This is a genomic window from Actinotalea sp., assembly GCF_035443605.1.
In the GTDB taxonomy this organism is placed as follows: Bacteria; Actinomycetota; Actinomycetes; order Actinomycetales; family Cellulomonadaceae; genus Actinotalea.
Window position 1 is genome coordinate 1 of the sequence record NZ_DAORSQ010000002.1, and the last position, 50,629, is coordinate 50,629.

Sequence of the window (50,629 nt, forward strand, 5' to 3'; positions counted from 1 at the left end):
GCGGCTACGTCTGGGCGTGCAAGAACTACGACGGCGACGTGCAGTCCGACACGGTCGCGCAGGGCTTCGGCTCGCTCGGCCTCATGACCTCGGTGCTCATGACCCCGGACGGCACGACGGTCGAGGCCGAGGCCGCGCACGGCACGGTGACCCGGCACTACCGCCAGCACCAGGCGGGCAGGCCGACGTCGACCAACCCCATCGCCTCGATCTTCGCCTGGACCGGCGGGCTGAAGCACCGCGGGAAGCTCGACGGCACCCCCGAGGTGACGGGGTTCGCGCAGACGCTCGAGGACGTCGTCATCCGCACCGTCGAGAGCGGTGCGATGACCAAGGACCTCGCGCTGCTCATCGGGCCGGACCAGCCCTGGCTGACCACCGAGGACTTCCTCGCCGCGCTGGACACCAACCTCGCCGCCAGACTGGCCTGAGGCCGGCCCGACCGCAGCCCGACCGCAGCCCGACCGCAGCCCGACCGCACGGGTCGGCGCCACCCGTGCGCCGACCGCCGACAGCCTGGATCGAAGGAGCTCCTCGATGTCCGACCTCATGGCGACCCCGCCTGCACCCGCCCGCCAGGCGCCCGTGACCGTGACGGTCACCGGTGCCGCCGGGCAGATCGGCTACTCGCTGCTGTTCCGGATCGCCTCGGGCGCGATGCTCGGCGCGGGCACGCCCGTGCGCCTGCGCCTGCTCGAGATCCCGCAGGGGGTCCGCGCAGCGGAGGGCACCGCGATGGAGCTCGCCGACTGCGCGTTCCCGCTGCTCGAGCAGGTCGACATCTACGACGACGCGACGGCGGCGTTCGACGGGGTCAACGTCGCGCTGCTCGTCGGGGCGCGGCCGCGCGGGCCCGGCATGGAGCGCGGGGACCTGCTCGAGGCCAACGGCGGGATCTTCAAGCCGCAGGGCCGGGCCATCAACGCCGGCGCCGCCGACGACGTGCGCGTCCTCGTGGTGGGCAACCCGGCCAACACCAACGCGCTCATCGCGCAGGCCAACGCGCCGGACGTACCGGCGGAGCGGTTCACCGCGATGACCCGGCTGGACCACAACCGCGCGATCTCGCAGCTCGCGGCGAAGACCGGTGCCACCGTGGGCGACGTCCAGCGGTTGACCATCTGGGGCAACCACTCCGCCACGCAGTACCCCGACGTGTTCCACGCCACGGTCGCAGGGCGGCCGGCCCTGGACGTCGTCGACCTCGCCTGGGTGGAGCAGGACTTCATCCCGACCGTCGCGAAGCGCGGCGCGGCGATCATCGACGCGCGCGGGGCGTCGTCGGCCGCCTCGGCGGCCAACGCCGCGATCTCCCACGTGCACGACTGGGTCCTCGGCACACCGGCGGGCGGCTGGACGTCGGCCGGCCTCGTCTCCGACGGCTCCTACGGCGTGCCGGAGGGCCTCATCTCGTCGTTCCCCGTGACGTCGACCGGCGGGGCCTGGCACGTGGTGCAGGGCCTCGAGATCGGCGGGTTCTCCCGCGCACGGATCGACGCCTCGGTCGCGGAGCTCGTCGAGGAGCGCGACGCCGTGCGGGCCCTCGGGCTGGTCTGAGCCGCGTGTGGCCGCCCCGGCCGACGGCGTGACCCGCGTCGCGATCCGGGTGCGGCCCGGGGCCTCGCGGACCGCCGTCGGCGGTGCGTACGGTGAGCGGCTGGTGGTCGCCGTGGGTGCGCGCGCGGTCGACGGCGCCGCGACGCAGGCGGCGCTGGAGGCGCTCGCGGAGGCCTTCGGCGTGCGACCGCGCCACGTGCGGCTGGTCACCGGCCTGACCAGCCGGGACAAGGTCGTCGAGATCGAGGGGCCGGCGGGGCGCGTCGCCCAGCGGCTCGCCGCGCTGCTCGAGACCTGAGGCGGGCCGGGGCGGTCGCTCTCGGGTGCCCGCCCGTCACCCGAACGGCCCAGTGACCACAAGCCCGTTCGAGTGAACGCTCACATGACCGCAGGGGACGTCTCGGCGTCGTCCGAGTCGCTGCAAGACCTTGCAGATCATGAAAGAACCGGGCTATGTTCGCGAGGACCCGGTTCACGGACCGGGGCGCAACGGACGAAGGGGTCCCCATGTCACGCGTGATGCGCGCACTGTCACTGCTCACCGCACTGGGGATGGCCGCCCTCGGCGTCGTCGTCCCGCTCGCGGGGCCCGCGGGAGCTGCGGCGGTCTCGGTGACCCTGGTCGGTGACCTGCAGGACGAGCTGGGCTGCACCGGGGACTGGGACCCGGCCTGCACCGCGACGCTGCTCACGCCCACCGGGACCGGCCAGTTCACGGCCGAGTTCCTCGTCCCCGCCGGCACGTGGCAGTACAAGGTCGCGCTCGACGGCACATGGGACGTGTCCTACGGCCGCGAGGGCACCGGGGACAACGCGCCGCTGACGATCGCCGGCGACACCCTGCTGCGCTTCACGTTCGACGAGACGAGCCACCTCATCGGCGTCACGCCGGTCGATCTCACCGGTGCGTACACCGCCGCCGACGACGCCCTGGTGGCGGCGCCGGTGCGGCAGCCGGGCTCGGAGGAGCAGTTCTACTTCGTCATGACGGACCGCTTCGCCAACGGCGACGCCACCAACGACGAGGGCGGCCTGGTCGGCGACCGCCTCGTCACCGGCCTGGACACCACCGACAAGGGCTTCTACCACGGCGGTGACCTCGCCGGCCTGCGCGAGCAGCTCGACTACATCGAGGGCCTGGGCACCACGGCGATCTGGCTCACGCCGTCCTTCCTCAACCGTGCCGTGCAGGGCACGGGCGCCGACGCGAGTGCCGGGTACCACGGCTACTGGATCACGGACTTCACCCGGATCGACCCCCACCTGGGCACCAACGCCGAGCTCGAGGACCTCATCACCGACGCCCACGCGCGCGGCATCAAGGTCTACTTCGACATCATCACCAACCACACCGCGGACGTCATCGACTACGACGGCGGGGTCTACGAGTACGTCGACCAGGCGACCACGCCGTACTACGACGCGGGTGGCACGGCCTTCGACCCCGCGGCCTACGCCGGCACCGGCACCTTCCCGACCCTCAGCGCGACGACGTCGTTCCCGTACGACCCGATCGTCGACCCGGCCGACGCGACGCTCAAGGTCCCGGGCTGGCTCAACGACCCGACGCTCTACCACAACCGCGGCAACTCGACCTGGACGGGGGAGTCGGTCACCTACGGCGACTTCGCCGGCCTCGACGACCTCATGACGGAGCACCCGACCGTGGTCCAGGGCTTCGTCGACGTCTACCAGGACTGGATCGACCTGGGCATCGACGGCTTCCGGATCGACACGGCCAAGCACGTCAACCTCGAGTTCTGGCAGGAGTGGACCACCGAGGTCCTCGACTACGCCCACGCGCAGGGCAACCCCGACTTCTTCATGTTCGGTGAGGTGTACGACGCCGACGCGAGCAAGACCGCCCCGTACGTCCGCGGCACCGACATGAGCTCCGTGCTCGACTTCGCGTTCCAGGCGTCCGCGTCGAGCTTCGCGCGCGGGTTCAGCCCGGCGACGCTCTCGGCGCTCTTCGCGAGCGACGACTGGTACACCACCCCCGACTCGAGCTCCACGGCCCTGCCGACCTTCCTGGGCAACCACGACATGGGCCGCATCGGCTACGGCGTGCGGACCTCCGGCTCCCCGCTGGAGCGCTCGGCGCTGGCGCACTCGCTGATGTACCTCACGCGCGGCCAGCCCGTCGTCTACTACGGCGACGAGCAGGGCTTCGTCGGGGACGGCTCGCTCGGCGGCACCGACAAGGACGCCCGCCAGGACCTGTTCGCCACCGACGTCGTGGAGTACCAGACGCAGACCCTGCTCACCGGCGAGGTGGCCGGCTCGGTGGACCGCTACGACGTCGCGGCGCCGCTCTACACGCACATCGCCGGCCTGGCCGCGCTGCGCGCGGCGACGCCGGCGCTGAGCAGCGGCGCCCAGATCGAGCGGCCCGTCGCCGGGCCGGGCGAGGACTCCGTCTACGCGTTCTCCCGCGTCGAGCGCACCGAGCGCGTCGAGCACCTCGTGGCGCTCAACAACGCCGCCGCGGACGCGACGGTGAGCATCACCACGCTCACGCCGGGCGCGACCTTCACGCCGCTGCACGGCGGCGGGGTGCCCGTCGTGGCCGACGCCGCCGGCGTCGTGACGATCACCGTGCCCGCCCTGACCGCCGTCGTGCTCGCGGCCGGCGCGACCGTCGCGCCGAGCGACGGCACGCCCGCCCTGACCGTCACGGCACCCACGGCCGGTGCGTCGATCGACGGCACCGTCCCCGTCGCCGCGACGGTCGACGACGTGTGGCAGGAGACCTCCTTCGCGTGGCGCGTCGTCGGCGGCACCGCGTGGACCCCGCTGGGCACCGCGGAGGACACCACCCCGCGGGTCATGGCGACCCTGCCGGCCGCGTTGACCGACGGCACGCTCGTCGAGTACCGCGCCGTGACGCAGGACGCCGCCGGCAACCGCTCCGCGGCCTCCACCTACGCCTCCGTGCGCGTCGCCGTCGACGGCGTGGTGCCGGACGACCCGGAGGAGCCCGACCTGGACGGACTGCTCGTCACGGCGCCGGGGAGCTACCAGAGCGAGGTCGGCTGCCCCGGCGACTGGCAGCCGGACTGCCTGACCACCCAGCTGACGTCGCGCGGCAACGGGCTCTACGCCATGACGCTCGCCGTCCCGCCCGGCAGCTACGAGTACAAGATCGCGATCGGCGGCGCCTGGGACGAGAACTACGGCGCCGGTGGTGTCGCGGGTGGCGCGAACGTGGCGTTCACCGTCGCGGGAGACATCCCGCAGGAGGTCACGTTCGTCTACGACGCCGCCAGCCATGCCTTCACCACGAGCGCCCAGGGGCCGCTCCTCACGCTGCCCGGCAGCTACCAGAGCGAGGTGGGCTGCCCGGGCGACTGGCAGCCGGACTGCCTGAGCACCGTGCTGCTCGACCTCGACGGGGACGGCGTCTCGACGTTCACGACCAGCCGGATCCCGGCGGGCACGTACGAGGTCAAGGTGGCGCACAACCTCGGCTGGGACGAGAACTACGGGGCGGGCGGCGCCCCGGGCGGCGCGAACATCCCGTTCTCCGCTCCCGGCGGCAAGCCGATCACCTTCACCTACGACCTCGCGACGCACCTGCTGACCATCGAGGTCACCGACGCGCCCCTCGCGGGGCTCGGCACCTGGCAGGCGCACTGGATCGACGCGACGACGCTGGCCTGGCCGGCGGCGCTGCTGGACGGCGCCGACCCGACCGGCCTGACCTTCGCGCTGCACCACGCCCCGGACGGCTCCCTCGAGGTGGTCGACGGCGCCGTGACCGGCGGCGCGCAGGTCGCGCTGACCTACGACCCTGCCGGCCTCACCCCGGCCCAGGTCGAGGCCTTCCCGGCCCTCGGGGGGTATCTCGCCCTGCACGTCGACGCCCCGCGTGCCGACGTCGAGGCGTGGCTGACCGGTGAGCTGCTGGTCTCCCAGGGCGACGGCGACGCGCTGTCCGCCGTCACCGGGGTGCAGATCCCGGGGGTGCTCGACGCGCTGTTCGGCGTCGAGGCCCAGGCCCGAACGTTCGGGGCGACGTGGCGCAGCGGCAAGCCGACGCTGACGCTGTGGGCGCCGACCGCGCAGGACGTCGTCGCGCTCGTGTGGCTGGGCGGGGACACGGAGGTCCCGCCGCTGCGCGTGCCGATGGTCCGCGCGGCCGACGGGTCCTGGACGGTCCAGGGCACCCGCGCGTGGAAGAACGCCGCCTACCGCTACGAGGTGACGGTCTACGCGCCCAGCACGGACGCCGTCGAGGTCAACGAGGTGACCGATCCCTCCTCGGTGGCCCTGACGCTCAACTCGACCCACTCGGTGCTCGTCGACCTCGACGACCGCGCCCTGGCCCCGCGCCAGTGGCAGTGGGCCCGCCAGCCCGTCGTGGCACCCGTGGACCAGACCATCTACGAGCTGCACGTGCGGGACTTCTCGATCTCCGACGTGACCGTGCCGGAGGCGCTGCGGGGGACCTACCTGGCCTTCGCCGAGCGGCGCAGCGCCGGGCGGGCGCACCTGCGCGAGCTCGCCGACGCCGGCCTGACCACGGTCCACCTGCTGCCGACGTTCGACATCGCCTCGATCGAGGAGGACCGCTCGGCCCAGCTCACCCCGGACTGCGATCTCGCGTCATTCGCCCCGGACTCTGCGGAGCAGCAGGCGTGCATCGACGCGATCCGCGACGCCGACGGCTACAACTGGGGCTACGACCCGCTGCACTGGTCCGCGCCCGAGGGCTCCTACGCCGTCGAGGCAGACGGCGCGGCACGCGTGGTCGAGTTCCGCACCATGGTCGGGGCGCTGCACGCCGACGGCCTGCAGGTGGTCCTCGACCAGGTGTTCAACCACACCGCCGCGAGCGGCCAGGACCCGAAGTCGATCCTCGACCGCGTGGTGCCCGGCTACTACCACCGGCTCAACGCCGTGGGGGCCGTCGAGACCTCGACGTGCTGCCAGAACGTGGCGACCGAGCACACGATGGCGCAGGACCTCATGGTCGAGTCCGTGGTGACCTGGGCGCGCGACTACAAGGTCGACGGCTTCCGGTTCGACCTCATGGGCCACCACTCCGTCGAGACGATGCAGGCGGTGCGCGACGCGCTCGACGCGCTCACCGTGCGGCGCGACGGCGTCGACGGCTCGGCCGTGTACCTCTACGGCGAGGGCTGGAACTTCGGTGAGGTCGCGGACAACGCGCTGTTCACCCAGGCCTCGCAGGGCCAGCTCGGCGGGACGGGCATCGGCACGTTCTCCGACCGGCTGCGCGACGCCGTCCGCGGCGGCGGCCCGTTCGACACCGACCCGCGCATCCAGGGCCTCGGCTCCGGCCTGGCCGGCGATCCCAACGGGGCGGTGGCCAACGGCACCGAGGCCGAGCAGGCCGCGCGGCTCGCCCACCTCACGGACCTCGTCCGCCTGGGCATGGCTGGCAACCTGCGCGACTACGCCTTCCTCACGAGCGCCGGCACCGTCCAGACCGGCGCGCAGCTCGACTACAACGGGCAGCCCGCCGGCTACGCGGACTCCCCGGAGGAGGTCGTCACCTACGTCGACGCGCACGACAACGAGACGCTCTTCGACGCCCTGACCCTCAAGCTGCCGACGGACACCCCCATGGCGGACCGTGTCCGAATGAACACCGTCTCGCTGGCCACGACGGCGCTCGCCCAGACCCCGTCGTTCTGGCACGCCGGGGCGGACCTGCTGCGCAGCAAGTCGCTGGACCGCAACTCCTACAACTCCGGTGACTGGTTCAACGTGCTCGACTGGTCCGGCGAGACCAACGGCTTCGGCCGTGGGCTGCCGCCGGCGGCGGACAACGAGGCGAAGTGGGTCTACCAGCAGCCGCTGCTGGCCGACCCGGCCCTCGCGCCCGCCCCGGCCGACATCGAGGCCGCGTCGACGGCGGCCCAGGAGCTCCTCGAGCTGCGGTTCTCCACCGACCTGTTCCGGCTCGGCAGCGCCGCGCTCATCGAGCAGAAGGTGACGTTCCCCGGCAGCGGGCCGGACGCGGCGCCGGGCGTCGTCGTCATGCACGTCGACGACACCGTCGGGCCGGACGTCGACCGCCGCCTCGACGGGGTGCTCACGGTCCTCAACGCGTCGGACGAGGCCGTGACGGTGACGCTCGACGCGCTCGCGGGCGAGCGCTACGCGCTCTCCTCCGTGCAGCGCCGCGGGGCGGACGACACGGTGCGCCAGACCACCTGGGACGTGGCGACCGGCACGGTCACGGTGCCGGCCCGGACCGTCGCGGTGCTGGTCGACGACCAGCACCGCCGGCCCGGCCACGGCGGGCACGGAGCGCAGATCAGCTAGGTCACGCTCAGCCGCCCGCTGCCTCGACCAGGGCGGCCTGGAGCTGGGCGACGCTGGCCTCGCCGCGGGTGAAGGTGCCTACGGCCGAGGTCAGCGCCGCGAGCTCCGCAGGACCGATCGCGCTGCCGTGCGCGAGCGACGGCACGACGGCATCGGCGCGGAACGCGAAGTGCGCCTCGCGCTGGTAGGTGCCGAGGTCGGACGTGCTCGCGGCGGTGGTGGCCGGCAGCCCGCCCTTCGCGTTGGCGAAGACCACCTGCGCGTCGGTCGAGGCGACCGTGCGCAGCCACTGCTCGGCCGTCTGCGGGTTCGGCGCGCCGACGGGCAGCGTGAACGCGTCGACGACGAGGTCGAAGGTGCCAGCGGTCCCGGGCACCGGCCGCCACGTGGGGTGCTCGCCAGCGCTCTCCAGGACGGGGAACGCCCAGTCGCCCATGACGGTGAACGCCGCCTGGCCGGCGGCGACGCGCTGGGCTGCGTCCTGCCAGTCCAGGGCGTCGCGGTCGTCGTTGGTGTACCCGATGAGCCGGGCGAAGTCCGCCAGCGCAGCGGTCACCTCCAGCGAGCCGGGGTCCGTGCCCCCGTCCCACAGGCCCGTGTACCCGTCGGGCCCGAGCCGCGCGAGGAGCACCTGCTCGAGCAGGTGCACCTGCGTCCACGTCGAGGCCACGGCGAGCGGGGTGCGGCCACTGGCCTGGACCGTGGCCAGCGCGGCCAGCCAGTCGTCGAACGTCGCGTACCCGGCCGCGGGGTCGAGGCCCGCGTCGGCGAGCACCTGGGGGTTGGCCCACAGGACGTTGGCCCGGTGCAGGTTGGAGGGCACGGCGTAGGGCACGCCGTCGACGCTCACGGCGTCGAGCACGGCGTCCGGCAGGTCCGCCGCCAGGTCGAGGTCCGCGAAGAGGTCCTCGAGGTCCGTCAGGCGACCGGCGGCCACGTGCTCGGCGAGCTCCGCGCCGCCGTGCACCTGGAAGGTGTCCGGCGGGTCGTCGTTGGCCAGCCGGGAGGCCAGGACGTCCTTGGCCGCCGAGCCGGCGCCGCCGGCCACCGCCGCGTCGACGAAGCGGGTCTGCGGGTGCTGCTCCGCGAACACGCGCACGAGGGCGTCGAGGGCCAGCTTCTCCGAGCCGCTGGCCCACCAGGTGAAGACCTCGACGCGCTGCTCGGCGGGCTCGGCGGGTGCGGGTGCGGCAGAGCACGCGGCGAGGCCGACACCCAGCGCGGCGACGACGCCCACGGCACGCGCCGACCGGGCCCACCGGCCCCCCGCTGCTCCCACGCCCGCCTCCGTCTCCCGGCCGGCCACGATGCCCGCCCGACGATCACCGGGGGTGAGCATCCCACGGGAGGTCGGCTCCGCGAGCGCTATCCTCGCGTGTGGCCAAGGACCGGGCGACGCCGGGATCCCAGACGTCGCTCCGCGAGGCCAACAGGGCCAGGATCGTGAGCGCGGTCCAGCAGCGCGGGTCCATCACGCAGATCGAGCTCGCCGGGGTCACCGGACTGTCCGCCGCGACCATCTCCAACATCGTCAAGGAGCTGACGGTCGCCGGGGTGCTGCACACGGCGCCGACGTCGCGCTCGGGCCGCCGCGCGCAGGAGGTCACGCTCGCGCGCAACCTGGGGCTCGTCGCCGGGGTCCACCTGGCCGAGCGCTCGCTGCGCGTGGCCCTGGCCGACGTCACCCACCGCGTCGTGGCGGAGCAGCGGCTCCCGCTCCCGCCGGGCCACCGGGCGGACTCCAGCCTCGACCGGGTCGCGCTGATGATCGAGGAGATGGTCGAGACCGTGGGGGCAGCCCCCTCCGAGGTGCTCGCCGTGGGCGTGGGCCTGCCCGCCCCGATCGACGTCAGCACCGGGCAGGTCTCGGCCGGCGGCATCCTGCGCGGCTGGGGCGGCGTGGTGATCCCCGACGTGCTCGGGCGGCGGCTCGGCATCCCCGTGGTCGTCGACAACGACGCCAACCTCGGAGCGCTGGCCGAGGCCCGGCTCGGTGCTGCCCGCGGCCGGCAGCACGTCGCCTACCTGCGCGTCTCGCACGGCGTCGGGCTCGGCCTGGTGCTCGGTGGGCAGGTGTTCCGCGGGCGCAGCGGAGCGGCAGGCGAGCTCGGGCACCTCGTGGTCGAGGAGGACGGTGAGCCCTGCCGCTGCGGCAGCCGCGGCTGCCTCGAGACGCTCATCGGCGCAGCGCACCTGCTCGCGCGGCTCGCCCCGACCCACGGCCACCTCACGCTGCGCGACGTCGTCGGGCAGGCGATGGTCGGGGACACGGCGTGCCGGGCCGTCATCGCGGAGGCCGGCGAGCGGCTGGGGCGCGTCGCCGCGACCGTGTGCACGCTGCTGGACCCGGAGGTCGTCGTCGTCGGCGGTGACCTTGCGCTCGCGGGTGAGCTGCTGCTCGACCCGGTGCGCACGGCGCTGCACGCGCGCGTGCTCGTCACGGACGCCGGCCCGGTGCCGGTCGAGGCCGCCGCCTTCGGCGGGCAGTCGGAGATGCGGGGGGCGCTGGTGCTCGCGCTGGACACCTACGAGGTCGGGGCCCCGCACGGGGCGAGGGGAGGGGCATGAGACGCCTGCTGACGCTGCTCACGGCCGCGACGGTGCTCGCGCTCGCCGCGTGCGCCGTCCCGGCCGACAGCCAGGCGCCCACCATCGCGCTGCTGCTGCCCGAGTCGAAGACCAGCCGGTACGAGGGGATCGACCGGCCCGTCTTCGAGGAGGTCGTCGCCGAGCGGTGCGCCGAGTGCCGCGTGCTCTACGCCAACGCGGGGCAGGACGCCGCGCGCCAGCAGCAGCAGGCCGAGTCCGCGCTCACCCAGGGCGCCCAGGTGCTCGTCCTGGGCGCCGTCGACGCCTCGGCGGCGCAGAGCATCGTCACCGCCGCCGCCGAGCGCGGGGTCGCGGTCATCGCGTACGACCGGTTCATCGCCGACGCGCCGCTGGACTTCTTCGTGGCGTACGACCCGGTGCGCGTCGGACAGCTCCAGGGGCAGGCGCTCGTCGCCGCCGTCGGGCCCACCGAGCCCGGCGAGGGCATCCTCGTGGTCCAGGGAGCGAGCACCGACCCCAACGTCGCGGGCCTGCGCACGGGCCTGGCCAGCGCCCTGGAGGGCTCGGGGCTGACGGTCCTGGCGGAGCACGAGACACCCGACTGGAGCCCGGACAAGGCCCAGGAGTGGGTGCAGGGCCAGCTCACCCAGTTCGCCGGGCGCGTGGTCGGCGTCTACGCCGCGAACGACGGCACGGCGGGCGGCGCGATCTCCGCGATGCGCGCCGCCGGGCTCGACCCGGTGCCGCCCGTGACGGGGCAGGACGCCGAGCTCGCGGCGATCCAGCGGATCGTCGCGGGGGACCAGTACATGACCGTCTACAAGGCGATCAGCCAGCAGGCGCGCACCGCGGCGGAGCTGTCGGTGCGGATCCTGCGCGGGGAGGTGCCCGCGGCGACCGTCGAGGTCCAGGGCATCCCCTCGGTGCTGCTCGCCCCGGTGGCGGTGACCCGCGAGCGGGTCGCCGAGGTGATCGTCGGCGGCGGCGTGCACAGCGCCGCCGAGATCTGCGTGGAGCCGTACACGGCGGCCTGCCGTGAGCTCGGCCTGGTCGGGACGGAGGATCAGGGATGAACGAGGCAGGACCGGCACCGGTGATCTCGCTGCGCGGGATCACCCACAGCTTCGGGGCCGTGCGCGCGCTCGTGGACGTCGACCTCGACGTGCACGCGCGCGAGGTGGTCGCGGTGGTCGGGGACAACGGGGCGGGCAAGTCGACGCTCGTCGGCGTGCTCGCCGGCGTGCTGGTGCCCGACGCGGGCGAGGTGGTGGTCGAGGGTCGCGAGATGCAGCTCACGTCGCCCGGCCTGGCCCGCGGCCTGGGGATCGCGACCGTGTTCCAGGACCTCGCCCTGTGCGAGGACCTCGACGTCGTGGAGAACCTCTTCCTCGGGCAGGAGCTGCGCCGCGGGCCGGCCCTGGACGAGGTCGCGATGGAGCGCGAGGCCTGGCACCTCCTGGCCCAGCTCGCGGTGCGCGTGCCGTCGGTGCGGGCACCCGTCGCCACGCTCTCCGGCGGGCAGCGCCAGGCGGTCGCGATCGCCCGTGCCCTGCTCGGCGAGCCCAGGGTGCTCGTCCTGGACGAGCCGACGGCGGCCCTCGGGGTGACCCAGACCGCCGAGGTGCTCAACCTCGTCGAGCGCGTGCGCGACAGCGGCTACGGCGTGGTCATGGTGAGCCACAACATGAGCGACGTCCAGGCGGTCGCGGACCGCGTCGTCGTGCTGCGCCGCGGGCGGGTCAACGGCGACTTCGACGCCAACCTCGCCAGCTACGAGGACATCATCGCGGCCATCACCGGTGCCGGCCCGTCCCGACCCGAGCGTCACCGAGGGGAGTCGTCATGAACCTGGGTGACCCGATGCCCGCCGGCGGGGACCGTGCGGTGCGCGAGCAGGCCTCGTGGCGGCACGGCGGCACGCCGTGGGGCCGCTGGCGGGACCGGGACCTCGGCTCCGCGCCGGTGGTCGTCGCCCTGGGCGTGCTCGCGCTGGTGTTCCAGGCGGCCAACCCCAACTTCCTGTCGGCCGACAACCTCGTCAACCTCACCCTGCAGTCGGCGACCACCGGGGTGATCACCCTGGGCATCGTGCTCGTGCTGCTCGTGGGGCAGATCGACCTGTCGGTCGGCGCGGTGAGCGGGCTCGCTGCTGCCGTCGTGGCGGTGGGCTCGGTGCAGCAGGGCTGGCCGCTCGCGGTCGCCGTCCTCGCCGCCGTCGTGCTGGGCGCGGCTGTCGGCGGGGTCTACGGCTGGCTCTTCACGCGGCTGGGCGTGCCGAGCTTCGTGCTCACCCTTGCGGGGCTGCTCGTGGTGCTCGGCCTGCAGGTCCGCGTGCTCGGCAGCACCGGGTCGATCACGCTGCCGTACGAGTCGTGGCTCGTGCGGTTCTCCCAGCAGTCCTTCCTGCCCGACGCGGTCGCGTACGGCGTCGTCGGGCTGGTGCTCGCCGCCTACGCCGCGGCGCGCCTGGTCGAGCGGCACCGGCGCGAGGCGGTCGACCTGCCCGCCGCGACGCTCGCCGCCGTCGGGCTGCGCACCGGTCTGCTCGCCGTCGCGCTCCTGGTGCCCACGTGGTACCTCAACCTCGACCGCGGGATCGGCGCGTCGTTCGCGCTGTTCATCGCGCTCGTGGTCGCCGCGGACCTGCTGCTGCGGCGCACGCGGTGGGGACGCTCGGTGCGGGCCGTGGGGTCCAACGTCGGCTCGGCGCACCGGGCGGGCTTCGCGGTGCGCCGCGTGTACGTCAGCGTCTTCGTCGCGTGCGCGGCACTGGCAGCCCTCGGCGGGGTGCTCTCGGTGGGCCGGCTGGCCGCGGCCAACCAGGGCACCGGCGGCTCGGACACCAACCTCACCGCGATCGCCGCGGCCGTCATCGGCGGCACCAGCCTGTTCGGTGGGCGCGGCAGCGCGTGGTCGGCGGTGCTCGGGGTGCTGGTCATCGGCTCGATCTCCAGCGGGCTGACCCTGCTCAACCTCGACGCGTCGTTGCGCTACATCGTCACGGGCATGGTGCTCGCGCTCGCGGTGACCCTGGACTCGGTGGCCCGCCGCACCCGCCAGAGCCCGGCCCGCTGAGGGCCGACGTCCCCCGCTCGCCCCTGCGGCCGATCGCCGGTTCTCGGCGGTTCTCGGTCGTCTGGCGACCGAGAACCGCGGAGAACCGGGTCGGAGGAGGGGTCAGCGGAAGACGATGGTGCGGCGCCCGTCGAGCAGCACGCGGTGCTCGGCGTGCCAGCGGACCGCGCGGGCCAGCGCCCTGCGCTCGACGTCCTGGCCCAGCGCGACGAGGTCCTCGACCTTGCGCGAGTGGTCCACGCGCTCGACGTCCTGCTCGATGATCGGGCCCTCGTCGAGGTCGCCCGTGACGTAGTGCGCGGTCGCGCCGATGAGCTTGACGCCGCGGTCGTGCGCCTGGGCGTAGGGGCGGGCCCCCTTGAAGCTGGGCAGGAACGAGTGGTGGATGTTGATGACCTTGCCGGTGAGCGTGCGGCACAGGTCGTCCGAGAGGATCTGCATGTAGCGCGCCAGCACCACCAGCTCGACGTCGAGCTCGTCGACCAGCGCGAGCAGCCGCGCCTCGGCCGCGGACTTGGTGTCCCGCGTGACCGGCACGTGGTGGAAGTCGATCCCGTAGAACTCCGCGACGCCGGCCAGCGCCGTGTGGTTGGAGACCACCGCGACGATGTCCAGCGGCAGCCCCTCGGACTGCTGGCGGAACAGCAGGTCGTGCAGGCAGTGGGCCGCGCTGGAGACCATGACGAGCGTGCGCATGCGGCGCCCGACGACGTCGAGCTGCCACGACATGTCGAACTGCTCTGCCAGGGCCCCGAGCGCCTCGTCCAGCTCCGCGCGGGATGCGAGGGACTCGACCTGCACGCGCATGAAGAACAGGCCGGACAGCGGGTCGCCGAACTGCTGGGACTCGGTGATGTTGCCGCCGTGGCTCGCCAGGAGCCCGGCGACGGCGTGCACGATGCCCGGCCGGTCGGGGCAGGACAGGGACAGCACCCAGTGGGTGGGGGCGTGCGGGTTCGCCGTCGTCGCGTCGGTCACGAGGGCTGAGGCTACTCGTCCGGGCCGGAAGATCACCCGCTCGCGGCGTCTCGCCGGCGGGGCGTCCCTCGCACGGGTGCGCCGCGGGGTGCCACCATGGACCCATGAGCGCCCCTGAGGTGAGGATCGACGTCGTCGGCGACGATGCGGCAGGCGAGCTGCTGACGGTGCGGAGGGCCGCGTTCGTCACCGAGGCCCAGCTGTACGGGGACCCGAACATCCCCCCGCTGACGCAGACCCTCGAGGAGCTGCGGGCCGACCTCGCCGACGAGGCCGTCGTGACCCTCGGCGCCTGGATCGGGCACCGGCTCGTCGGGTCCATCCGGGTGGGCATCGAGGGCAGCAAGGCCACGCTCGGCCGGCTGGCGGTGGTCCCCGACCTGCAGCACATGGGCATCGGCACGCGCCTGCTGCTGGGCGTCCCGCCGTACCTGCCGCCGGACACGTCCGAGGTGTGGGTCTTCACCGGTCGCGACTCGCTGCAGAACCTGGCGATGTACACCAAGCACGGCTACCAGCACGAGTACGACGAGGCGGCCGGCGCGCTGACCTACGCGTACCTGCGCAAGATCCTCGGCGACGGGCCGGAGGACGACGACGACGTCGCGGACGAGGTCGACGAGGTCGCAGCCCCCCAGGCCTGAGGCAGTCGCCGGGGCTTGCTAGGCTTGCCCCGTCGCGACTGGCGAACGGGTGGGTCACCACCGGGGAGCGACGGCCGAGAGGCACCGCAGCAGACTTCGGGTCGTACGCCTGGGCCCCGGGTCACCACACGACCGTGTGCGTGCCCGGACAGATCCGGGGTCCCCACGCACACTGCTGAGGCGAGGAGAGCCATGAGCTCCGACGTGATGAACCAGTCCCTGGCCGAGCTGGACCCGGAGATCTCCGCGGTCCTGGACGGCGAGCTCGCGCGCCAGCGCGGGACGCTCGAGATGATCGCCAGCGAGAACTTCGTGCCGCGCGCCGTCCTGCAGGCCCAGGGGTCCGTGCTCACCAACAAGTACGCCGAGGGCTACCCGGGCAGGCGCTACTACGGCGGCTGCGAGCAGGTCGACGTGGCCGAGACCCTGGCGATCGCGCGCGCCAAGGAGCTCTTCGGCGCCGAGCACGCCAACGTCCAGCCCCACTCGGGTGCCACGGCGAACGCCGCGGTGCTGCACGCGCTGATCAGCGCCGGCGACCGCATCCTGGGCCTCGAGCTCGCGCACGGCGGCCACCTCACGCACGGCATGAAGATCAACTTCTCGGGTCGGCTCTACGGGGTCGGCGCCTACGGGGTGGACCCCGACACGTTCCTCGTCGACATGGACGTCGTGCGCCGGCAGGCGCTCGAGCACCGCCCGCAGGTGATCATCGCCGGCTGGTCCGCCTATCCGCGCCACCTGGACTTCGCGGCCTTCCGCTCCATCGCGGACGAGGTCGGCGCCAAGCTCTGGGTGGACATGGCGCACTTCGCCGGCCTCGTCGCAGCGGGGCTGCACCCCAGCCCCGTGCCGCACGCCGACGTCGTCTCCTCGACCGTCCACAAGACGATCGGCGGCCCGCGCTCCGGGTTCATCCTGTCCCGCGAGGAGTACGCCAAGAAGATCGACTCCGCGGTGTTCCCGGGCCAGCAGGGCGGCCCGCTCATGCACGTCATCGCGGCCAAAGCGGTCTCCTTCAAGATCGCGGGCACCGAGGACTTCAGGGCCCGCCAGCAGCGCACGCTCGACGGCGCGCGGATCCTCGCCGAGCGGCTGTCCGCGCCCGACGTCGCCGCGGCGGGGGTCTCGGTGCTCACGGGCGGCACGGACGTGCACCTCGTGCTGGTGGACCTGCGGGCCTCGAACCTCGACGGCCAGCAGGCCGAGGACCTGCTCCACTCCGCAGGGATCACCGTCAACCGCAACGCGGTGCCGTTCGACCCTCGCCCGCCCCGCGTGACGTCCGGCCTGCGGATCGGCACGCCGGCGCTGGCCACCCGCGGGTTCGGCGACACCGAGTTCACCGAGGTCGCTGACATCATCGCCACGGCGCTCATCGCGGGCCGCGGTGCGGACCTGGACGCCCTGCGCGCCCGCGTCGCGCGTCTCGTGGACGACTTCCCGCTCTACCCGGGCCTGGCGCAGTGACCGCACGGATCCTCGACGGGACGGCCACGGCCGCCGCGGTCAAGGCCGAGCTGGCCGAGCGCGTCGTGGTGCTCCGGGCGCGGGGCGTCACCCCGGGGCTCGGCACGGTGCTCGTGGGCCAGGACCCGGGCTCGCAGGCGTACGTGGCGGGCAAGCACCGCGACTGCGCCGAGGTGGGCATCGCGTCGATCCGCGAGGACCTGCCGGCCACGGCCACCCAGGCCGAGGTCGAGGCCGCCGTCGACCGCCTCAACGCGGACCCCGCGTGCACCGGGTACATCGTCCAGCTGCCGCTGCCGAAGGGCATCGACACCAACGCGGTGCTCGAGCGGATCGACCCCGCCAAGGACGCAGACGGCCTGCACCCGACCAACCTCGGGCGCCTCGTGCTGCGGGTCAACGAGCCGGTCACCTCGCCGCTGCCGTGCACCCCGCGCGGGATCCTCGAGCTGCTCGCGCGGTACGGGATCTCGGTGGCGGGCCGGCACGTCGTCGTCGTGGGCCGCGGGACCACGGTGGGCCGGTCGATCGGCCTGCTGCTCACGCGGCGCGAGCACAACGCGACGGTCACGCTGACGCACACCGGGACGGCAGACCTCGGCGCCCACCTGCGCACGGCGGACGTCGTCGTGGCGGCGGCGGGGGTGCCGGGGATCGTCCGGGCCGCCGACGTCAAGCCGGGAGCCGTGGTGCTCGACGTCGGGGTGTCGCGCGTCGCCGACCCGGCCGGCGGCCGGGCGCGGCTCGTCGGTGACGTCGAGGCCGGCGTCGCCGACGTGGCCGCGTGGCTCTCGCCCAACCCCGGCGGGGTGGGCCCCATGACCCGCGCGATGCTGCTGGCCAACGTCGTCGAGGCCGCGGAGCGCGCCGTCGGCTGAGCCGGCAGCGGTGGGTTCGGCCCAGGCCCGGGCCTTGACCCGGCGCGGGCGGGTGCCACGGTGGCCCCCACCCGGCCCTCCGATGTGATCCAGATCACACAAGGCCTGCCTCAAGCATGTCCGGTTTGCGCCCGATGTCTGGTGTGAAGGCTTCGCCGGGTTCGTCCGGTCGGGGCCTTCGGTCAACGACAAGGGCAAACCCGCCGCGAGGCGGGGACGCAAAGCCAGGGGCCCGACGGGGCAGCCCAGCTGCCGAACGACGAGAGGCATCCCCATGCAGAGCACCACGCCTTCACAGCGACGCCCGCTCGCGACCCTGCGTCCCGCGTCGCAGCTCCCCCCTGCCCCCGTCGCCGCGTCGGCCGCGCCCACGGCTCGCCGTCCGGTGCCGGCGGTGGACATCGACCCGCTGCTGACCCCCAACGAGGTCGCCCAGATGTTCCGGGTCGACCCCAAGACGGTGACCCGCTGGGCCAACGCCGGCAAGATCACGACGGTGCGCACCCTCGGGGGCCACCGCCGGTTCTCCGAGCGGGAGATCCGCACCCTGCTCGCCGTCGTGCCGACCCAGGTCCCCCTGCCCGCCTGAGCGGAGCACCCACGCGTCCGCGCCGGCCGCCCCACCGGGGGCGGCCGGCGCAGCGACGTCAGGGCGGTCGCCTCGCGTCGTGCGAGATGTGACGCAGGTCACACCAGAACTTCCTCAAGGATGTCCGGTTTGCGCCCGATGTCAGATGTGGAGGCCACGCCGGACACCCGGAGGGCCTCCTGTCAGCGACAAGGGCAAACTCGCCGTGAGGCGGGGACGCAAAGCCAAGGGGCCCCACGTGGGCAGCCCAGCTACCGAACGACTTAGGGGAATCCTTCATGCGCACCATTCCTGCTCCGCACCGTCCCGTCACCACGGCGACCGTCGAGGCCCTGCTCACACCCGGCGAGGTCGCGATGCTCTTCCGCGTGGACCCCAAGACGGTGACGCGCTGGGCCGACGCGGGCAAGATCTCCACGGTGCGCACGCTCGGCGGGCACCGCCGCTTCTCCGAGCGCGAGATCCGCGGCCTGCTCGGCGCCGTCCCGTCCCAGGCGTCAGCGCAGCACTGAGCGCGGGCGTCCGCGCAGCACCGGCCCGCTGGCGACCGCACCGACGGCCCGACCGCCGGCGCGTCGGGTGGTGCGTCGACCGACGCCGCGCAGTCCCCACGGACTGGGCGGCGTCCGTCGTCGTCGGCGGGATGGGGTTGGATGACGCGGTGCTCACCATCGCGACCGTCAACGTCAACGGCATCCGCGCGGCCTTCCGTCGCGGCATGGCCGACTGGCTCGCCGTCCGTCAGCCCGACGTCGTGCTGCTGCAGGAGGTGCGGGCCCCCGACGAGATGGTGGGCGAGCTCCTCACGCCGCCGGCCTGGGATCTCGCGCACAGCGAGTCGATGACCAAGGGGCGCGCCGGCGTGGCGATCGCCTCCCGGCTGCCGATGAGCGCCGTGCGCATCGGGCTCGACCACGGCGTGGCCACCAACTCGGGCCGCTGGGTCGAGGCCGACCTCGAGCTGCCCGGCGGCGGCACGCTCACCGTCGTCTCGACGTACCTCCACTCGGGCACGGCGCAGACGCCCTCGATGGACGAGAAGTACGCCTTCCTCGACCTGGTGACCGCCCGCCTGGCCGCGCTGCGGTCGGCCGGCGCGCACGCCGTCGTCGGCGGCGACCTCAACATCGCGCACACGGACGCCGACCTCAAGAACTCGCACGGCAACCGCGGGGCCGCCGGTTGCCTGCCGCGCGAGCGGGCCTACCTCGACGGCTGGTTCGCCGACCAGGGGTGGGTCGACCTCGGGCGCGCCCTGGCCGGCGACGTGCCGGGCCCGTACACGTGGTGGTCCTGGCGCGGGCAGGCCTTCGACAACGACGCCGGCTGGCGGATCGACTACCAGGTCGCGACCCCGGGGCTGGCGGAGCTCGCGCGGGAGGCGACGGTGGACCGTGCCGCGAGCTACGCCGAGCGCTTCAGCGACCACGCACCGTTCGTCGTGCGGTACGACCTCTGACGGGTGCGGTCACCGCGCGACGTCGTCGTGCGCGGAGAGTTCCGGCTCGGCGCGTCCCGGCTGGGCGCTGTCGGGCACGGCGAGGTCGCGCATCCGCATCAGCGGCGAGAAGACCACCGGCAGCGCCGAGGCCGCCGTGAGCCCCACCGCCACCCACAGCGTGGGCACCACGCCCAGGTGCGTGCCGAGCCACCCGCCCAGCAGCCCGCCGAGGGGCAGCGTGCCCCAGACGATGAACCGCACCGAGGCGTTCATCCGCCCCAGCAGGGCGGGCGGGCACAGGCGCTGACGGAAGCTCACCTGCGCGACGTTGTAGACGACGACGCCGAAGCTGAACAGGACGCCGCCGACCACGAGCGTCAGCTGCGCCGGCACGCCGGCACCGGCCAGGGGTGCCGCCAGGGGCGTCAGGGCGAAGGCGACCGGGAACAGCAGCGCGCTGACCGGGATGGACCGGCCCTCGCCGATGAGGCGCGCCACGCGGTCGGCGAGCACGGCACCCGCCAGCCCGCCGATCGACGACGCGGAGAAGACGACGCCGAGCGCGACCTCGTCGAGGCCGAGCACCCGCAGGGCGTAGAGGACGGTGAGCGCCCCGCCGACGGCGCCGCCGAGGTTGCCGATCGACGTGCACGCGACGATCCGGCGCAGCAGCGGCTGGTGCACGACGAACCGGAGCCCCTCGGCGATCTCTGTGCGCAGCGGCCGCCGGTCCGCCGGTGACGGCAGCGTCTCGACGGCCCGGATCCGCCCGACGGCGAGTGCCGAGGTCACATAGGTCACGACGGTGACGGCGATGAGGAGCGGAGCTGCGACGAACCGCAGCAGCATCCCGCCGAGCGCCGGGCCGGCGACCTGCGCCACGGACGCCGTCGCCTGGAGCTTGGCGTTGCCCTCGACGATCCGCGCCAGGCCCACGAGACCCGGGACGTAGCTCTGGTGCGCCACGTCGAAGAAGACGGTCGCGGCGCTGAGCACCAGCCCCGCGCCGTAGAGCAGGGGCATCGACGCGTGCCCGGTGAGGGCGGCCGCCACGACGACCGCCAGCACCGCGGCCCGCACCAGGTCCGCGACCACGAGCGTGCGCCGCTTGCGCATCCGGTCCACCCATGCCCCGGCCGGGAGCCCGATGAGCAGGAAGGCCGCGGACTCGGCAGCGGTGAGGGCGCCCATCTGGCCGGCGCTGGCATCCAGGTGCACCACGGCGTAGACGGGCAGCGCGAACGCGGTGAGCTGGGCCCCGAGCTGGCCGAGCCCGTCGCCCACCCACAGCCGCCGGAAGTCGGGGTGCCGGGCGAGCGAGGGGGGACGGGCGGGGGCTGGGTCCACCCGGGCAGCATGGCGAAGCGATTGGGCAATGTCAATCGGTCGTAGGATCGCGGCATGGCCACCTCGGCGCACGACGCACCGGTCCCCGCCGGCCGGGCTCCCGGCGGTGCACCACCTCCCGACCCCGAGCGGGAGCGCGCCGCCGCGCAGGCCGATGCCGAGGCGGACGCCCGCGCGCTCGCCTCGGTGCTGCGGATGCGCATCCTGCGGCTGTGCCTCGACGAGGCTCGGACCAACCGCGAGATCGCGCGTCGGCTGGGCAAGGACCCGGCCACCACCTACCACCACGTGCGCACGCTGGCCGCGCGGGGCTTCCTCACCGCCCAGCCCGAGCGGCGCGGCGCCCGGGGTGCGCGCGAGGTGCCGTACCTGGCGACCCGCAAGTCCTGGCGCACCCCGATGCCGCAGGGGCAGGACCGCGTGCTCATCGAGACCTTCCTCGAGGAGGTCGCCGAGGCGGACCCGGCGACGGTGGCGACAGCTCGGCTCGGCGTGCGGCTGAGCCCGGCGGCGTGGGCGGAGGCCCAGCGCAGGTTCGGAGCCCTGCTGCAGGAGCTCGCCGACCTGCCGGCCGATCCCGACGGCACCCCGTACTCGATCTTCGTCGCGCTCCACGAGGACGCGGGACGCCGGGCCGACTGAGCGGCGGTGAGCGGCGGTGCTGGCGCGACCGGCGAGGCGTGTCGGTCCGGCCCGCGACAATGGACCGTGTCCTGGATCCTCGTGCACGACGACGCAGCGCGGCCGGGCGTCGTCGTGCTCCAGGAGTGCTCGGACGACGGCGCCCCGCTCGGCCGCGCCGAGCTCCCGGTGCCCGACCTGCCCGCAGCCGTCGCCGCGCGCGAGGCGGACCGGCCGCGCTGGGTGTGGGACGACACGGCGCGCCGCTACCCGCAGCTGCTCGCGGCAGGCGTCCGGGTCGAGCGCGCCCACGACCTGCGCCTGTGCCACGCCATCCTGCGCCGCAGCGCCCGCACCGCCGGCTCGGAGCTCGCCGTCGCGCCAGACGGCCCGTGGGACGAGCCGACCACCCCCGTGCGCCCGGTGCGCCCCGCGGACGGGGTCGACAGCCTGTTCGACGACGCCTTCCTCACCGGCTCGAGCGACCCGGCCCGCGCGGCGACGCCCCCCGCCGGGAGCGACGGCGCACCACGGGCGGCCGCGGACCCCGGCCCCCTCGCCGAGCTGACCCGCCAGCTGGCCGCCGTCGCGGGGTCCGCCGAGCCGGGCCGCCTGCGCCTGCTGCTCGCGGCCGAGTCCACCGGCGCGCTCATCGCCGCCGAGATGCACCACGACGGCCTGCCGTGGGTGGCCGCCGAGCACGACGCCCTGCTGACCCGACTGCTCGGCCCTCGCCAGCCCGCCGGCCGGCGCCCCGCGCGGCTCGAGCAGCTCGTCGAGCAGGTCCGCACCGCGCTCGGTCAGCCGGGCCTCAACCCGGACTCGCAGCCGGACCTGCTGCGCGCGCTGCGCTCGGCGGGGCTCGACGTGACGTCCACGCGCGTGCACGAGCTGCGCGAGCTGGTCCATCCGGTGACCGCGCCCCTGCTCGAGTACAAGAAGCTCGCCCGGCTGCTCAGCGCCAACGGCTGGGCGTGGATGGAGGCCTGGGCAGCCGACGGTCGGTTCCGGCCCGACTACGTGCCCGGTGGTGTGGTCACCGGCCGGTGGGCGTCCAGCGGAGGCGGCGCCCTCCAGCTGCCCAAGGAGGTCCGCGCGGCGGTGCAGGCCGACCCCGGCTGGCGGTTCGTGGTCGCCGACGCGGCGCAGGTCGAGCCGCGCGTGCTCGCCGCGATGTCGGCCGACGGCGCGATGGCCGCGGCGGGCCGAGCGGCTGACCTCTACCAGGGGGTCGTCGACGCCGGGATCGTCGAGACCCGCCAGCACGCGAAGGTCGCCATGCTCGGCGCCATCTACGGCGCCACCACGGGGGCCAGCGCCGCACTCATGCCCCAGCTCACCCGGGCCTTCCCGCGCGCGGTCGCGCTCGTCGAGGACGCCGCGCGCGCCGGGGAGCGCGGTGAGGTGGTCTCCACCTGGCTCGGCCGGTCCTCGCCCGTTCCCGGAGCGACGTGGCAGGCGCTGGTGCTGGCCGCTGCGACGGAGGGCGCCGAGGCGGACGACGCCCGCGAGGCCCGGCGACGTCGGCGGGACTGGGGCCGCTTCACGCGCAACTTCGTGGTCCAGGGCACCGCAGCGGAGTGGGCGCTGTGCTGGATGGCGGCGCTGCGGCGGCGCCTGCTGCGGATGGACGGGCGCCCGCACCTGGTGTTCTTCCTGCACGACGAGGTCATCGTGCACGCGCCGGCGGACCGCACCGACGAGGTGGTCGACGCCGTGCGGGCGGCCGCGGCGGAGGCGGGCCGGCTGCTCTTCGGCAGGTTCCCGGTGGACTTCGCGCTCGACGTCTGCGTGGTCGAGCGGTACGACGAGGCGACGTAGGCGTGGTCGTGCCGCCGAGGTCACGCAGCGCTGCGCCCGCCGGTCGTCGGGTGGCAGGATGCGGAGCACGGTCCCGGGCAGAGGACCGGTCGACGCGTCGCCGGGTGCGGCCCACCGTCGGCGCGGCACTCAGGGGGAGCAGCACATGGACGGCGTCGCAGCGGCAGTGGTCACCGAGGTCCCGTGGTTCTGGGTCGCGACGGGGTTGTTCGGGGTGATGTTCTTCTGCATCGCCGTCCCGGCCTCCGCGGCCGGCAAGGTCGACAACCTCGGCATCGACTCCCTCAACGCCCTGCAACGTCGCTGGCCCGTCGCGGCGGTCGGCGTGTTCGGCCTGCCGCTGCTCTTCGCGGCGCTGGGCGGGGTCGCCTTCCTGCAGGCCGGCATCGTGGCGAACCAGCGCACGGTGGCGGCGATCGAGGACCACTACGGCGTCGCGCTGGGCGTCGACGCGCTCGACCTGCCCGAGGAGGAGACGTCGGTCCCCGTGGTCGTCCCCGGAGCCGACGGCGACGTGACGGGCGAGCTGACCCGGCTCGACGGCCGCTACCACCTCATGGTGCCCAACGACCGGTTCCAGCTCGTCGAGTACGGGCGCTGACGGCGGCGTCGGCCCGGCCCGCCGTGCGGCCTACGTCCCGCCGCGCAGCGCGGTGATGGGCTCGATCCCGGCAGCCTTGAGCGCGGGGTAGGTCCCCGCGGCGAGCCCGATCACCCCGCCGAGCAGGGCGGCGGCGAGCACCACCCACGTGTCGAGCAGGGGCGTCCACTCCTTGGCCAGGGACACGGCGACCACCACGAACACCCCGAGCGCCGCCCCGATGAGCCCGCCGAGCAGGCCGATCACGCCGGACTCGACGAGGAACTGGTTGCCGATGTCGGACCTCTTGGCGCCGAGCGCCCGGCGCAGGCCGATCTCGCCGACCCGCTCGCGCACCGACAGCAGCGTGACGTTGGCGATGCCCAGCCCGCCGACCAGCAGGGCCACCGCCCCCAGCGCCAGGAAGATCGCGTTGATGTCCGCCTGGACGCTCTGGCGCAGGGCCGACGGCGGCGGGGGGACCTCGACCGTGATCGCCTCCGGCGTGGTCGGGTCGAGCGCGAGCGCGGCCTGCGCGTCGAACACCGGGCCGGCGCCCACCGCGATGGTGCCGTGCGCCTGCTCCAGGGCCGTGAACGCGAAGTCGGCGCGCGCGGTGCCCACGGGCAGGATGACCGCGTCGAGCAGGTCCGTGCGGCGCTGCACGCCGGCGATGATGCCGATGACCGTGTAGGCGCGCTCGCCGATGAAGATCGACGGCTGGCGGTCCACGCGGTTGACGCCGAGACGGATCGCGGCCCGCGCCCCGAGCACCACCACCCGGTCGGCGCGCTCGTCGTGCCCCGCGTCGAAGAAGCGGCCGGTGACCACCTCGCCCCGCACGGCGTCGAGCAGCCCCGGTGTCGCGGCCAGCACCTGCGGCGGCGCGGAGGCGGCGACGGACGGGTCGTTGACGGGCACGGCGGTGATCGTCACGTCCCCGATCGACACCGCCCCCACGGCGCCGACGGACTCCACCCCGGCGATCCGGCTCAGCCGGTCCTCGACGTCCCACGGGATGCGGCCCGTGGTGCGTCGGCCGCCCTGCGTCTGGCTGGTGGCCGGCTCGACGAGCACCTGGGTGGCCGCGACGGCGTCGAACTGCCGCGCGATCTGGCCGGCCGCGGTCTGCGCCAGCCCGATGGTCACCACGAGCGACCCGATGCCCAGCACCGTGCCGATGATCGTCAGGATGAGGCGGCCCGGCTTGGCGGCGATGCCGTGCGCGGACTCCGCGACGAGGTCCCGCAGGCCGAACCGGTCCAGCGGGTTGCCCCGGGGGACGACGGCGCCCGGCCGCCCGGACGGGTGCGACCGGCCGGGCAGGTGCAGCCACGTCGGGCGGCGCAACCACCCGGGCCGCCGGACGCGGGCCATCAGCCCACCTCGGTCAGCACGCCGTCGGCGATCCGCACCCGGCGCTGCGCACGCGCCGAGACGGCGTCGTCGTGCGTGATGACCACCAGGGTCAGGCCGTCGCGGTGCAGCTCGTCGAACAGGTCGAGCACGCCCTCGGACGTCGCGGAGTCGAGGTTGCCGGTGGGCTCGTCCGCCAGCAGCACGTGCGGCGAGGCGATGACGGCGCGCGCGACGGCGACGCGCTGGCGCTCGCCGCCGGACAGCACGGTGGGCAGGAAGTCGAGCCGGTGGCTCAGCCCCACGCGGTCGAGGGCGGCAAGGGCGCGGTCGCGGCGCTCGCTGCGCGGCACGCCGCTGTAGAGGGTGGCGAGCAGGACGTTGTCGAGCACGCTGCGCTGGGCGAGCAGGTGGAAGGACTGGAACACGAAGCCGATCCGACCGCCGCGCAGCGCCGCGCGGTCCCGCTCGGGCAGGGTGCCCGTGGGCACGCCGTCCAGCAGGTAGTCCCCGGTGGTGGGGCGGTCGAGCAGGCCGAGCATGTGCAGCAGCGTGGACTTGCCCGAGCCGGACGGTCCGATCACCGACACGTACTCGCCGCGCTCGACGCGCAGGTCCGTGGCCCGCAGGGCGTGGACAGGGGGATCTCCGGGGAACGTGCGCGTGAGGTCCCGCAGCTCGATGACGGGACCCGTGAACGCGGGCTCCGCGGTCGCCTCGTGCTCGGGGTCCCACCGCTCGGCGGCCGAGCCCCCGAGGTCGTCGAGCAGCGTCATCCCTCACCCTCGTCGGTCGCCTCGTCGGTGGGCTCCTCGTCCTGCGTGGTGCCGGTCACGCCCACCACCACGCGGTCGCCCTCCTCGAGCGTCCCGTCCACGGCGCTGACCTCGACGAACCCCTCGGCCGCCAGCCCCGTCTCGACGGTGACGAGCGTGGAGGTGCCGTCGTCCGCGAGCACCTCGACCCGCGCCTCGCCGCCCGGTCCGGCCGTCAGCGCCGCCGTCGGGACGGCCAGCACCTCGCCCTCGGTCGAGCTGACGGGGATGGTCATCCGCACGTTGGCGCCCTGGAGCTCCGCGCGCTGCTCGGGGGTCAGCTCCCCGGGCACGACGACGACGCGCGTGCGCCCGGCCGTCGGCTCGGTCCCTGCCACGACCTCGCCGACGGACTGCACGGTGCCGGCGACGTCCTCGCCCCCGGGCAGCGTGATGGTCACGGCCGAGTCCACGGCGATGAGCTCGGCGTCGACGTCGGGCACCTGACCCGCGATCTGCAGCGTGGCGCCCGAGACGCTCATGACGCCCGTGCCGCCGGCGACCGACCCTCGGCTCACCTCGACCGAGTCGACCCGGCGCGGGGTCGCCGCGAGGTAGACCACCTCGCTGGCAGGGAGCGGGGTGAGGGTGCCGGTCCGTGCCTTCGCGAGCTCTGTCTGGGCGTCCGTGAGGCTGCGCTGCGCCGCCGACAGCGTGGCCTGGGCCTCGGCGGTGTCCGCCGGGGCGTTGAGCTCGTCCCGGACGGCGATCTTGGCGGCGAGGTCGCCCTCGGCCGCCACGACGGCCACGGGGTCGCACTCCGGGGCCGTGGGGTCCGTGCAGGCGGCTCGCGCGGCGTTGAGCGCCGCCTGCGCGGTGTTGACGTCGGCCTGGGCCTGGACGCGCTGCGACTGCGGCGTGCCGGACCGGGCTGCGGACAGCCCGCGCTGCGCCGCGGCGACCTGGTCCTGCGCCGAGCGCACCTGGGCGTTCGCGGCGTCGACCGCGCCCTGGGCGTCGTCCCCGCCCGTGGGGGCCGGGTAGCCGACCCGCGCGTACAGCGCGGCCACGCCCGACGACGTCGCAGCGTCGTAGGCCGCGGAGGAGGCGTCGCCGGGATCGATGCCCAGGGCGACGAGCGCCGCCTTGAGCTGGAGCACGTCCGGCCCCGAGACACCGGGGCGCAGCGTGCGGTAGACCGGCAGCTCGCCGGTGAGCAGGATCACGGGCCGGCCGGCGACCTCGAGGATCACCTGGCCGGTGTCGATCGTCGCACCCACCACGGGCACCTGGCCGGTGACGATCGCCGGCCCCCCGATGTCCCCGGTCTCGAGCACCACGCTCACCGGGTCCTCGTAGATCGCGTCGCCGCGCAGCACGACGTCGTTGGCCAGCGCGCGCCGCTCCACCGGGACCGTGATGGGTCCGGCGGCCGGCGCGGCGGCCTGGGCGGCGGCGTCGGCCGGCGACGTGATGAGCCGGCTCAGGCCGAGGCCCGCGCCCAGGCTGACGACGGCGACGAGCGCCATGATCCAGAGCGTGCGGGTCGAGCCCGTCATCGGCGGGGCTGCCTCTCGGGAGGTCGGACGGCGGCGGGTGATCAGGACTTCGAGGCCTGGTAGGCCTCGAGCCATGCGTCCAGCGCGTCCTTGTGCTCGTCGACGAAGTCCTGCTGGTACTCGAAGTTCACCTCCTGCTGGATCTCCGTGTACCTCACCTCGTCGCGGCAGGTGTAGTCGGCGACCGCGGTCTCGATCTCCTCGGTGGTCAGCGCGGAGAGCTGCTCCTGGATGGCCTCCTCGATCGCGAGGTAGTCGTCCTCGCCGGCCTCCGGGTCCATGTCCGTGTACGCCTCGTCGTAGACGGCGTTGACCTTCTCGTAGAACTGCTGCTCCGCGTCGGACACGGCGGCCAGGCCCGCGTAGCCGGCGTCGGCCATGCACGAGGCCCACTCGGCGTCGAGGCCGGCCACGCGCGGGTCCGCCATCGAGGCCTCCCACATCGCCGACATCTCCTCCTGCAGCGCGGTGAACTCCTCGTCGTCCATGCCGTTGCCGGACTCGTAGACGTCGTGCTGGGCCTTGCCCTGGCAGCCGGCCGTGGTCCAGTCGTACTCGATCTCCTCGCCCTCCTCGGTGGGCTCGGTGTACGTCTGCTCGCCGTACAGCGCCGCGTAGTACGCGGTCTGCTCGGTCTCGGACATCGACTCGACGTACTCCTGGTTGGGGTCGACCCACTCCTCGCCGGTCGCCTCCGGGTCGGGAGTCTGCTCGCCCCAGGGGTTGGTCGTCGCGCCGTAGCCGTACTGCTCCGCGAACTCCAGCGTGCCCCACTCGACGTCGAGGTCGTCGCTGCTCGAGACCATCCCGCCCTGGCTGCTGTAGTCGACCGGGGTGTACTCGAACCCCTGCTCGGCCATGCACTCGGCGACGATCTCCTCGACCTCCGCCATCTGGGCGTTGGCGGAGTCCTCGTCGTAGTCGCCGTACATCTGCTCGAAGTAGGTGTCGAGCGGGCCGAGCGGCGTCTCGTCGTCGGTGGGCTCCGCCGTCCCGCCGCCACAGGCGGTCAGGGTCAGGACCAGGGCCGTACCGGCGGCGGCTGCGAACGTCCGGGTGGGGTGCGACGACATGATGGTGCCTTCCTGAGTGCGTGTCTCGAAGCGACCGTAACCCCCCTGGGCCCCGGCGAAATCGTTCTCAAGGATGAGGATCGTCACCGCCTAGGATGACCTAGGTCATCCTAGGCACGCCGGGACCCGACCGCACGGACCTTGTGCCCGTTCGGCGAGGTCGGTCGCGGCCCGCCGGTACGGACCGTGTGCCCGAGCGATGAGGTCAGTCGCGGCCCGCCGGATCGGCAGCCTGCGCGACGAGGAACGCCGGCGCCGACCACCCGGCGTCCGCGAAGGCCTGGGCGACGGCGGCGGCGACCGGCTCGGCGTCCTCGAGCCGGACCAGCGCGATGGCCGAGCCGCCGAACCCTCCGCCCACCATCCGCCCGCCGAGCGCGCCGGCGCGCACGGCCGCATCGACCGCGAGGTCGAGCTCGGGGCAGCTCACCTCGTAGTCGTCACGCAGGGAGGCGTGGGCGGTGCTCAGCACCGCACCCAGCTGGTCCACGGCATCGGCGTCCAGCAGCGCGACGACCTGCTCCACGCGGGCGATCTCCGTGACGACGTGCCGCACCCGGCGGGCGACGGTGTCGGCGTCGGGAGCCGCGCCGAGGCGAGCCAGGGCGGCGTCGAGGTCCGTGACCTCGCGCAGCGTGGTGACGCCCAGGGTGTCCGCCGCCGCCTCGCACACGGCGCGGCGGGAGGCGTACTGCCCGTCGGCCAGCTGGTGCTCGGCGCGGGTGTCGATGACCAGCAGCGCGAGCCCGTGGGTGGCCAGGTCCAGCGGGATGTGCCGCGTGGAGCCGTCGCGCGTGTCGAGCAGCAGCGCGTGGCCGGCGCGGCAGCGCAGCGAGGCCGACTGGTCCATCCCGCCCGTCGCCGCGCCGGCGATCTCGTTCTCCGCGCGGATGCAGATCTCGGCGAGCCGGGCGCGCCCGGCGTCGCTCGCCGCCAGACCCAGCTCGTGCACGTCGTCGAGCGCGACGGCCACCGCACTCTCCAGCGCCGCGGAGGAGGACAGTCCCGCGCCGTACGGCACGCAGGAGTCCACGACGGCGTCGAACCCGTGCACCGGGTGCCCGGCCTCACGCAGGGACCAGGCCACCCCGGCGACGTAGGCCGCCCAGCCGGTCACGGTCCCGGGTCCGACCTCGGCCAGGTCCAGGGTGATGAGGCCCGCGGCGGACTCCTGCGCGGAGGCGAGCCGCACCACGTCGTCGTCCCGGCGGCGCAGGGCGACGTACGTGCGGTGCGGCAGTGCCATCGGCAGGCACAGCCCGCCGTTGTAGTCGGTGTGCTCACCGATGACGTTGACCCGACCAGGGGCGGACCAGACGCCGTCGGGCGCCGTGCCCCAGCGGGCCACGAACGCCGCGGCGACGCGTGCCGCCCCGACCGGCCGGTCCCAGGAGTCGAGCCACTCGACGGGAGCCGCGCTCATCGGATCTCCTGCAGGTGGGCCGCGATGCGCTCCGGGGTGGTGTCGCTGATCCAGGCGGCGAGGCCGGACTCGACGCCCGCGAGGTACTTGAGCTTGCCCGGGGCGCGCAGCACCGAGAAGAGCTGCAGGTGCAGCCGGCCGAGCTCGCGGCCCTCGCCGACGACGGCCTGGTGCCAGCCGGCGATGTACGGCAGGGGGATGGGCGTGCCGTCGTCGGGCTCGACGAAGAAGCGGTCCAGCCGGCCCAGCAGCTCGAGGTAGGCCGCGGCGAGATCGTCCCGCTCGGCGTCGGTCAGGCCCGGCAGGTCCAGGACGTCGCGCTTCGGGGCGAGGTGCACCTCGACGGGCCACTTGGCCGCGGCGGGGACATAGGCGACCCAGTGCTCGGTCTCCAGGACGATGCGCGTCCCCGCGCGGCGCTCGGCGGCGACGACGTCGGACAGCAGGTGGCGACCCGTGCGCTCGCGGTACTCGCGCGCCTGGGTGAGCATCGCGGCCGTGCGCGGGGTGGTGAACGGGAAGGCGTAGATCTGTCCGTGCGGGTGCGGCAGCGTGACGCCGATCTCCTTGCCGCGGTTCTCGAAGCAGAAGACCTGCTCGATGCCGGGCAGTGCGGACAGGACCGTCGTGCGGTCGGCCCACGCCTCGATGATCGTGCGGACCCGGTGGGCGGTGAGGCCGCCGAACGACCCGGTGTGGTCCGAGGAGAAGCAGACGACCTCGCAGCGGCCGGCGGCCGGGCGGGCCGGCCAGAGCGGCTCGCCGTCGACGTCCCAGCCCTCCGCGGAGCCGTCCGGCAGCACCATGAGCGCGGGGAAGCGGTTCTCGAACACGACGACGTCGTACGCCGTGTCCGGCACCTCGCCGTCGGAGTAGGCGGTGCCCGACTCGCTGGTGCGCGCGGGGCAGAGCGGGCACGCGTCGGCTGCGGGGAGGAACGTGCGGTTCATCCGGTGCGAGGCCATGGGGATCCACTCGCCCGTGAGCGGGTCGCGGCGCATCTCCGGACCGGTGGCGGGGCGCTCGACGCCGTCCGGGCCGGGGATGGGTGCGAAGCGGTGCGGCAGAGGGCGCGGGTCGTCGAGGCGGCGGGTGGCAGCGCCCGAGACGTACGGCTCGGTGTCGTCGAAGTAGATGAGGTCACGGCCGTCGGCGAGGGTGGTTGCCGTGCGGCGGACTGCTGGGCTGGTCACGATGCTCCTGCGGGTCGCGGTGGGTGGTGCGTGGGGTGCGGTGCGGTGCGGGTGGTGCGTGCGTGCGGGCTTGTGGCGTGGCGTGGCGTGGCGTGGCGGGTGGGCGGGCGGGGTCAGCCGTGGCCGGGCGTCGCGGCGTCGTCGTGCGCGGGGGCCGTGACCAGGACGAGCGTGCCGACCACCTTGCGCAGTGCGGTCGTGGCCTCGGCCGGCAGGGCGTCGTCGCTGATGAGGACGTCCACCTGGTCGAGGTGGACGATCCGGCTCAGGCCCGCGACGCCCCACTTGGTGTGGTCCGCGAGCACGACGAGCTGGCTCGCGGCGGCGACCAGTGCGCGGTCGGTCTCCGCCTCGAGCAGGTTGGGGGTGGTCAGGCCGGCCTCGAGGTCCAGCCCGTGCACGCCGAGCACCGCGACGTCGACGCGCAGCGAGGACAGCGCTTGGGTCGCGAGCGGCCCGACGAGCGCGTCGGACGGCGTCCGGGTGCCGCCCGTGAGCACGACCGTCAGGCCGTGGTCGGCGGGCCGGTGCAGCACCTCGGCCGCGGGGAGGGAGTTGGTGACCACCGTCAGGGGGCGCAGCGTCGGGTCCTCGGCGATGAGGCGGGCGAGCAGGTGGGTGGTGGTGCCCGCGGAGAGCGCGACGGCGCTGCCGGGGGACAGGTGGGCGAGCGCCTCGGTGGCGATGGCGAGCTTCTCGGCGCCCGACAGCTCGCTCTTGGCGCGGAAGCCGGGCTCGTGCGCGGCGCGGCGGGCGTCGACGGCGCCCCCGTGCACGCGGTGCACCAGGCCACGCCGGGCGAGCTCGCCGATGTCACGGCGAACGGTCATGTCCGAGACGTCGAGGCTGGTCACCAGGTCCGCGACGCGCACGGCGCCCCGGTCGTGGATCTGGGCGAGGATGAGGTCCTGCCGCTGCGATGCGAGCACGTCGAACAGTATTCACCAGAATCGAACACGACACAACACCCCGAGTGGCGTGGGTCCGCTGCCACGCGCCGCGCACCGTCCCCGCCGGGGCTCCTCCGCCCCGCCGGACCTCCGCTCGTCCGCCCCCGGTCCTCCGCTCGTCCGCCCCCCGGGTCCCCGCTCGTCCGCCCCCCGGGCCTCCGCTCGTCCGCCCCCCGGTCGTCGTAGCGGCATGTGTGACGGGTGGTGCACGTGATGCGCCCGCGCCGTCCCACCGGCACCGCACGCACCAGGCGCCGCTACGACGACCCCGGCCGGACGGGTCAAGCGGATCGACACGGAGCGCGCCTCGACGGTGAACGGGCGACGGTGAACGGGCGACGGTGAACGGGCGACGGTGAACGGGCGACGGTGACCGGGTCACGGTGACCGGGCGACGGTGACCGGGCCACGGGGGTCGACGCGGCCGGGCGACGACCTCGGGTGGGCCGGTCGGCGGTCCCGGGCGACGGCGCTGGCGTCAGCGCGGGACGGGGGAGAGGCCCAGGGAGCGACCGGCGAGGCCGCGCGACCGATGGCCGAGTGCTCGGGCGACCGAGCGCAGGGCGACGGCAGCGGGGCTGTCGGGCGCAGACAGCACGACGGGGGTGCCCTCGTCGCCGGCCTCGCGCAGCGCCATGTCCAGCGGCACCTGGGCCAGCAGGGGCACGGGGGCGCCGGTCGCGCGGCTCAGCGAGTCCGCCACGGTGGCGCCGCCGCCGGCCCCGAAGAGCTCGAGCCGCGAGCCGTCCGCCTGCTCCAGCCACGACATGTTCTCCACCACGCCGGCGATGTGCTGGCGGGTCTGCAGCGCGATCGACCCGGCACGCTCGGCCACCTCGGCCGCGGCGACCTGCGGCGTCGTGACGATCACGAGCTCGCTGCTCGGCAGCATCTGCGCCACGGAGATCGCGATGTCCCCGGTCCCGGGCGGCAGGTCGAGGAGCAGCACGTCGAGGTCGCCCCAGAACACGTCGGCGAGGAACTGCTGCAGCGCACGGTGCAGCATCGGCCCGCGCCACACCACGGGCTGGCCCGCCGGGACGAACATCCCGATGGAGATGACCTTCACCCCGTGCACCACGGGCGGCAGGATCATGTCGTCGACCTTGGTCGGCGCCAGCGTCACGCCGAGCATGCGAGGCAGGGAGAACCCGTAGACGTCGGCGTCGACCACCCCGACGGACAGTCCGTCGGCGGCCATCGCGGCGGCCAGGTTGGCGGTCACCGAGGACTTGCCGACCCCGCCCTTGCCCGACGCGATCGCGTAGACGCGGGTGAGGCTGCCCGGCTGGGCGAAGGGGATGACGGGCTCGCCGGCGCCGCCGCGCAGCATGGTGCGCAGGCCAAGGCGCTGCTCGTCGGACATGACACCCAGCTGCACGCTCACCGAGGCGACGCCCTCGAGCGCGGAGACGACGGCGGTGGTGTCGCGCGTCAGGGTCTCCTTGAGGGGGCAGCCCGCCGTCGTGAGGTCGATGCCCACGGTGACCGCCGCGCCGTCGGGCCCCGGCTCGACGGCGACGGAGCGGACCATGCCGAGATCGGTGATGGGGCGGCGGATCTCGGGGTCGATCACCCCGGCCAGCGCGGCGGTGACGGACTCGACGGTGAGGGTGGGCATGGGGACCATCGTAGGTCGAGCGCGGCGCGCGCCCGTCCGCCGCCCGGGGCGCCCCCGCTGCGTACGCTCGCCCCATGGAGCACAGCCGGTACCTGTCCGCGATCCGTGACGAGTCCGAGCGGTTCGGCGCGGCGCTGCGGGTCGCCACGGCGTCCGACCCCGTGCCGACGTGCCCGGGCTGGGCCGTCGCCGACCTGCACTGGCACCTCGCGGAGGTCCAGCACTTCTGGTCCCAGGTGGTGGGCGCCGGGCTCGTCGGCGGCGACGTCGCCGAGCCGGACCGCCCGCTCGACGCGCACCTGGCGGAGTTCGCGGCGCGCAGCGGGACGGCGCTGCTGGCCGCCCTGGCCGAGCACGAGCCCGACGACGCGTGCTGGTCCTGGTCGCCCGACGGGCACAGTGTCGGCTGGGTGGCGCGCCGGCAGGCGCACGAGGCGCTCATCCACCGGGTCGACGCCGAGGTCGCGGCGGGCCTTCCGGTCACCCCGCCCGCCGTCGACCTCGCCGCCGACGGCGTCGACGAGATGCTCACCGTCATGCTCGACGGCGTTCCCGGCGAGGGTGACCTGACCCTCGACGGCACCACGGTGCGGCTCGCGTGCACCGACACGGACGACGCGTGGGTGCTCGCGCTGGGCCGGTTCGCGGGGACACGGTCGTCGGGGGACCCCTACGAGATCGACGTCGCGGCGCTGCTCGCCGAGGACGACGGCGGGGACGACGACGCCGTGGTGAGCGGGTCGGCCTGGGACCTGGACCGGTGGCTGTGGGGTCGCGGGTCGCTCGGGGCGCTGACCGTCGAGGGCGATGCCGGGCTGCTGGCGCGCCTGCGCGCCATGGTGGTCGAGGCGACGCAGTAGGACCCGCCGCGCGATGCGCGCACGGGTCGCGACGCCTCACGCCGTGGTGCGCTCCGGGCCCCCGGCCGCGCCGTCGGGCCAGTCGGCTGCGTGCGTCTCCCGGGACGCCTCCCGCTCGGCCTCCCGCTCCGCGTCCCGGGCCGCCTCTCGCTCCGCGGTGATCTCCTCGAGCAGGTCCCGCAGCTCGGACCGCACGAAGTCGCGGGTCGCGACCTCGCCGAGCGCGATCCGCAGGGAGGCGATCTCGCGGGCGAGGAACTCCGTGTCGGCCAGCGACCGCTCGGCGCGCTGGCGGTCCTGCTCTGCCGCCACGCGGTCCCGGTCCGCCTGGCGGCTCTGCGCGAGCAGGATCAGCGGTGCCGAGTAGGAGGCCTGCAGCGACAGCATGAGGGTCAGCGCGGTGAACCCGAGGGCAGCGCTGTCGAAGCGCAGGCCCTGGGGCATCCACGAGTTCCAGGCGAGCCACGCCGCGACGAACGCCGTCATGTAGACGAGGAACCGGGGCGTACCCATGAAGCGGGCGATGCCCTCGGAGATCCTGCCGAAGGTGTCGGCGCCCACCTGCGGGCGCAGCACGGAGCGACGCGCCTCGCGCGGCTGGTCCAGGCGCTCAGCCACGGCCGGCCTCGCGCTGCGCCGTCATCGCCCGGTCGGTGTCCTCGTCGTCGCCCTCGCGCCAGTCCTCGGGCAGCAGGTGGTCGAGGACGTCGTCGACGGAGACCGCACCGAGCAGGCGCCGCTCCTCGTCGAGCACGGGCAGGGCGAGCAGGTTGTAGGTGGCCAGGAGCCGCGTGATCTGGCTCAGCGGGGCGTCGGCGGTGAGGGACTCGATCTCGTTGTCGAGGACCCCGCCGAGCGCGTCGTGCGGTGCCTCGCGCAGCAGCCGCTGGATGTGCACCACGCCGAGGAACCGGCCGGACGGCGTCTCCAGCGGTGGGCGCACCACGAAGACCATCGAGGCCAGCGCGGGCGTGAGGTCCTGACGGCGCACGTGGGCCAGTGCGGCCGCGATGGTCGCCTCGGGGCCGAGCACCACCGGCTCGGTGGTCATGAGACCGCCCGCCGTGTCGTCCTGGTAGGCGAGCAGGCGGCGCACGTCGCGCGCCTCCTCCGGCTCCATCCGCTCGAGCAGCTCCGCGGCCTTCTCGTCCGACAGCTCGCCGATGAGGTCCGCCGCGTCGTCCGGCTGCATGACGTCGAGCACGTCGGCCGCGCGGTCGACGTCGAGCCCGGACAGGATCGCGACCTGGTCGTCCTCCGGCAGCTCCTCGAGCACGTCGGCGAGGCGCTCGTTGTTGAGCGCGCGGGCCACCTCGAGCTGCCGCACGGAGCCCAGGTCGTGCAGCACGTCGGCGAGGTCGGCCGGCTTGAGGTCCTCGTAGGAGGCGAGCAGCAGCTCCGCGCCCTGGGCCGCTCCACCGGCCAGCGTGCGCACCTCGCCGACGTCGACCGTGAGCGTCTCCCCACGGCGGCGCATCAGCCCGGACTTGCCCGGCACCTGGCGGCGCACGAAGAGCTTGGTCACCAGCCAGTCGCGCGTGCGCTGCTGCTCGATCGCCAGGTCGACCACCGTCGCCTCGCCCGAGCCGTCGCTCAGCTCGACGCGTCGGTCCAGCAGCTCGCCGAGGGCGAGGGTCTCCGAGGCGCGCTGCTCGAAGCGGCGCATGTTGACCAGGCCCGTGGAGATCACCTGCCCGGCGTCGATGCTCGTCACGCGGGTCAGCGGCAGGAAGACGCGCCGCCGGCCCGGCACCTCGACCACGAGGCCGACCGCGCGGGGCGCGCCCTTGGCGCGCAGGAGGACGACGACGTCGCGCACCCGCCCGACCTGGTCTCCGAGGGGGTCGAAGACGGCGGTCCCGGCGAGGCGCGCGGCGAAGATCCGGGTGCCGACGCTGCTCACCGCGCCAGCGTAGCCGCGCGGTGCCGGGGGGCCTGCGCGGCGGGCCGCAGGGCGCCTCCCTCAGGCGGTTCCCTGGCAACTCCCAGGTGTCTGGGAGAGGATCACGGGATGACGATGAACAGGTCAGCCCGCATCCCCGCCGTGCCGACGCCGCCGCAGGGCGAGCAGATCGCCGCGTACCCCACGTACCTCGAGGCGCAGAAGGCCGTCGACCACCTGTCCGACAAGGAGTTCCCGGTCCAGAACGTCACCATCGTCGGGACCGACCTCAAGATGGTCGAGCGCGTGACCGGCCGGCTGACGTACTCCCGGGTCGCGGTCGCCGGACTGGCCTCCGGGGCGTGGTTCGGCCTGTTCGTCGGGCTGCTCCTCTCGCTCTTCGCTCCGGCCGAGAGCGCCGGGGTCGCGATCCTGCCCGCCGTCGCGATCGGTGCGGCGTTCGGCATCCTCTTCTCGGTGATCTCCTACGCGTTCGCCGGGGGCAGGCGCGACTTCACCTCCTCGAGCCAGATCGTCGCGTCCACGTACGCGTTGCTGTGCGCGGGCGAGGTGGCGCAGCGCGCCCGCACGGTGCTCACGGCCGACGGCGGGCCGGGGCTGGGCCGTGCTGTGCCGCGCGTGCCCGTGGACGGCCTCGTGCCCCCGGGGCTGCCGACGCCCGCCGCGCCGCCCGCGCCGGCCACCTCGCCCGCGCCGGTGAGCCCGCAGCTGAGCCCGCCCGCGCACCCGGCGACGGGCTCGACCCCGGTCGTCCCGCCGACGCAGCCACCGGCCGGCCCGGAGTCGTGAGCGGGATCCGCCCGCGGAGCGGCCGGATGTGATATCACTGTGATTGCGGACGTACCAGGGTGGTGCGCCGCTGAGAGGCAGTGATCAGCATGGGCGTCGTCGAGCGTGACCCCCAGCCGGTCGTCCGGCCCGTCGGGCCAGGAGGCGTCGAGGTCGACATCCGCGAGCGGTCCGCGTGGCACACCGACGGGTTCCTCGGGCTGGCCATCGCCCTGGCCCTCGGCGGGGTCGGGGTGTGGGCCGTCATCCGCTCGGACGAGTCCGGCTCCGGCTCGCTGGGCGTCCTCGGCGGGATCGCCCTCGTGCTGGCCGGCGTCGCGGCGTCGTCCCTGACGATCGTCCAGCCCGGGCGCACCCAGGTGGTCCAGTTCTTCGGCCGGTACATCGGCACCGTGCGGCGCGCCGGCCTGGTCTGGCTCGTCCCGCTGAGCACGCACAGGTCCGTCTCCGTGCGCGTCCGGAACTTCGAGACCGCGCGGATGAAGGTCAACGACGCGACCGGCAACCCCGTCGAGATCGCCGCGATCGTCGTGTGGCAGGTCTCCGACACGGCCAAGGCGACCTTCGCGGTCGAGGCGTACAGCACCTTCGTCGCCGTCCAGGCCGAGTCCGCCGTGCGGCACGTCGCCGGCACCTACCCCTACGACGGCCCGGACGGCCAGCCGTCGCTGCGTGGCTCGACGGACAGCGTCTCGCTCGAGCTCGCCCAGGAGGTCGCCGCCCGCGTGGCGCTGGCCGGCCTGGAGATCGTCGAGGTGCGGATCAGCCACCTCGCCTACGCGCCGGAGATCGCCCAGGCCATGCTCCAGCGCCAGCAGGCCGCCGCCGTCATCGCTGCCCGCTCGATCATCGTCGAGGGCGCGGTGGGCATGGTGCAGATGGCGCTCGCCGAGCTGCGCGCCCAGGGTGTGGTCGAGCTCGACGAGGAGCGCAAGGCCGCGATGGTCTCCAACCTGCTCGTGGTGCTGTGCGGGGACTCGAGGGTCTCGCCGGTGGTCAACACCGGGACCCTGTACCAGTGAGGTCGGTGCGCGGATGAGCACGCCCGGCACGCCAGACGGCGCCGCGCCGGACGGCGGGGCCGGCGTGGCGGGCGACGGCCCGCCGCGTCCGGCCCGCGCCGGCGCGCGCGAGCGCAAGGCGATGCTGCTGCGGCTCGACCCCGCGGTGCACGACGCGCTCGCGCGCTGGGCGGCCGAGGACCTGCGCTCGACCAACGCGCACGTCGAGTGGCTGCTGCGTCGCGCCGTCGAGCAGGCGGGCCGGCTGCCGCGCGAGCAGGCCTGACGGCGGCCGGCCGGCCGGGGCGCCGGGCCAGCCGAGCGCGTGCCTCAGCCGAGCAGCCCTCGCATCCACGCCTCGACGTCGTCCGGGCGCCGAGGCAGCGCGGCCGACAGGTTCTCGTTGCCGTCTGCCGTGACCAGCACGTCGTCCTCGATCCGCACGCCGATCCCGCGGTACTCGGCCGGGACGGCGACGTCGTCGGACTTGAAGTACAGACCCGGCTCGATGGTGAAGACCATGCCGGGCTCGAGGACCCCGTCGAGGTACATCTCGCGTCGCGCCTGCGCGCAGTCGTGCACGTCGAGCCCGAGGTGGTGGCTCGTGCCGTGGACCATCCAGCGGCGGTGGAACTGGCCATCGGGCAGCAGCGACTCGGCGGCCGTGCCGGGCAGCAGGCCCCAGCCGGCCAGCCGGTCGGCGATGACCTCCATCGCGGCGGCGTGCACGTCACGGAACCGCGCACCCGGCCGGGCGGCGGCGAACGCGGCGTCTGCGGCGTCGAGCACCGCCTGGTAGACCCGGCGCTGGGTGTCGGTGAACGTCCCGTCGACGGGCAGGGTGCGCGTCACGTCGGCGGTGTAGAGGGACTCGACCTCCACGCCGGCGTCGACGAGCACGAGGTCGCCGGGGCGCACCTGGCCGTCGTTGCGGATCCAGTGCAGCGTGGTCGCGTGGTCGCCGGCTGCGGCGATGGTCTCGTAGCCGACGGCGTTGCCCTCCTCGCGGGCCGTGCCGTCGAAGACCGCCTCGATGACGCGCTCGCCACGGCGGTGCACGGCGGCACGGGGGAGGTGGCGCACCACACGCTCGAACCCGACGACGGTCGCGGCGACCGCCGCGCGCATCTGGGCGACCTCGTAGGCGTCCTTGACCAGGCGCAGCTCGGAGACGGCCTCGGCAAGGCCGGCGTCGGCCTCGGCGTCCTCGTCGAGGGTGCGGCCGCTGTCGGCGCGCGCACCGTCCACCAGCAGGCTCACCGTCGGGTCGGCGTCGGGGACGACGCGCAGCCGGACCCCGCCCGGTCCGACGTCCTTGACCAGGGCGTCGGGCAGGTCGTCGATCGATGCGGTGCGCAGGCCGGTGACGGCCGCGATCTCGGCGAGCCCCGGACGCGCGCCGACCCAGAACTCGCCGTAGCGCGAGTCGGCGAAGAACTCCTCGGTGTCGCGGCCGGCCGGAGGGCGCAGGTAGAGCACGGCCTCGTGGCCGTCGAGCACGGGGTGGAGCACCAGGACGGCGTCGGGCTCCTGGTCGGTGCCCAGCCCGGTGAGGTGGGCGAACGCCGAGTGCGGGCGGAACCGGTAGTCGGTGTCGTTGGAGCGCGTCACCAGAGGGCCGGCCGGCACCACGAGCCGCTCGCCGGGGAACTGGGCCCCGAGGCGGGCGCGGCGCGGTGCGGTGTGGGCCGCGACGGGGGCCGGCGCGACGGCCGCCTCGGCGCGCGGTGCCCACCGGTCGGCGATGAACGCGCGGAAGGCGGGGGAGGAGGGTCGCTGCGACCGGTTGCTGCCACGGTCCGCGAGGGTCTGCTCTGCGGGGGTCTGCTCTGCCATGCGCCCATGGTCGCACCGACAGGTCGGCCCCGGGTCGCCCGCCCCCTACCCTGGGACCCGTGCGCATCGACCTCCACACCCACTCCGTGGCCTCCGACGGCACGCAGACCCCCGCGCAGGTGGTGGCCTCCGCGGCGTGGGTGGGTCTCGACGTCGTCGCGCTGACGGACCACGACACCAGCGCCGGCTGGGACGAGGCCGTCGCGGCGGGCCGGGAGCACGGGGTCGCCGTGGTGCGGGGCGTCGAGATGTCCTGCCGCGCCGGTGGGCGCAGCGTCCACCTGCTGTCCTACCTGCCGGACCCGGACGACGCGGCGCTGCGCGCCGAGGCGGACACGATCCGCGACGCGCGCCGATCGCGGGCGCGGTCGATCGTGGAGCTCGTGGCGCAGGACTACGAGCTCACCTGGGACGACGTCCTCGAGCAGACGGTCCCCGGCACGACCGTTGGCCGCCCGCACATCGCCGACGCGCTGGTGGCGCGGGGCCACGTGCCGGACCGGACCGCCGCGTTCTCCACGATCCTGGCCACCGGCTCGCCCTACTACGTGCCGCACTACGCGACGCCGGTGCTGCGCGCCATCCGCCTCGTGCGGGCCGCCGGCGGGGTGCCCGTTGTCGCGCACCCCGGTGCCGAGGGCCGCGACCGCCCCGTGAGCGACAAGGAGATCGAGGCGATGGTCGAGGCCGGGCTCGCGGGGCTCGAGGTGCACCACCGGGACAACTCCCCGGAGCAGGTCGAGCGGCTGACCGCCGCCGCTGCGCGCTGGGGCCTCCTCGTCACCGGGTCGAGCGACTACCACGGCGCCGGCAAGGAGAACCTCCTCGGCGAGCACACCACCCGGCCCGAGGTGCTGGCCGAGATCGAGGCGCAGGGGCGCACGGCGGTGGTGCGACCGTGAGCCTCGTCGACGGCCGGATGTTCGCTGAGGTCTTCATCACGCTGTTCGTGATCATGGACCCGCCCGGGACGGTGCCGATCTTCCTCGGCCTGACCGGGGCGATGACCTCGCGTCAGCGCAACCGCGCGGCCCGGCAGGCGATCCTCGTGGCGTTCGGTGTCATCGTCTCGTTCGCGCTCTTCGGGCAGCAGCTGCTGTCGTACATGCACATCTCGCTGCCGGCTCTCCAGGCCTCCGGCGGGCTGCTGCTGCTGCTCGTCGCCATGGAGCTGCTGACCGGCAAGTCCGAGGAGCCCCAGCCGTCCGGCAACAAGGGCGTCAACGTCGCGATGGTGCCGCTCGGCACGCCGCTGCTCGCCGGGCCGGGCGCGATCGTGGCGACCATGGTCTTCGTGCAGCGCGCGACCGAGCCGGCGCAGTGGGTGTCGATCGCGCTGGGCATCGTCGCCGTCCACGTGTCCCTGTACCTGTCCATGCGGTTCGCCAACGTGGTGCACCGCGTGCTCAAGGACTCCGGCACCACGCTCGTCAGCCGGATCGCCGGCCTGCTCCTCGCCGCGATCGCGGTCCAGCTCGTCGCCGACGCGGTCAAGGCCTTCATCGCTGCAGCCTGACGCGGCCGCGTCAGGCTGCAGCTGCAGCGGGACCCGACCGGGTCAGTCCTGGGTCGGGGTGTCCGAGGGCTTGCCGCCGCGGGTGCGACGGCGGCCGCGCGACCGGCGCTTGGCGCCGTCCCCGGCCGGGGCGTCACCCTCGGTCGTGCGCGCCGGACGCTCGGCTGCCGGGCCGGTGGGAGCCTCGGCCGCGCGCTCGCCCGTGCGGGGGCGCTCCCCACCGCCGGAGCGACCGGCGCCGGAGCGCTCCCCACCGCCGGAGCGCTCGCCGCCGCCGGAACGTCCGCGACCGCCGCCGTCACGCCCGCCGGAGCGCCCGTGGCCGTCGTCGGACGAGCCGTGGCCGGCCTTGCCGTGCCGCTTGCCGGTCTCACCCAGGTCCTCGAGCACCTCGGCGCCGAGGCCGGCGCGGACCTGCGCCGCCTTGGGCAGCCGCCCCTTGGTGCCCGCGGGGATGTCGAGGTCGTCGTACAGGTGCGGCGAGCTGGAGTACGTCTCCACCGGCTCGGGGATGCCGAGGTCCAGCGCCTTGTCGATGAGGCCCCAGCGCGGCATGTCGTCCCAGTCGACGAAGGTCACGGCCGTGCCGGTCTTGCCCGCGCGACCCGTGCGACCGGTGCGGTGCAGGTAGGTCTTCTCGTCCTCGGGGCACTGGTAGTTGATGACGTGGGTGACGTCGTCGACGTCGATGCCGCGCGCGGCGACGTCGGTCGCCACCAGCACGTCGATCTTGCCGGAGCGGAACGCGCGCAGCGCCTGCTCGCGGGCGCCCTGGCCCAGGTCGCCGTGGATCGCGCCGGAGGCGAAGCCGCGGTCGGCGAGCTCGTCGGACACCTTGGCGCACGTGCGCTTGGTCCGCGCGAAGACGATCGTCAGCCCGCGGCCCTTCGACTGCAGGATCCGCGCGAGCACCTCGACCTTGTCCATCGCGTGCGCGCGGTAGACGACCTGCTTGATCGCCTTGAGCGTGGCGCCGTCGTCGTTCGGGTCGTTGGCCCGGATGTGCGTGGGCTGGGTCATGTAGCGGCGGGCCATCGCCACGACGGCACCCGGCATCGTCGCGGAGAAGAGCATGGTGTGCCGCGACGCCGGCGTGCGGGCGAGCAGCTTCTCGACGTCGGGCAGGAAGCCCAGGTCGAGCATCTCGTCGGCCTCGTCCAGCACGACGGTGCGCGCGCGGGCCAGGTCGAGGTGCCCCTGGTTCATGAGGTCGATCATCCGGCCGGGCGTGCCGACGACGACCTCGACCCCGCGGGCCAGGGCCTCCGTCTGCGGCTCGTACGCGCGGCCGCCGTACAGCAGCACCACGCGCACCGCGCGCCGGCGCGACGCCGTCTCGAGGTCGCCGGCCACCTGCACCGCGAGCTCACGGGTCGGCACGATGACGAGGGCCTGCGGCTTGCCGGGGGCGGGCAGCTCGTCGAAGCCCTCCTCGCCGGGGGCGACGACGTGCTCGAGCAGCGGCAGCCCGAAGCCCAGGGTCTTGCCGGTGCCCGTCTTGGCCTGGCCGATGATGTCGTGCCGCGACAGGGCGACCGGAAGGGTCATGGCCTGGATGGGGAACGGGTGCGTGATGCCGTGGTCTGCCAGCGCGGCGACGATCTCCTCGCGGATGCCGTAGTCGCCGAACGACTGGTGCTCCAGGCTCTGCACGCTGGACTGCGCGCTGTCGCCGACGGTCGCGTCGTCGCTGATGACGGGGAAGGGTGAGCCGGCGTCGGCGCCGTGCTGCTCGGTGGTGGTGGTCATGGTCCTACCTCGGGTCGGTGCCACGGGGCCACACGCGTCAGTGCGACGGGGTCGCACCGGCGGGCCGCGCCGCGGGCAGGGCCGGCAGCCGATCGCGCAGGGCGCCGCCCGCGATCCGGGTGCTGAGCACCCCCGCGGGCGAGGAAGTCGAAACGACCGGTCAACCGATGTACCCACCCAGCCTATAGCCTGGCGGGATGACCTCGACGACGCCGTCCGGCCCCGCACCGGCCCAGCCCCCCGTGACGGCGCCAGCCGGGGTGGACGACGGGGCGCTCCCGGTGCTCGGGATGCTCGCCTACAGCGAGCTCGCTGCCTTCACGCGGCTCGCCGCGGACTCCGCCCTTGCCCCCACGCTCGCCGAGCGGCTCGCGCTGGCCCGCCTCGCCCGGCACGCGCTCGACAGCCTCGACGACGTCGCCGCGCGGGTCGCCGAGCTGGGCGGGGACCTGCAGCCGGTGATGGCGCCGTTCTCCGGGGTGCTGCTCGAGTTCGACCGCCGGACGCAGCCCAGCACGTGGTGGGAGCGGCTGCTCAAGGCCTACGTCGGCTACGGCGTGGCGGACGACTTCACCGGGATGGTCTCCGCCGCCGTCGACCCGACGACGCGGGTGGTGGTCGCCGACGCGCTGTCCGACGACGGCCTGGCCCAGCTCGTGGTGGACACGCTCGCCGCTGCGGCGCTGCAGGACGCGACCCTGGCCTCCCGGCTCGCCCTGTGGGGCAGGCGGCTGGTGGGCGAGGCGCTGGGCGTGGTGCAGAGCGTGCTCACCGTGCACCCGGAGATCCAGGTGCTCGTGGAACGTGCGATGCCCGAGGGCGAGGGGCAGGCGCGCATGTTCGCGATGCTCACCGCGGAGCACAGCCGCCGGATGCAGCGTCTCGGCCTGACCCCCTGACGCACCGGGTCCGCAGCCCGGGCCCCGCCGGTCAGCTGGTGTGGAACCCGACCTTGCGGGCCTCGTCGCCACCGATCTCGACATAGCCCAGCGACCCGGCAGGCACGACGACGCGTCGACCCCGGGTGTCGGTCAGCTCCAGCGGGGCGCCGACCTCGAGGGCCTTGAGCACCTGCTTGACCACCGCGTCCGAGGTCAGCTCGGTCTCCAGGACCAGCTCCCGCGCCACGTTCTGCACACCGATCGTGATCTCCACGCCGTTCTCCTCCACCGTCCGGGGCCGTCGACCCATCCTAGGCGGGCCCGGCGAGCGCGCCCGGCCAGGTCAGGACGGGCCGCCCTCCGCGGGGCGCAGGCCGCTCACGCCGCCCCAGGCGAGGCGGCTGACGAGCTCCACCGCCTCGTCGACGGCGACGTCGCGCGAGCGGTAGCGGTGCGTGGCGGCCACCTGCGCCATGCCCACGAGCGCCGCGGCCAGCAGGTCGGCGTGCGCGGACGGCAGGCCGGTGGCGTCGCGCAGGCCGCGACTGATGGCGCGGGCAGCCTGGTCCGACGCGCTCTCGACCCGCGCACGCACGGCGTCGTCGTGCGTGACGTCGGACTCGAAGAGCAGCGAGGACGAGTCCCCGGCATCCTCGACGAACGCCACGTACGCGCCGACGAGCGCGCGGACCACCCGCGGCGTCGTCGAGCCGTCGGCCGGCTGGTCGTCGTCCGTCTCGGCGCGGGCCAGCGCGGCGTCGACGGCCGCAACGAGCGCCTCGCCGCGGTGGTCGACGACGGCGAGGTAGAGGTCCAGCTTGGACGGGAAGTGACGGTAGAGGACGGGCTTGCTCACCTCGGCGCGGACGGCGATGTCGTCCATCGACACGTGGTGGAAGCCCTCGCGGGCGAAGAGCTCCTGCGCGACCGTGAGCACCTGGGCGCGACGGTCGTCACGCGACATCCGAGGTGCACGAGGTCGGTTCACCCCCCTGATGCTAGCCAGGTGCCACCTCGCGCGCGGGGGCTCCGCGCGGTGCCGGCGGCGTGACGCGCCCGGCTCGCGGTGCGACCATGGTGCGATGACCAGCAGCCGGACGAGCGTCCGGACGTCACCCGAGCCACGGCACGGGCGCCGTCCGTCGCTCGCGGCCGGGCTGCGGACGCCGCGCTTCGGTGCGCTCGTGCTGCTGGCTGCCGGAAGCGTCGCGCTGCTCGGCGGGGCAGGGGCCGGGGTCGCCCTCGCCGGCGCGGTGGAGCCGCTGCTCGGCCGCCCCGCACCCGCGGCGGCCGTCGAGGTGGGTGCCGCCGACGCGGTCGCGCCGGAGCCCTCGGCGACCCCCACGCAGACCCCCACTCCGACGCCCACGCCGACGCCCACGCCCGTCGCGGTGGTCGACCCGGACGCCGTCGACGCCGCCGGCCTGACCGCCGCGGACCGCGCCGCGGGGCTGACCTCGTTGGCCGAGCCGACGTCCGCGAGCGGGGAGCTCGTGATCGTGCCCGGCGGCGAGCCCGCGCCGAACCCGGCGGCGGACGTGCGGACCGTGCGCGTGGAGGTCGAGGCCGGCCTGGACATCGACCCGGTCGCGTTCGCGGCGACGGTCATGGCGACGCTCAACGACCCGCGCGGCTGGGGCGCGGACGGCTCGGTGAGCTTCGCCCGGACGGACGGCGAGGCCCAGGTCCGGGTGGTGCTGGCCTCGCCGGACACGGTCGACGACATGTGTGCGCCGCTCAACACCCGGGGCATCTACTCGTGCGGGCGGTACGGGCACGCAGCGCTCAACCACACGCGCTGGGTGTCCGGGGCAGACGAGTTCACCGACATGACCCAGTACCGCCAGTACCTCGTCAACCACGAGGTCGGGCACCTGCTGGGAAGGCAGCACGTGCAGTGCCCGGCTGCGGGGCAGGTCGCGCCGATCATGCAGCAGCAGACCATCTCCGTCGCGCCGTGCCTGCCCAACGGGTGGCCGTTCCCCGACGCGGGCTGAGGTCGGGCGGCCACCGCCGGGTGTCGGTGGGGTGTGGTGGGATCGTCGGGTGCTCACCCTCGCCGGACCGCCCCCGTGGCGGCCGTGGCCTGCGCTCGACGAGGCCCAGCACGCCGCCGTCGCGCACCGGGGTGCGGCGCTGCTGGTGCGCGGGGCGCCGGGGACCGGCAAGTCGCTCACGGCGCTGGCGTCGGTGGTCGACCGGCTGGCCGAGCACGCCGGGACCGACGGCGAGGTGCTGCTGCTCGCGCCCAGCCGGCGCGCGGCGGCGCGGCTGCGCGACGAGCTGTCCGGCCGCCTCGCCCGGACCGCCGGCCAGCCCGTCGTGCGCACCTCGGCCTCGCTGGCATTCTCCGTGCTGCGGGCCCGCGCCGCACTGCTCGGTGAGCCGACCCCCACGCTCATCAGCGGCCCGGAGCAGGACCTCGTCCTGGCGGACCTGCTCGCCGGGCACCTGGCGGGGGAGGGTGCGGCGGTCGAGTGGCCCGCGGGCGTCCCCCGGGCGGCACTCGGCCTGCGGGCCTTCCGCGACGAGCTGCGCGACCTGCTGATGCGCGCCGCGGAGCGAGGGCTGCGCCCCGCGGACCTCGCGGCGCTCGGACGGCGGCATGCGCGCCCCGAGTGGGAGGCCGCTGCCGAGGTCTACGCCGAGTACCTCGACGTCACGCGGCTGCGCTCCGGCACGCCAGACGCGGGGGCGCGGTACGACCCTGCCGTCGTGCTCGACGAGGCGACCGAGGCGCTGCTCGCGTGGGAGGCCGAGGTGCCCGGAGCGCCGCGGCCGCGCTGGCGCGCGGTGGTGGTGGACGACTACCAGGAGGCGACGGCAGCGACGGCCCGGCTGCTGCACGCGCTCGCGGACGACGGCGCAGGTCTCGTGCTGCTCGCCGACCCGGATGCCGCGGTGCAGACGTTCCGGGGCGCGAGCCCCGCGCTCGTCGACCGGGCGACGCTGCCGGCCGGGTCGGAGCTCGGGGCCTTCGGTGCCGACGAGCGCGTGCTGGGCACGGTGTGGCGGCACGGTCCGGCGCTGCGCGCCGTGGTGCGCGCGGTCACCGAGGAGATCCGGGGCCCGGGGCGGGCGCACCGCGCGGCGCAGACCGCGAGCGGCGCGGACCTCGACGGCGGCGTGGAGGTGCGGCTGCTGCGGTCGCCGGCCCAGGAGGCCGCCTACGTCGCCTACCGGCTGCGGGCCGCCCACCTGCACGACGGCCTCGCCTGGAGCGCCATGGCCGTCGTCGTGCGCTCGGGTGCGCAGGTCACGGAGCTGCGGCGCGCGCTCGTCGGTGCCCAGGTGCCGGTGTCGGTGCTGGGCAGCGAGGTGCCGCTGCGCGGCGAGCCCGCCGTGCGGCCCCTGCTCGGTGCGCTCGCCGCCGTCCTGGCGCCCGAGGCGGTCAGCGCCGATGACGCCGCCGTGCTGCTCACCTCGCCGCTGGGCGGCCTCGACGCCGTGGGCGTGCGACGCCTGCGCAGGGCCCTGCGCGACGAGGAGCTCGCCGGCGGCGGTGGTCGGTCGAGCGACCCGCTGCTGCTCGAGGTGCTGGCGGACCCGGCGCGCGGCGCGACCCTGCCCCCCGGGCCGCGGCGCGTCGTGCACCTGGCACAGGTGCTCGCCGCCGGCCGCGCGGCGCACGGTCTGCCGGGCGCCACGGTGCTCGACGTGCTGTGGGCGCTGTGGTCGGCCGGCGGGCTGTCCGTCCCGTGGCAGCGGGCCGCGCTGCTCGGCGGCGCCGCCGGTGCCCGCGCCGACCGGGACCTCGACGCCGTGCTGGCGCTGTTCACGGCCGCCGAGCAGTTCGTCGACCGGATGCCCCAGGCGCCGGCGGCCGCGTTCCTCGAGCACCTGCAGTCCCAGGACCTGCCAGCCGACACCCTCGCCGCGCACGGCGACGCCGCCGAGTCCGTCGCCCTGCTCACCGCGGCCGGCGCGGCGGGCCGGCAGTGGGACCTCGTCGTCGTCGCGGGCGTCCAGGAGGGCACGTGGCCGGACCTGCGCCTGCGCGACTCGGTGCTCGGGGCCCAGCACCTCGTCGAGGTGCTCGCGGGCCGCGCGACGGGCGGCACCGGCGGTCCACCCGGTGCGGGCGGGCCGGCGCGTGGCGGGGCGGGCGGTCGCGGGGGTGGCGCTCCGGCGGTCCTGGCAGCCGAGGCGCGCACGGCGGTGCTCGACGACGAGCTCCGCACGTTCGCCGTCGCCATCTCGCGAGCGAGAGCCCGGCTCGTCGTGACCGCCGTGCGGGACGTCGACCGGCTGCCCTCCGCGCTCGTCGACCTCGTCGAGCCCGGCCCGGCCGACGGTCCCGACCCGCGGCTGACCACCGTCCCGGCGGCGCTGGACCTGCGCGCCGTCGTCGCCCAGTGCCGCGCAGAGCTCGAGGCCGACCCGCGGCCCGACCACCCCGCCGCGGCGCTCCTGGCCCGCCTCGCGGCGCACGACGTGGCGGGTGCCGACCCGGACGAGTGGTACGGCGCCCGCGACCTGTCGACCGACGCTCCCCTGTGGCCCCCGGACGGTCCGGTCCCGCTGTCGCCGTCGCGGCTGGAGTCCGCGTCGACGTGCGCGCTGCGCTGGGCCCTCGAGACGGCGGGCGGCACGGCGGCGGACTCGGGCGAGCAGTCGCTCGGCACGCTGGTGCACGCCATCGCCGCGGAGCTGCCGAGCGGCACCGCCGCCGAGCTCGGGGCGCTGCTCGACGCGCGCTGGGGCGAGCTCGGGGCCGGGGACGGGTGGCTCGGCGCGGTGCAGCGACGCCGGGCCGACGCGATGGTCCGCCAGCTCGGCGCGTACCTGGGAGCTGCGGACCCGGTCGTGGCCGTCGAACGACCGTTCAGCGTGCAGCTCGGCCGCGTGGTGCTGCGCGGCGCCGTCGACCGGCTCGAGCGCACCGGGCCGGACGAGCACGGGCGCTCCGGCCTGCGCGTGGTCGACCTCAAGACGGGGCGCGTCCCGGTGTCCAAGGCCGACGCCCAGCGGCACCCGCAGCTGGGCGCCTACCAGCTCGCTGTCGAGGCGGGCGGGTTCGACGAGGTGCTCCCGGGCGCGCGGTGCGCCGGCGCCGGCCTCGTCTACGTCGGCACCGGGGCGGCCACGCCGGCGATCCGACCTCAGCCCGCGCTGTCGCAGGACGCGGAGCCCGGCTGGGCGCGCGAGCTCGTCGAGCAGGTCGCCGAGACGGTCAGCCGATCGGCCGTCGCGGCCTCGCGCAACGCCCTGTGCCGCGTGTGCCCGGTGCGGCGCTCGTGCCCGGCACAGTCCGAGGGGCGGGTGGTGGGCGGATGAGGACCGCAGCGCAGATCGCTGATCTGCTCGGCCAGCACGCGCCGACCGACGAGCAGGCGGCCATCATCGAGGCACCGCTCGAGCCGTTGCTCGTCGTGGCCGGGGCCGGCTCGGGCAAGACGGAGACCATGGCCGCCCGGGTGGTCTACCTCATCGCCAACGGCCTGGTGGAGCCGGACCGGATCCTCGGGCTGACGTTCACGCGCAAGGCGGCCGGCGAGCTGTCGGACCGCGTGCGCGCGCGGCTGCGCAGCCTGCGCGGGCGGCTGGACCCCGCGGTCCGCACCTCGGTGTTCAGCGCACCCACCATCTCCACCTACAACTCGTACGCCGCCGGGCTGGTGGGCGACCACGCGCTGCGCCTCGGTCTCGAGCCGTCCGCGCGGCTGCTCGGGGAGGCGGGCCGGTGGCAGCTGGCGCACGACGTCGTCGAGCACTGGGCAGCCGACCTCGAGGTGGACAGCGCGGCGTCGACCGTCGTCGACGCGGTGCTCAGCCTGGCCGGGCAGCTCGCCGAGCACCTCGTCGAGCCGGCGGAGCTGCGCGCCGAGGCCGAGCGGCTGGTCGACGCACTGACGCGGGCCCCGCTCGTCGACCGGGTGCTCGCGGCCGATGCCCGGCTGCTGCGCGACGTGGCATCGTCCGCGGCGCTGCGCGCCCGCCTGGTCGACCTCGTCGAGGCCTTCACAGCGCGCAAGCGGGAGCGGGACGTGCTCGACTTCGGCGACCAGGTGGCCCTCGCCGCGCGGCTGGCGCGCGAGGCCCCCGAGGTCGGCGCCGCCGAGCGCGCACGGTTCGACGTCGTTCTCCTCGACGAGTACCAGGACACCTCGGTGGCGCAGCTCGTGCTGCTGCGCAGCCTGTACGGCCGGGACGCCGGGCCGGGCGTCGGCCACCCGGTCACCGCTGTCGGGGACCCGCACCAGTCGATCTACGGCTGGCGCGGAGCGAGCGCCGGGGGCCTGGCCCGGTTCGTCGAGGACTTCCCCCGCGTGGTGCGGGACCCGGTCGCCACGGGCGGCAGCGCGCACGACGGCGG

General features: G+C 74.8%; 44 protein-coding genes and 3 riboswitches. Of the genes, 27 read left to right on the top strand and 17 right to left on the bottom strand.

Annotated elements, in window-relative coordinates; all coding sequences use genetic code 11:
- The 4 genes from PKY62_RS00405 to pulA form a co-directional block, all read left to right on the top strand.
- A partial coding sequence (locus PKY62_RS00405; protein WP_324533717.1) for an isocitrate/isopropylmalate family dehydrogenase occupies positions 1–431 on the top strand: 431 nt, incomplete at its 5' end.
- 106 nt (positions 432–537) lie between these two features.
- Positions 538–1,557 (top strand): malate dehydrogenase, encoded by a 1,020-nt coding sequence (locus PKY62_RS00410; RefSeq protein WP_324533719.1) that lies wholly within the window; start codon positions 538–540, stop codon positions 1,555–1,557.
- A 7-nt stretch (positions 1,558–1,564) separates the two neighbouring features.
- Positions 1,565–1,855: a DUF167 domain-containing protein gene (locus tag PKY62_RS00415; RefSeq protein ID WP_324533720.1), complete on the top strand. Its 291-nt coding sequence runs from the start codon at positions 1,565–1,567 to the stop codon at positions 1,853–1,855.
- Positions 1,856–2,064: 209 nt separating this feature from the next.
- Positions 2,065–7,854, top strand: coding sequence for a pullulanase-type alpha-1,6-glucosidase (gene pulA, locus PKY62_RS00420; protein ID WP_324533722.1), 5,790 nt, complete (start codon positions 2,065–2,067; stop codon positions 7,852–7,854).
- A 7-nt stretch (positions 7,855–7,861) separates the two neighbouring features.
- Here pulA and PKY62_RS00425 read toward each other — a convergent pair whose 3' ends face one another.
- Positions 7,862–9,133, bottom strand: coding sequence for an ABC transporter substrate-binding protein (locus PKY62_RS00425; RefSeq protein ID WP_324533724.1), 1,272 nt, complete (start codon positions 9,131–9,133; stop codon positions 7,862–7,864).
- Positions 9,134–9,231: 98 nt separating this feature from the next.
- On the opposite strand from PKY62_RS00425, the gene PKY62_RS00430 reads away from it, so the two are divergent.
- From PKY62_RS00430 to PKY62_RS00445, 4 genes are read left to right on the top strand one after another with little or no spacing between them, the layout of a single operon-like run.
- Positions 9,232–10,422 (top strand): ROK family transcriptional regulator, encoded by a 1,191-nt coding sequence (locus tag PKY62_RS00430; protein WP_324533726.1) that lies wholly within the window; start codon positions 9,232–9,234, stop codon positions 10,420–10,422.
- On the top strand, positions 10,419–11,477 hold the full coding sequence (locus PKY62_RS00435) for a sugar ABC transporter substrate-binding protein (protein ID WP_324533728.1): 1,059 nt from the start codon (positions 10,419–10,421) through the stop codon (positions 11,475–11,477). The genes PKY62_RS00430 and PKY62_RS00435 overlap by 4 nt, the downstream gene beginning before the upstream one ends.
- On the top strand, positions 11,474–12,250 hold the full coding sequence (locus tag PKY62_RS00440; protein ID WP_324533730.1) for an ATP-binding cassette domain-containing protein: 777 nt from the start codon (positions 11,474–11,476) through the stop codon (positions 12,248–12,250). The genes PKY62_RS00435 and PKY62_RS00440 overlap by 4 nt, the downstream gene beginning before the upstream one ends.
- Positions 12,247–13,479 carry a sugar ABC transporter permease gene (locus PKY62_RS00445; RefSeq protein WP_324533732.1) on the top strand — a complete coding sequence of 411 codons (1,233 nt, stop codon included), beginning with the start codon at positions 12,247–12,249 and terminating at the stop codon, positions 13,477–13,479. Before PKY62_RS00440 ends, PKY62_RS00445 begins: the two co-directional genes overlap by 4 nt.
- 102 nt (positions 13,480–13,581) lie before the next feature.
- Here PKY62_RS00445 and purU read toward each other — a convergent pair whose 3' ends face one another.
- The gene (gene purU / locus PKY62_RS00450; RefSeq protein WP_324533735.1) at positions 13,582–14,457 is read right to left on the bottom strand and encodes a formyltetrahydrofolate deformylase; all 876 of its coding nucleotides are present in this window, start codon (positions 14,455–14,457) and stop codon (positions 13,582–13,584) included.
- A gap of 104 nt (positions 14,458–14,561) precedes the next feature.
- On the opposite strand from purU, the gene PKY62_RS00455 reads away from it, so the two are divergent.
- From PKY62_RS00455 to PKY62_RS00480, 6 genes are all read left to right on the top strand, one after another.
- Positions 14,562–15,101, top strand: a complete 540-nt coding sequence (locus tag PKY62_RS00455; RefSeq protein WP_324533737.1) for a GNAT family N-acetyltransferase — start codon at positions 14,562–14,564, stop codon at positions 15,099–15,101.
- Positions 15,102–15,125: 24 nt separating this feature from the next.
- A riboswitch (ZMP/ZTP riboswitch) is annotated at positions 15,126–15,223 on the top strand.
- Positions 15,224–15,293: 70 nt separating this feature from the next.
- Complete coding sequence (gene glyA / locus PKY62_RS00460) at positions 15,294–16,571, top strand: serine hydroxymethyltransferase (protein ID WP_324533739.1); 1,278 nt, start codon at positions 15,294–15,296, stop codon at positions 16,569–16,571.
- Positions 16,568–17,449 (top strand): bifunctional methylenetetrahydrofolate dehydrogenase/methenyltetrahydrofolate cyclohydrolase, encoded by an 882-nt coding sequence (locus PKY62_RS00465; protein WP_324533741.1) that lies wholly within the window; start codon positions 16,568–16,570, stop codon positions 17,447–17,449. Before glyA ends, PKY62_RS00465 begins: the two co-directional genes overlap by 4 nt.
- Before the next feature lie 183 nt (positions 17,450–17,632).
- Positions 17,633–17,706: riboswitch (cyclic di-GMP riboswitch) on the top strand.
- Positions 17,707–17,834: 128 nt separating this feature from the next.
- Positions 17,835–18,038, top strand: a complete 204-nt coding sequence (locus PKY62_RS00470) for a BldC family transcriptional regulator (RefSeq protein ID WP_324533826.1) — start codon at positions 17,835–17,837, stop codon at positions 18,036–18,038.
- A 183-nt stretch (positions 18,039–18,221) separates the two neighbouring features.
- Positions 18,222–18,297, top strand: a riboswitch (cyclic di-GMP riboswitch).
- A 19-nt stretch (positions 18,298–18,316) separates the two neighbouring features.
- Complete coding sequence (locus PKY62_RS00475; protein WP_324533743.1) at positions 18,317–18,550, top strand: BldC family transcriptional regulator; 234 nt, start codon at positions 18,317–18,319, stop codon at positions 18,548–18,550.
- 131 nt (positions 18,551–18,681) lie between these two features.
- On the top strand, positions 18,682–19,497 hold the full coding sequence (locus PKY62_RS00480; protein WP_324533744.1) for an exodeoxyribonuclease III: 816 nt from the start codon (positions 18,682–18,684) through the stop codon (positions 19,495–19,497).
- Positions 19,498–19,506: 9 nt separating this feature from the next.
- On the opposite strand, the gene PKY62_RS00485 is transcribed toward PKY62_RS00480, so the two are convergent.
- Positions 19,507–20,826 (bottom strand): MFS transporter, encoded by a 1,320-nt coding sequence (locus tag PKY62_RS00485; protein WP_324533745.1) that lies wholly within the window; start codon positions 20,824–20,826, stop codon positions 19,507–19,509.
- A gap of 54 nt (positions 20,827–20,880) precedes the next feature.
- Here PKY62_RS00485 and PKY62_RS00490 point away from each other — a divergent pair, with 54 nt between their 5' ends.
- From PKY62_RS00490 to PKY62_RS00500, 3 genes are all read left to right on the top strand, one after another.
- Positions 20,881–21,468, top strand: coding sequence for an ArsR/SmtB family transcription factor (locus PKY62_RS00490; protein ID WP_324533746.1), 588 nt, complete (start codon positions 20,881–20,883; stop codon positions 21,466–21,468).
- A gap of 66 nt (positions 21,469–21,534) precedes the next feature.
- Positions 21,535–23,268 (top strand): bifunctional 3'-5' exonuclease/DNA polymerase, encoded by a 1,734-nt coding sequence (locus PKY62_RS00495; RefSeq protein WP_324533748.1) that lies wholly within the window; start codon positions 21,535–21,537, stop codon positions 23,266–23,268.
- Positions 23,269–23,413: 145 nt separating this feature from the next.
- Positions 23,414–23,869, top strand: a complete 456-nt coding sequence (locus PKY62_RS00500; RefSeq protein WP_324533750.1) for a hypothetical protein — start codon at positions 23,414–23,416, stop codon at positions 23,867–23,869.
- Between the two features lie 30 nt (positions 23,870–23,899).
- Here the strand turns inward: PKY62_RS00500 and PKY62_RS00505 are convergent, their stop codons facing one another.
- The 8 genes from PKY62_RS00505 to PKY62_RS00540 form a co-directional block, all read right to left on the bottom strand.
- Entirely contained in the window at positions 23,900–25,225 is a 1,326-nt protein-coding gene (locus tag PKY62_RS00505; RefSeq protein WP_324533752.1) for an ABC transporter permease, read from the bottom strand.
- Complete coding sequence (locus PKY62_RS00510) at positions 25,225–25,980, bottom strand: ABC transporter ATP-binding protein (protein WP_324533754.1); 756 nt, start codon at positions 25,978–25,980, stop codon at positions 25,225–25,227. The genes PKY62_RS00505 and PKY62_RS00510 overlap by 1 nt, the downstream gene beginning before the upstream one ends.
- Complete coding sequence (locus PKY62_RS00515) at positions 25,977–27,518, bottom strand: hypothetical protein (protein ID WP_324533756.1); 1,542 nt, start codon at positions 27,516–27,518, stop codon at positions 25,977–25,979. The genes PKY62_RS00510 and PKY62_RS00515 overlap by 4 nt, the downstream gene beginning before the upstream one ends.
- 41 nt (positions 27,519–27,559) lie before the next feature.
- Positions 27,560–28,591, bottom strand: coding sequence for a hypothetical protein (locus tag PKY62_RS00520; RefSeq protein ID WP_324533758.1), 1,032 nt, complete (start codon positions 28,589–28,591; stop codon positions 27,560–27,562).
- 205 nt (positions 28,592–28,796) lie between these two features.
- Complete coding sequence (galK, locus tag PKY62_RS00525; RefSeq protein ID WP_324533760.1) at positions 28,797–30,014, bottom strand: galactokinase; 1,218 nt, start codon at positions 30,012–30,014, stop codon at positions 28,797–28,799.
- Positions 30,011–31,207: a galactose-1-phosphate uridylyltransferase gene (galT, locus tag PKY62_RS00530; protein ID WP_324533762.1), complete on the bottom strand. Its 1,197-nt coding sequence runs from the start codon at positions 31,205–31,207 to the stop codon at positions 30,011–30,013. Before galT ends, galK begins: the two co-directional genes overlap by 4 nt.
- A gap of 113 nt (positions 31,208–31,320) precedes the next feature.
- Positions 31,321–32,136, bottom strand: coding sequence for a DeoR/GlpR family DNA-binding transcription regulator (locus PKY62_RS00535; RefSeq protein WP_324533764.1), 816 nt, complete (start codon positions 32,134–32,136; stop codon positions 31,321–31,323).
- 499 nt (positions 32,137–32,635) lie between these two features.
- On the bottom strand, positions 32,636–33,778 hold the full coding sequence (locus PKY62_RS00540; RefSeq protein WP_324533766.1) for a P-loop NTPase: 1,143 nt from the start codon (positions 33,776–33,778) through the stop codon (positions 32,636–32,638).
- Between the two features lie 74 nt (positions 33,779–33,852).
- On the opposite strand from PKY62_RS00540, the gene PKY62_RS00545 reads away from it, so the two are divergent.
- The gene (locus PKY62_RS00545) at positions 33,853–34,638 is read left to right on the top strand and encodes a maleylpyruvate isomerase family mycothiol-dependent enzyme (RefSeq protein ID WP_324533768.1); all 786 of its coding nucleotides are present in this window, start codon (positions 33,853–33,855) and stop codon (positions 34,636–34,638) included.
- Positions 34,639–34,674: 36 nt separating this feature from the next.
- Here PKY62_RS00545 and PKY62_RS00550 read toward each other — a convergent pair whose 3' ends face one another.
- Positions 34,675–35,256, bottom strand: coding sequence for a DUF1003 domain-containing protein (locus PKY62_RS00550; RefSeq protein WP_324533770.1), 582 nt, complete (start codon positions 35,254–35,256; stop codon positions 34,675–34,677).
- Positions 35,249–36,541, bottom strand: a complete 1,293-nt coding sequence (locus PKY62_RS00555; protein WP_324533772.1) for a magnesium transporter MgtE N-terminal domain-containing protein — start codon at positions 36,539–36,541, stop codon at positions 35,249–35,251. The genes PKY62_RS00550 and PKY62_RS00555 overlap by 8 nt, the downstream gene beginning before the upstream one ends.
- Positions 36,542–36,649: 108 nt before the next feature.
- Here PKY62_RS00555 and PKY62_RS00560 point away from each other — a divergent pair, with 108 nt between their 5' ends.
- The 3 genes from PKY62_RS00560 (at position 36,650) to PKY62_RS00570 (ending at position 38,617) form a co-directional block, all read left to right on the top strand.
- Positions 36,650–37,330 (top strand): YflT domain-containing protein, encoded by a 681-nt coding sequence (locus tag PKY62_RS00560; RefSeq protein ID WP_324533774.1) that lies wholly within the window; start codon positions 36,650–36,652, stop codon positions 37,328–37,330.
- Between the two features lie 89 nt (positions 37,331–37,419).
- Entirely contained in the window at positions 37,420–38,352 is a 933-nt protein-coding gene (locus tag PKY62_RS00565) for an SPFH domain-containing protein (RefSeq protein WP_324533776.1), read from the top strand.
- A 13-nt stretch (positions 38,353–38,365) separates the two neighbouring features.
- Positions 38,366–38,617, top strand: coding sequence for a type II toxin-antitoxin system antitoxin (locus tag PKY62_RS00570; protein ID WP_324533778.1), 252 nt, complete (start codon positions 38,366–38,368; stop codon positions 38,615–38,617).
- Positions 38,618–38,661: 44 nt separating this feature from the next.
- Here the strand turns inward: PKY62_RS00570 and PKY62_RS00575 are convergent, their stop codons facing one another.
- The gene (locus PKY62_RS00575; RefSeq protein ID WP_324533780.1) at positions 38,662–40,167 is read right to left on the bottom strand and encodes an aminopeptidase P family protein; all 1,506 of its coding nucleotides are present in this window, start codon (positions 40,165–40,167) and stop codon (positions 38,662–38,664) included.
- A 59-nt stretch (positions 40,168–40,226) separates the two neighbouring features.
- Between PKY62_RS00575 and PKY62_RS00580 the strand changes: the two genes are divergently transcribed.
- Complete coding sequence (locus PKY62_RS00580) at positions 40,227–41,069, top strand: PHP domain-containing protein (protein WP_324533781.1); 843 nt, start codon at positions 40,227–40,229, stop codon at positions 41,067–41,069.
- Positions 41,070–41,086: 17 nt separating this feature from the next.
- Positions 41,087–41,683 (top strand): MarC family protein, encoded by a 597-nt coding sequence (locus tag PKY62_RS00585; RefSeq protein ID WP_324533829.1) that lies wholly within the window; start codon positions 41,087–41,089, stop codon positions 41,681–41,683.
- Between the two features lie 42 nt (positions 41,684–41,725).
- Here the strand turns inward: PKY62_RS00585 and PKY62_RS00590 are convergent, their stop codons facing one another.
- Entirely contained in the window at positions 41,726–43,432 is a 1,707-nt protein-coding gene (locus PKY62_RS00590) for a DEAD/DEAH box helicase (protein WP_324533783.1), read from the bottom strand.
- Between the two features lie 197 nt (positions 43,433–43,629).
- On the opposite strand from PKY62_RS00590, the gene PKY62_RS00595 reads away from it, so the two are divergent.
- Positions 43,630–44,331, top strand: a complete 702-nt coding sequence (locus tag PKY62_RS00595) for a ferritin-like fold-containing protein (protein ID WP_324533785.1) — start codon at positions 43,630–43,632, stop codon at positions 44,329–44,331.
- 31 nt (positions 44,332–44,362) lie between these two features.
- On the opposite strand, the gene PKY62_RS00600 is transcribed toward PKY62_RS00595, so the two are convergent.
- Positions 44,363–44,587, bottom strand: a complete 225-nt coding sequence (locus PKY62_RS00600) for a DUF3107 domain-containing protein (RefSeq protein WP_324533788.1) — start codon at positions 44,585–44,587, stop codon at positions 44,363–44,365.
- 69 nt (positions 44,588–44,656) lie between these two features.
- Positions 44,657–45,301, bottom strand: coding sequence for a TetR/AcrR family transcriptional regulator (locus tag PKY62_RS00605; protein ID WP_324533790.1), 645 nt, complete (start codon positions 45,299–45,301; stop codon positions 44,657–44,659).
- 94 nt (positions 45,302–45,395) lie between these two features.
- Between PKY62_RS00605 and PKY62_RS00610 the strand changes: the two genes are divergently transcribed.
- From PKY62_RS00610 to PKY62_RS00620, 3 genes are all read left to right on the top strand, one after another.
- Entirely contained in the window at positions 45,396–46,310 is a 915-nt protein-coding gene (locus PKY62_RS00610; RefSeq protein ID WP_324533792.1) for a DUF3152 domain-containing protein, read from the top strand.
- Between the two features lie 49 nt (positions 46,311–46,359).
- Positions 46,360–49,590, top strand: coding sequence for an ATP-dependent helicase (locus PKY62_RS00615; protein ID WP_324533794.1), 3,231 nt, complete (start codon positions 46,360–46,362; stop codon positions 49,588–49,590).
- A partial coding sequence (locus PKY62_RS00620) for a UvrD-helicase domain-containing protein (protein WP_324533796.1) occupies positions 49,587–50,629 on the top strand: 1,043 nt, incomplete at its 3' end. The genes PKY62_RS00615 and PKY62_RS00620, both read left to right, overlap by 4 nt.

Excerpts from the sequence above, each read along its gene's own strand:
- glyA (WP_324533739.1), top strand. The coding sequence starts at position 15,294 with ATGAGCTCCGACGTGATGAACCAGTCCCTGGCCGAGCTGGACCCGGAG.
- PKY62_RS00565 (WP_324533776.1), top strand. The coding sequence starts at position 37,420 with ATGGGCGTCGTCGAGCGTGACCCCCAGCCGGTCGTCCGGCCCGTCGGG.
- PKY62_RS00410 (WP_324533719.1), top strand. The coding sequence starts at position 538 with ATGTCCGACCTCATGGCGACCCCGCCTGCACCCGCCCGCCAGGCGCCC.
- PKY62_RS00540 (WP_324533766.1), bottom strand. The coding sequence starts at position 33,778 with ATGCCCACCCTCACCGTCGAGTCCGTCACCGCCGCGCTGGCCGGGGTG.
- PKY62_RS00475 (WP_324533743.1), top strand. The coding sequence starts at position 18,317 with ATGCGCACCATTCCTGCTCCGCACCGTCCCGTCACCACGGCGACCGTC.
- PKY62_RS00455 (WP_324533737.1), top strand. The coding sequence starts at position 14,562 with ATGAGCGCCCCTGAGGTGAGGATCGACGTCGTCGGCGACGATGCGGCA.
- PKY62_RS00545 (WP_324533768.1), top strand. The coding sequence starts at position 33,853 with ATGGAGCACAGCCGGTACCTGTCCGCGATCCGTGACGAGTCCGAGCGG.
- PKY62_RS00585 (WP_324533829.1), top strand. The coding sequence starts at position 41,087 with ATGTTCGCTGAGGTCTTCATCACGCTGTTCGTGATCATGGACCCGCCC.
- PKY62_RS00505 (WP_324533752.1), bottom strand. The coding sequence starts at position 25,225 with ATGGCCCGCGTCCGGCGGCCCGGGTGGTTGCGCCGCCCGACGTGGCTG.
- PKY62_RS00560 (WP_324533774.1), top strand. The coding sequence starts at position 36,650 with ATGACGATGAACAGGTCAGCCCGCATCCCCGCCGTGCCGACGCCGCCG.
- PKY62_RS00515 (WP_324533756.1), bottom strand. The coding sequence starts at position 27,518 with ATGACGGGCTCGACCCGCACGCTCTGGATCATGGCGCTCGTCGCCGTC.
- PKY62_RS00440 (WP_324533730.1), top strand. The coding sequence starts at position 11,474 with ATGAACGAGGCAGGACCGGCACCGGTGATCTCGCTGCGCGGGATCACC.
- PKY62_RS00520 (WP_324533758.1), bottom strand. The coding sequence starts at position 28,591 with ATGTCGTCGCACCCCACCCGGACGTTCGCAGCCGCCGCCGGTACGGCC.
- PKY62_RS00575 (WP_324533780.1), bottom strand. The coding sequence starts at position 40,167 with ATGGCAGAGCAGACCCCCGCAGAGCAGACCCTCGCGGACCGTGGCAGC.
- PKY62_RS00595 (WP_324533785.1), top strand. The coding sequence starts at position 43,630 with ATGACCTCGACGACGCCGTCCGGCCCCGCACCGGCCCAGCCCCCCGTG.
- PKY62_RS00500 (WP_324533750.1), top strand. The coding sequence starts at position 23,414 with ATGGACGGCGTCGCAGCGGCAGTGGTCACCGAGGTCCCGTGGTTCTGG.
- PKY62_RS00610 (WP_324533792.1), top strand. The coding sequence starts at position 45,396 with ATGACCAGCAGCCGGACGAGCGTCCGGACGTCACCCGAGCCACGGCAC.
- PKY62_RS00435 (WP_324533728.1), top strand. The coding sequence starts at position 10,419 with ATGAGACGCCTGCTGACGCTGCTCACGGCCGCGACGGTGCTCGCGCTC.
- PKY62_RS00590 (WP_324533783.1), bottom strand. The coding sequence starts at position 43,432 with ATGACCACCACCACCGAGCAGCACGGCGCCGACGCCGGCTCACCCTTC.
- PKY62_RS00490 (WP_324533746.1), top strand. The coding sequence starts at position 20,881 with ATGGCCACCTCGGCGCACGACGCACCGGTCCCCGCCGGCCGGGCTCCC.
- galK (WP_324533760.1), bottom strand. The coding sequence starts at position 30,014 with ATGAGCGCGGCTCCCGTCGAGTGGCTCGACTCCTGGGACCGGCCGGTC.
- PKY62_RS00480 (WP_324533744.1), top strand. The coding sequence starts at position 18,682 with ATGGGGTTGGATGACGCGGTGCTCACCATCGCGACCGTCAACGTCAAC.
- PKY62_RS00445 (WP_324533732.1), top strand. The coding sequence starts at position 12,247 with ATGAACCTGGGTGACCCGATGCCCGCCGGCGGGGACCGTGCGGTGCGC.
- PKY62_RS00510 (WP_324533754.1), bottom strand. The coding sequence starts at position 25,980 with ATGACGCTGCTCGACGACCTCGGGGGCTCGGCCGCCGAGCGGTGGGAC.
- PKY62_RS00570 (WP_324533778.1), top strand. The coding sequence starts at position 38,366 with ATGAGCACGCCCGGCACGCCAGACGGCGCCGCGCCGGACGGCGGGGCC.
- pulA (WP_324533722.1), top strand. The coding sequence starts at position 2,065 with ATGTCACGCGTGATGCGCGCACTGTCACTGCTCACCGCACTGGGGATG.